Origin of the sequence: Salinisphaera sp. (assembly GCF_002729955.1) — a bacterium.
In the GTDB taxonomy this organism is placed as follows: Bacteria; Pseudomonadota; Gammaproteobacteria; order Nevskiales; family Salinisphaeraceae; genus Salinisphaera.
On the sequence record NZ_PBYA01000008.1, the window covers coordinates 1 to 57,671 of the forward strand.

The 57,671-nt window shown below is 62.0% G+C and carries 52 protein-coding genes (1 of these 52 running past the window's edge); 26 read left to right on the plus strand and 26 right to left on the minus strand.

What is annotated here, in order from left to right; genetic code table 11:
- From CMN27_RS02180 to CMN27_RS02195, 4 genes are all read left to right on the plus strand, one after another.
- The coding region (locus CMN27_RS02180) for an ATP-binding protein (RefSeq protein ID WP_293623765.1) at positions 1-241 on the plus strand (241 nt) is incomplete at its 5' end.
- Positions 231-866, plus strand: coding sequence for a hypothetical protein (locus tag CMN27_RS02185; RefSeq protein WP_293623766.1), 636 nt, complete (start codon positions 231-233; stop codon positions 864-866). The genes CMN27_RS02180 and CMN27_RS02185, both read left to right, overlap by 11 nt.
- The gene (locus CMN27_RS02190) at positions 867-2,237 is read left to right on the plus strand and encodes a sigma 54-interacting transcriptional regulator (RefSeq protein WP_293623767.1); all 1,371 of its coding nucleotides are present in this window, start codon (positions 867-869) and stop codon (positions 2,235-2,237) included. It abuts the gene before it with no gap.
- Positions 2,238-2,567: 330 nt separating this feature from the next.
- Complete coding sequence (locus tag CMN27_RS02195; protein ID WP_293623768.1) at positions 2,568-2,849, plus strand: hypothetical protein; 282 nt, start codon at positions 2,568-2,570, stop codon at positions 2,847-2,849.
- Positions 2,850-3,361: 512 nt separating this feature from the next.
- On the opposite strand, the gene mpl is transcribed toward CMN27_RS02195, so the two are convergent.
- Positions 3,362-4,714, minus strand: a complete 1,353-nt coding sequence (gene mpl, locus CMN27_RS02200; RefSeq protein WP_293623769.1) for a UDP-N-acetylmuramate:L-alanyl-gamma-D-glutamyl-meso-diaminopimelate ligase — start codon at positions 4,712-4,714, stop codon at positions 3,362-3,364.
- Between the two features lie 23 nt (positions 4,715-4,737).
- Complete coding sequence (locus CMN27_RS02205; protein ID WP_293623770.1) at positions 4,738-5,268, minus strand: hypothetical protein; 531 nt, start codon at positions 5,266-5,268, stop codon at positions 4,738-4,740.
- A gap of 39 nt (positions 5,269-5,307) precedes the next feature.
- Between CMN27_RS02205 and rnd the strand changes: the two genes are divergently transcribed.
- Positions 5,308-6,456: a ribonuclease D gene (rnd, locus tag CMN27_RS02210; protein WP_293623771.1), complete on the plus strand. Its 1,149-nt coding sequence runs from the start codon at positions 5,308-5,310 to the stop codon at positions 6,454-6,456.
- 12 nt (positions 6,457-6,468) lie between these two features.
- Here rnd and CMN27_RS02215 read toward each other — a convergent pair whose 3' ends face one another.
- Positions 6,469-7,026, minus strand: coding sequence for an adenylate kinase (locus CMN27_RS02215; protein WP_293623772.1), 558 nt, complete (start codon positions 7,024-7,026; stop codon positions 6,469-6,471).
- A 182-nt stretch (positions 7,027-7,208) separates the two neighbouring features.
- On the opposite strand from CMN27_RS02215, the gene CMN27_RS02220 reads away from it, so the two are divergent.
- Positions 7,209-8,471, plus strand: coding sequence for a 6-phosphofructokinase (locus CMN27_RS02220; RefSeq protein ID WP_293623773.1), 1,263 nt, complete (start codon positions 7,209-7,211; stop codon positions 8,469-8,471).
- Between the two features lie 75 nt (positions 8,472-8,546).
- Complete coding sequence (ppa, locus tag CMN27_RS02225) at positions 8,547-9,080, plus strand: inorganic diphosphatase (RefSeq protein WP_293623774.1); 534 nt, start codon at positions 8,547-8,549, stop codon at positions 9,078-9,080.
- 188 nt (positions 9,081-9,268) lie between these two features.
- Here ppa and moaB read toward each other — a convergent pair whose 3' ends face one another.
- Together moaB and CMN27_RS02235 are read right to left on the minus strand one after the other, a co-directional pair.
- Complete coding sequence (gene moaB / locus CMN27_RS02230) at positions 9,269-9,784, minus strand: molybdenum cofactor biosynthesis protein B (protein WP_293623775.1); 516 nt, start codon at positions 9,782-9,784, stop codon at positions 9,269-9,271.
- A gap of 120 nt (positions 9,785-9,904) precedes the next feature.
- Positions 9,905-11,026: a CNNM domain-containing protein gene (locus CMN27_RS02235; protein WP_293623776.1), complete on the minus strand. Its 1,122-nt coding sequence runs from the start codon at positions 11,024-11,026 to the stop codon at positions 9,905-9,907.
- Between the two features lie 302 nt (positions 11,027-11,328).
- On the opposite strand from CMN27_RS02235, the gene CMN27_RS02240 reads away from it, so the two are divergent.
- From CMN27_RS02240 to sbcB, 3 genes are all read left to right on the plus strand, one after another.
- Positions 11,329-12,645: a DEAD/DEAH box helicase gene (locus tag CMN27_RS02240; protein WP_293623777.1), complete on the plus strand. Its 1,317-nt coding sequence runs from the start codon at positions 11,329-11,331 to the stop codon at positions 12,643-12,645.
- A 90-nt stretch (positions 12,646-12,735) separates the two neighbouring features.
- Positions 12,736-14,631, plus strand: a complete 1,896-nt coding sequence (locus tag CMN27_RS02245; protein WP_293623778.1) for an ATP-binding cassette domain-containing protein — start codon at positions 12,736-12,738, stop codon at positions 14,629-14,631.
- Positions 14,632-14,665: 34 nt separating this feature from the next.
- Positions 14,666-16,105 (plus strand): exodeoxyribonuclease I, encoded by a 1,440-nt coding sequence (gene sbcB, locus CMN27_RS02250; protein WP_293623779.1) that lies wholly within the window; start codon positions 14,666-14,668, stop codon positions 16,103-16,105.
- 46 nt (positions 16,106-16,151) lie between these two features.
- Here the strand turns inward: sbcB and CMN27_RS02255 are convergent, their stop codons facing one another.
- The 5 genes from CMN27_RS02255 to CMN27_RS02275 all read right to left on the minus strand — a co-directional run bounded on the left by CMN27_RS02255 (position 16,152) and on the right by CMN27_RS02275 (position 21,844).
- The gene (locus tag CMN27_RS02255) at positions 16,152-17,918 is read right to left on the minus strand and encodes a sensor domain-containing phosphodiesterase (protein WP_293623889.1); all 1,767 of its coding nucleotides are present in this window, start codon (positions 17,916-17,918) and stop codon (positions 16,152-16,154) included.
- Positions 17,919-18,171: 253 nt separating this feature from the next.
- On the minus strand, positions 18,172-18,927 hold the full coding sequence (locus CMN27_RS02260) for an amino acid ABC transporter ATP-binding protein (protein WP_293623780.1): 756 nt from the start codon (positions 18,925-18,927) through the stop codon (positions 18,172-18,174).
- 1 nt (position 18,928) lies between these two features.
- On the minus strand, positions 18,929-19,750 hold the full coding sequence (locus CMN27_RS02265) for an amino acid ABC transporter permease (protein WP_293623781.1): 822 nt from the start codon (positions 19,748-19,750) through the stop codon (positions 18,929-18,931).
- A gap of 9 nt (positions 19,751-19,759) precedes the next feature.
- A complete protein-coding gene (locus CMN27_RS02270; RefSeq protein WP_293623782.1) occupies positions 19,760-20,596 on the minus strand; it encodes a transporter substrate-binding domain-containing protein in 837 nt (278 codons plus the stop codon).
- Positions 20,597-20,731: 135 nt separating this feature from the next.
- Entirely contained in the window at positions 20,732-21,844 is a 1,113-nt protein-coding gene (locus CMN27_RS02275) for a DUF1615 domain-containing protein (protein ID WP_293623783.1), read from the minus strand.
- 107 nt (positions 21,845-21,951) lie between these two features.
- On the opposite strand from CMN27_RS02275, the gene CMN27_RS02280 reads away from it, so the two are divergent.
- From CMN27_RS02280 to CMN27_RS02295, 4 genes are read left to right on the plus strand one after another with little or no spacing between them, the layout of a single operon-like run.
- Positions 21,952-23,229: a DNA repair exonuclease gene (locus tag CMN27_RS02280; protein WP_293623784.1), complete on the plus strand. Its 1,278-nt coding sequence runs from the start codon at positions 21,952-21,954 to the stop codon at positions 23,227-23,229.
- Positions 23,226-26,729 (plus strand): YhaN family protein, encoded by a 3,504-nt coding sequence (locus tag CMN27_RS02285; protein WP_293623785.1) that lies wholly within the window; start codon positions 23,226-23,228, stop codon positions 26,727-26,729. Before CMN27_RS02280 ends, CMN27_RS02285 begins: the two co-directional genes overlap by 4 nt.
- Positions 26,719-27,663: an LD-carboxypeptidase gene (locus CMN27_RS02290; RefSeq protein WP_293623786.1), complete on the plus strand. Its 945-nt coding sequence runs from the start codon at positions 26,719-26,721 to the stop codon at positions 27,661-27,663. Before CMN27_RS02285 ends, CMN27_RS02290 begins: the two co-directional genes overlap by 11 nt.
- A 55-nt stretch (positions 27,664-27,718) precedes the next feature.
- Positions 27,719-28,069: a TraR/DksA C4-type zinc finger protein gene (locus CMN27_RS02295; protein WP_293623787.1), complete on the plus strand. Its 351-nt coding sequence runs from the start codon at positions 27,719-27,721 to the stop codon at positions 28,067-28,069.
- Between the two features lie 5 nt (positions 28,070-28,074).
- Here the strand turns inward: CMN27_RS02295 and CMN27_RS02300 are convergent, their stop codons facing one another.
- Positions 28,075-29,040 carry a LysR family transcriptional regulator gene (locus CMN27_RS02300; protein ID WP_293623788.1) on the minus strand — a complete coding sequence of 322 codons (966 nt, stop codon included), beginning with the start codon at positions 29,038-29,040 and terminating at the stop codon, positions 28,075-28,077.
- Positions 29,041-29,243: 203 nt separating this feature from the next.
- On the opposite strand from CMN27_RS02300, the gene CMN27_RS02305 reads away from it, so the two are divergent.
- The 9 genes from CMN27_RS02305 (at position 29,244) to CMN27_RS02345 (ending at position 38,825) form a co-directional block, all read left to right on the plus strand.
- Positions 29,244-30,464, plus strand: a complete 1,221-nt coding sequence (locus CMN27_RS02305) for a Zn-dependent hydrolase (protein WP_353222705.1) — start codon at positions 29,244-29,246, stop codon at positions 30,462-30,464.
- 24 nt (positions 30,465-30,488) lie between these two features.
- The gene (locus CMN27_RS02310) at positions 30,489-30,635 is read left to right on the plus strand and encodes a hypothetical protein (RefSeq protein ID WP_006913053.1); all 147 of its coding nucleotides are present in this window, start codon (positions 30,489-30,491) and stop codon (positions 30,633-30,635) included.
- A 22-nt stretch (positions 30,636-30,657) separates the two neighbouring features.
- On the plus strand, positions 30,658-32,256 hold the full coding sequence (locus CMN27_RS02315; protein WP_293623790.1) for a sodium:solute symporter family protein: 1,599 nt from the start codon (positions 30,658-30,660) through the stop codon (positions 32,254-32,256).
- Between the two features lie 362 nt (positions 32,257-32,618).
- Positions 32,619-33,497, plus strand: coding sequence for a hypothetical protein (locus tag CMN27_RS02320; protein WP_293623791.1), 879 nt, complete (start codon positions 32,619-32,621; stop codon positions 33,495-33,497).
- A 34-nt stretch (positions 33,498-33,531) separates the two neighbouring features.
- Positions 33,532-34,974: an esterase-like activity of phytase family protein gene (locus CMN27_RS02325; RefSeq protein ID WP_293623792.1), complete on the plus strand. Its 1,443-nt coding sequence runs from the start codon at positions 33,532-33,534 to the stop codon at positions 34,972-34,974.
- 390 nt (positions 34,975-35,364) lie between these two features.
- Positions 35,365-36,024 carry a DUF480 domain-containing protein gene (locus CMN27_RS02330; protein WP_293623793.1) on the plus strand — a complete coding sequence of 220 codons (660 nt, stop codon included), beginning with the start codon at positions 35,365-35,367 and terminating at the stop codon, positions 36,022-36,024.
- 54 nt (positions 36,025-36,078) lie between these two features.
- Entirely contained in the window at positions 36,079-36,537 is a 459-nt protein-coding gene (locus tag CMN27_RS02335; RefSeq protein ID WP_293623794.1) for a GNAT family N-acetyltransferase, read from the plus strand.
- A gap of 156 nt (positions 36,538-36,693) precedes the next feature.
- Positions 36,694-37,812: an aspartate-semialdehyde dehydrogenase gene (gene asd / locus CMN27_RS02340; protein WP_293623795.1), complete on the plus strand. Its 1,119-nt coding sequence runs from the start codon at positions 36,694-36,696 to the stop codon at positions 37,810-37,812.
- A gap of 218 nt (positions 37,813-38,030) precedes the next feature.
- On the plus strand, positions 38,031-38,825 hold the full coding sequence (locus CMN27_RS02345) for a hypothetical protein (RefSeq protein WP_293623796.1): 795 nt from the start codon (positions 38,031-38,033) through the stop codon (positions 38,823-38,825).
- 159 nt (positions 38,826-38,984) lie between these two features.
- Here CMN27_RS02345 and CMN27_RS02350 read toward each other — a convergent pair whose 3' ends face one another.
- From CMN27_RS02350 to CMN27_RS02400, 11 genes are all read right to left on the minus strand, one after another.
- Positions 38,985-39,572: a hypothetical protein gene (locus tag CMN27_RS02350; RefSeq protein ID WP_293623797.1), complete on the minus strand. Its 588-nt coding sequence runs from the start codon at positions 39,570-39,572 to the stop codon at positions 38,985-38,987.
- A 119-nt stretch (positions 39,573-39,691) separates the two neighbouring features.
- Positions 39,692-41,080, minus strand: coding sequence for a HEPN domain-containing protein (locus CMN27_RS02355; RefSeq protein ID WP_293623798.1), 1,389 nt, complete (start codon positions 41,078-41,080; stop codon positions 39,692-39,694).
- 73 nt (positions 41,081-41,153) lie between these two features.
- A complete protein-coding gene (locus tag CMN27_RS02360) occupies positions 41,154-41,723 on the minus strand; it encodes a hypothetical protein (RefSeq protein WP_293623799.1) in 570 nt (189 codons plus the stop codon).
- Between the two features lie 146 nt (positions 41,724-41,869).
- Positions 41,870-42,217: a rhodanese-like domain-containing protein gene (locus CMN27_RS02365; RefSeq protein ID WP_293623800.1), complete on the minus strand. Its 348-nt coding sequence runs from the start codon at positions 42,215-42,217 to the stop codon at positions 41,870-41,872.
- The gene (locus CMN27_RS02370) at positions 42,214-42,966 is read right to left on the minus strand and encodes a glutathione S-transferase N-terminal domain-containing protein (protein ID WP_293623801.1); all 753 of its coding nucleotides are present in this window, start codon (positions 42,964-42,966) and stop codon (positions 42,214-42,216) included. The genes CMN27_RS02365 and CMN27_RS02370 overlap by 4 nt, the downstream gene beginning before the upstream one ends.
- 11 nt (positions 42,967-42,977) lie before the next feature.
- Positions 42,978-43,577: a hypothetical protein gene (locus CMN27_RS02375; RefSeq protein ID WP_293623802.1), complete on the minus strand. Its 600-nt coding sequence runs from the start codon at positions 43,575-43,577 to the stop codon at positions 42,978-42,980.
- 12 nt (positions 43,578-43,589) lie between these two features.
- Positions 43,590-45,104: a GMC oxidoreductase gene (locus CMN27_RS02380; RefSeq protein ID WP_293623803.1), complete on the minus strand. Its 1,515-nt coding sequence runs from the start codon at positions 45,102-45,104 to the stop codon at positions 43,590-43,592.
- Positions 45,101-45,595, minus strand: a complete 495-nt coding sequence (locus CMN27_RS02385) for a hypothetical protein (RefSeq protein WP_293623804.1) — start codon at positions 45,593-45,595, stop codon at positions 45,101-45,103. The genes CMN27_RS02380 and CMN27_RS02385 overlap by 4 nt, the downstream gene beginning before the upstream one ends.
- A 113-nt stretch (positions 45,596-45,708) precedes the next feature.
- The gene (locus tag CMN27_RS02390; protein ID WP_293623805.1) at positions 45,709-46,596 is read right to left on the minus strand and encodes a LysR substrate-binding domain-containing protein; all 888 of its coding nucleotides are present in this window, start codon (positions 46,594-46,596) and stop codon (positions 45,709-45,711) included.
- Positions 46,597-47,044: 448 nt separating this feature from the next.
- A complete protein-coding gene (locus CMN27_RS02395; RefSeq protein WP_293623806.1) occupies positions 47,045-47,407 on the minus strand; it encodes a hypothetical protein in 363 nt (120 codons plus the stop codon).
- A gap of 1,057 nt (positions 47,408-48,464) precedes the next feature.
- Positions 48,465-49,823, minus strand: a complete 1,359-nt coding sequence (locus CMN27_RS02400) for an MFS transporter (RefSeq protein ID WP_293623807.1) — start codon at positions 49,821-49,823, stop codon at positions 48,465-48,467.
- Between the two features lie 252 nt (positions 49,824-50,075).
- Here CMN27_RS02400 and msrB point away from each other — a divergent pair, with 252 nt between their 5' ends.
- Positions 50,076-50,522, plus strand: a complete 447-nt coding sequence (msrB, locus tag CMN27_RS02405) for a peptide-methionine (R)-S-oxide reductase MsrB (RefSeq protein WP_293623808.1) — start codon at positions 50,076-50,078, stop codon at positions 50,520-50,522.
- Positions 50,522-51,031, plus strand: coding sequence for a peptide-methionine (S)-S-oxide reductase MsrA (gene msrA, locus CMN27_RS02410; protein WP_293623809.1), 510 nt, complete (start codon positions 50,522-50,524; stop codon positions 51,029-51,031). The genes msrB and msrA overlap by 1 nt, the downstream gene beginning before the upstream one ends.
- Before the next feature lie 75 nt (positions 51,032-51,106).
- On the opposite strand, the gene CMN27_RS02415 is transcribed toward msrA, so the two are convergent.
- From CMN27_RS02415 to dctP, 4 genes are all read right to left on the minus strand, one after another.
- On the minus strand, positions 51,107-52,189 hold the full coding sequence (locus CMN27_RS02415; protein ID WP_293623810.1) for a PQQ-dependent sugar dehydrogenase: 1,083 nt from the start codon (positions 52,187-52,189) through the stop codon (positions 51,107-51,109).
- Positions 52,190-52,425: 236 nt separating this feature from the next.
- Entirely contained in the window at positions 52,426-53,736 is a 1,311-nt protein-coding gene (locus CMN27_RS02420; protein WP_293623811.1) for a TRAP transporter large permease subunit, read from the minus strand.
- A complete protein-coding gene (locus CMN27_RS02425) occupies positions 53,733-54,287 on the minus strand; it encodes a TRAP transporter small permease subunit (RefSeq protein WP_293623812.1) in 555 nt (184 codons plus the stop codon). The genes CMN27_RS02420 and CMN27_RS02425 overlap by 4 nt, the downstream gene beginning before the upstream one ends.
- 73 nt (positions 54,288-54,360) lie before the next feature.
- Entirely contained in the window at positions 54,361-55,410 is a 1,050-nt protein-coding gene (gene dctP, locus CMN27_RS02430) for a TRAP transporter substrate-binding protein DctP (RefSeq protein ID WP_293623813.1), read from the minus strand.
- 487 nt (positions 55,411-55,897) lie between these two features.
- Here dctP and CMN27_RS02435 point away from each other — a divergent pair, with 487 nt between their 5' ends.
- Positions 55,898-57,671, plus strand: partial view of a hypothetical protein gene (locus CMN27_RS02435; RefSeq protein ID WP_293623814.1) — the 5' portion only. Its footprint extends 218 nt past the window's final position; only the first 1,774 of its 1,992 coding nucleotides appear in the window; the start codon lies at positions 55,898-55,900; its stop codon lies beyond the right edge, outside the window.

A 57,671-nucleotide genomic window follows, 5' to 3' on the forward strand; every position in this document is an offset into this window, starting at 1 on the left:
GATCGTGATCAGCGACCAGGGCCCGGGCGTGCCCGAGCAGGAACGCAGCGCGATCTTCGACGCCTTCTACCAGGGCACGAACAGCAAGACCCACGCCCGCGGCGCGCTGCGCGGCACCGGCATCGGCCTGTCCGTGGTGCGCGAATGCGTACAGGCCCACGGCGGGCGTATCGATGTCACCGATGCGCCCGGCGGCGGTGCCCAGTTCACAGTGGAGATCCCCGATCGCCATGCCGTTTGAAGTACGCAGCACCTGGATCGCGATTGCGCTATGCGCCACGGCTGCGACGATGGGTGGCTGCACGACCGACCAACCCGCCTCGGCGCTGGCCGATCGGGTCGAAACCTCGCCCGCCATGCCGCTGGCCAACGAGCGTGATCCGGTACTCGATCTGCTCGATTATGCGGCTCAACTGCGTCAGGCCACGCCCGAAGCACGCGCCCGAGCGGTCAGCCTGGCCCGCGAAGAAGTCGACAACCGCGCGGATGCACATAGCTACGCGCATCTCGCCCTGGCCTTCGGGACCCCCGGCCAGCGCCGCTATACGCCCGACGAGGCCGCCCGCTATGCCCAGCGCGCGCTCAGTGCCGACAATGCCCACTGGAGCCCGGCGGCCGTTCAATACCTGAGCGACCTCGCGCGTCTCTACACTGAAAGTGTCAGCAACACGGCAGGCGGCGGGCCGGCCGCCGACATCGAGGCTGCGGCGACGTCCGCCAACAAACCGCTTTCGCCCTCAGCGCAGGACCCCGGCTCCCAGCAACGCGCCCATATTCGCGAACTCGAGCGCGAACTCCATGATGCCCGCCGCAAATTGCGGGAACTGGCGGAAATCGAGACGCGTCTCGGCGAGTCCACACCTTAAATGGCGCGCGGCGGCAAGATCCTGCTGGTCGACGACGACCCCAGCCTGCGCCGGCTGCTCGCGCTGCGTCTGGAAGGCGCCGGACATCATGTCGAAACCGCGGAAAGCGGTTTGGCCGCACTGCGTGCACTGGATAATTACGGCGCGGATTGCGTAATCACCGATCTGCGCATGGACGAGATGGACGGCATGGCCCTGCTCGAACGCCTGAGCCATGCCCATCCCAACCTGCCGGTCATCCTGCTGACCGCCCACGGCACCATCCCCGAGGCCGTGGCGGCCACCCAGGGCGGCGCGCTGGATTTTCTGTCCAAGCCGGTGGACAAGGATGTGCTGCTGGCACGCGTCGACCAGGCGCTGGAACAAACCGGCGTCGGCAGTGAGGACTGGCAACAGATCTGGCGTTCGCGCATCGTCACCCGCTCGCCGTTGATGCACCGTCTGCTCGACGAAGCCAAGCTGGTCGCGGCGAGCGACACCAGCGTGCTGGTCACCGGCGAATCGGGCACCGGCAAGGAAGTGCTTGCCCGGGCACTCCACGATGCCAGCCCGCGCTCTCGTGCCCCGTTCGTGGCGATCAACTGCGGCGCCATGCCCGAACAACTGCTCGAATCGGAGCTGTTCGGTCACGAAAAAGGCGCCTTCACCGACGCCAAGCAGGCCCAGCAGGGCCTGTTCCGGAGTGCAGAAGGCGGCACCGTCTTCCTCGACGAAATCGGTGATATGCCGATGACGCTGCAGGTCAAGCTGCTGCGCGTACTCCAGGAACGCGAGGTGCGTCCGGTCGGCTCGGCACGATCACTGCCGGTCAACGTGCGCGTGATATCGGCCACCCACCGCGATCTGGGCCGTGCGATCGAGCAACAGGGCTTTCGCGAAGATCTGTACTACCGTCTGGCCGTCGTCACCCTCGCCTTGCCAGCCCTGCGCGAACGCCCGGAAGACGTGGCGCCACTGGCTCGCCATTTTCTGGAAACGATCGCCAGCCGCTCCGGGCGACGCACCCGCGTTTATTCCCCGGACGCCATGGAAGCGCTGTGTCGCCACCACTGGCCCGGCAACATCCGACAGCTGTCCAACGTGGTCGAACAGAACGTGGCCCTGACCCGCGGCCACGTCATCTCCGCCCAGGCGGTGGACAAGGCGCTGGCCGGCCACAGCGGCCGCTCGGACGCCGCGGCCGCGCTACAACCACTCGCCGAAGCCCGGGATGCCTTCGTACGGGACTATCTCGTACAGCTGCTGCGCATCACCGAGGGCAACGTCGCACGCAGCGCACGTCTGGCCAAGCGCAACCGCACCGAGTTCTACAAGCTCCTGGGCCGCCACGCCATCGACCCCAACGACTACAAGGGCCAGAGCGAGCACTAGCGCGGCCTGGCTGTTGATGCGCCGCGTTGTCTTACAGCGACACGCCCTGGCGCCAGCGTTGCCCTGAGGCGACATTCCACAGCAGCCGAGCACGCGTGCGTGTCGCTTATTGGCGACATTAAAAAACCAATATTTACATGCACTTAAAAATACATGCCGGATAGCGTCGCCGGCTGGCAACAGTCTTTGTCGTCCATGGCCTGCCGATGCCGGCACGAGCGCAGGCGGCGCCACCAAAAGCTTCTTAAACTATTGATAAATATTGATTTTTAATAACTGGCACGGCGGTTGCTCTAGGTGTACTCAGAAACGCATCGCAGTTGATCAGTCATGAAGAAGCGCTATGCAGTTATTGCCGGTATCGCGATCGCCATTCCCTTCGGAACGGCGCTGTCGATAAGCCAGGCGACGGCCGCTGAAACGGCTTCGGCCTCCTGGGCGACGATGGACGCGGACGCGGATGGTTCGCTCTCGCCCGAAGAAGTCGCGGGTACGCCCTGGGAAGCCAAGTTCGACGAAATGGACAAGAACGGCGACGGCAAGGTCGACAAGGATGAGTTCCAGCGCTACATGAAGGACATGCAGTCTTCACAGGATAGCGAAGAGCAGTAACAAGGAGTTTTCGGCAGCAGCGCTGCCAACAGTTTTCGCCTGGTCGGGCTGGCGTCTCCCCGGTCCCCCCCTCGTGCCTCGGCGTGGTTCGGCTCGGCACAGGCGAAATTAAATCGATACGCGTACGCAGATGGCGGCGTGTATGACAGTTTTCGCTTGGTCGGGTCGGCGTCTTCCCGGTCCCCCCTCGTGCCTCGACGTGGTACGGCCCGGCCAAAGCGAAATCTACAACGGCCATCGCCAGATTGATGGCCTACGCTTTCGCCAGGGTCGGGTCGGCGTCTCCCGGTCCCCCCTCGTGCCTCGACGTGGTACGGCCCGGCCTCGGCGAACTTTACAACGGCTCATCGCCACAACGATGGCCTACGCTTTCGCCAGGGCCGGGTCGGCGTCTCCCGGTCCCCCCTCGTGCCTCGACGTGGTACGGCCCGGCCTCGGCGAACTTTCTCCCCGGAGATAAAAAAACCGCAGTCGATGCGGTTTTTTTATGGGCGCTTTCAGCGCGCCGATCGTCAGCCGGCCAACGCCTCCAGAAGGCGGGCATGGATGCCGCCGAAACCGCCATTGCTCATCACGACCACGCTGTCGTCTGGCGCCGCCATGGCCGCGATGGCTGTAACCAGCGTATCCAGATCGCTGCAGCGGGTAACGCCTTCGCCCAACCCGGCAAAGACCTCGGCCGCGTTCCAGTCCAGGTCCGCGTCATAGACGAATACGTGGTCGGCATCGGCAAAGCTGGCGGCGAGGGTCTCGGCGTGCACGCCGCGGCGCATGGTGTTGGAGCGCGGCTCGAACACCGCGAGTACCCGCCCCTTCTCGTGGCCTGCGCGCAGGCCGGCCAGGGTGGTCCGGATCGCGGTCGGGTGATGGGCGAAATCGTCGAACACACGAATGCCGCGAGGCGTACCACGCAATTCCATACGGCGTTTCACGCCGGAAAAACAGGCCAGCGCCTCGATGGCCTGGCCTGGCACGACACCCACATGCCGGGCCGCCGCGATGGCCGCAAGCGCGTTGGCTGCGTTATGCGCGCCCGTGAGCCGCCAATTCAGCTCACCGACATCGTGGCCTTCATGTCGAACGCGAAGACGGCTCGCATCCGCTGACAGCGGCTCGTATTGCCAGTCGGCGTCGGCATCGGCAAAGCCCGTCGTCGGCGTCCAGCAGCCGCGCGCAAGCACGTCGTCGAGCGCGGAATCAGCGGCGTTGTGCACGATCTGGCCGCCCGCGGGCACCGTACGCACCAGATGATGGAACTGGCGCTTTATGGCTTCCAGATCATCGAATATGTCGGCGTGATCGAACTCGAGGTTGTTGAGCACCAGCGTACGCGGACGGTAGTGCACGAACTTCGAACGCTTGTCGAAAAAGGCCGTGTCGTACTCGTCGGCCTCGACCACGAAGAAGTCGCTTTCGCCCATTGCGGCCGACTGGCCGAGATCGGCCGCGATACCGCCGATCAGATACCCCGGCGCCATGCCGGCATGTTCGAGGATATGCGCGAGCATGCTCGCCGTCGTGGTCTTGCCATGGGTGCCGGCCACGGCCAGCACCCAGCGCGATCGCAGGACGTTCTCGGCCAGCCATTGCGGCCCGGAGATATAGTCCAGACCGGCATCGAGGGTGTATTCCACCGCCGGGTTGCCGCGGCTCATCGCATTGCCGACGATCACCTGGTCGGGGGCAGGCTTGAGGTGATGCGCCGCATAGCCGTCCATCACATCGATACCGGCCTCGGCCAGCTGGGTGCTCATGGGCGGGTAGAGCCCGGCATCGGAGCCGGTCACGGTATGCCCGGCCGCCCGCGCCAGCAGCGCGACACCGGCCATGAAGGTGCCGCCGATGCCAAGAATATGGACATGCATTGAGAAAACCTCGGATCGAAAAACTAACCCAGCAACGAGAACACGAGCAGCAGCAGCACTTCGAAGGCGATGGTCGCGCCCACGCCCAGCCACAGACTGGCATCGAGGGCGTTGCGATAGACATGGCTATAGATCGCCAGCCCCCAGAAGCCCATGGCCACATATGACAGGGTGACGAAGGTGGGCGGCATGTCCACGGCCTGCGGATCGCTCGCCTGGCCCAGCGCCGTCAGATAAGGCGCCATCGCATGGGTGGGCGCGAGCATGATCAGGGTGAGCGTGGCCCCCGAGGCAAACAACGCGGTCGCGGTCTGATTGAAGCGGTTGGGCAGTTGACGGATACGCAGCACAGTGCGCACATACAGGGCCAGCAATGCGGTTGCCAGCAGCGCCTGCAGCGCGGCCGCGGGCGCCGGCATCAACAGGCCGACCTGCAGAAACAACAAGATACAATAGGCCGCAGCACAGCCGATGAGCGTCGTCGAGTCCCCGGGCATATCCTGGGGGCCACGCCGCAGCAGCATTAATTCGATCACCCGCCGCGCAAAAACCATGGATAAGACATCCTTATGAAGCTTGTCAGAGCACAGGGCATGATACCGAAGCCACCCGAGCACGTCGTCACGATCACCGATGGCGCGGCGCTCGCCGACTTCGCCGCGCGCATGCGAAAGCGCGACTGGATCGCCGTGGATACCGAATTCCTGCGCGAGAGCACGTACTACCCGAAGCTGTGTCTGGTGCAGATCGCCGACGCCGAGGAAGTCGGACTCATCGATGTAATCGCGCTCGACGATCTCGAACCGCTGGCCGCCCTGCTCGCCGATACCAACGTACTCAAAGTGTTTCATTCCGCCGAGCAGGATCTGGAAGTGCTCTACCAGCGCTTCGGCGCCCTGCCCGCACCGCTGTTCGATACCCAGGTCGCTGCGCCCCTGCTCGGCCTCGACGACCAGATGGGCTATGCCCGCCTGATCGATGCCCTGCTGAATATCGACCTGCCCAAGGCCCATACCCGCACCGACTGGAGCAAACGCCCGCTGCCCGACGGCGCGCTGGACTATGCGGCCGACGACGTACGCTATCTGGCGGTGGCCTATCACGTCATCGGCCAGAAACTGGTCGAACACGAGCGCGAAGCCTGGCTGGCCGAGGACTTTGAACGCATGATCGACACGCAACGCTTTGATGTGGACACGACGCAGGCCTGGCGGCGTATCAAGAGCTGGCATCGGCTCAAGCCAGCCCAGCAACAGGCCCTGGCGGTAATCGCCGACTGGCGCGAACGTGAAGCCATGGCCAGCGACCGCCCACGCCGCTGGATTCTTGCCGATGATGCAGTGATCGAACTGGCCAAACGCCGGCCCCGGGATACCGAGGCCATGGGCGAGATCCGGGCGCTGCCTGCCAAGACCCGGGCCCGCCATGGCGAGACGCTTCTCGCCTGCCTGCAGGAGGCCGCCGAACGCCCGGCCGAGCCGATCGCTCCGCTACCAACACCCCCGAGCGACGAAGAAAAACGCCTCATCAAGATCGGTATGGATACGCTGGCCGAGCGCGCCGAAAGCCACGATATCGCCGCCTCGGCGTTGGCGAGCCGCAAGGAAATCGCCGCACTGGTTGCCGGCGAGCGCGAGCTGCGCCTGCTCGGCGGCTGGCGCGCGGGCGTTGCCGGCGAGGCCGTACTCGCGGCCATAAAAAACGCCGAAGCCGCATCCGGCTCCGGCGTATCGGGTTCCTAGAATGCCTTGCGGTCAGCCGGCCGGCAGGGCGGCCTTGATACGGGCATAGATCTCGTCGACTTCGCCCACACCGGCCACCGCCGTAAGCAGACCCTTGTCTTCGTAGAACTTGACCAGCGGCTGGGTCTGTTCCTGATAGACCTTGAGCCGATTGCGAATGGTTTCTTCGTTGTCGTCGGCCCGGCCGCGCGCCATGAGCCGCTGCACGATCTCTTCGTTGTCGACCTTGATATGGACCACGCCCTGGAGCGGGCGATCCATCTCAGCCAGCAGTTCGTCCAGCGCCTTGGCCTGATCGAGGCTGCGCGGAAAACCATCCAGGATGAAGCCGTTCTCGGTGTCGTTCTCGGCCAGGCGCTCGCGAATCATGCCGACCACGATATCGTCGGAGACCAGCTCGCCGGCATCCATCGCCGACTTGGCCTTCTTGCCGAGTTCGGTCTCGTTGGCTACCGCGCTGCGTAGCAGATCGCCGGTGGAAATCTGCGGTACGCCGAATTCGGCGACCAGCTTTTCACTCTGAGTTCCCTTGCCCGACCCCGGGGCACCCAGCAGGACGATTTTCAGCATGATTTCTCCGCGCACGGCTTGGCGTTGTCACAACCAGAAGGTAGAGCGTTCGGCGCACACAAACCCGAGCACGCGCACGAACGAACGGCCGACGTTAATGATTCGCCTTGGGCAAGTCAATTTTCGAGACCCGCGACTCTCAAGTATGCTTTGCGGCGCATCTGATCAGCCAGGATGAACCCATGACCCGAAAGAATGCCTTCTATGCCCAGAGCGGCGGTGTGACTGCCGTCATCAACGCCTCGGCCGCCGGCGTTATCGAAGCCGCGCGCGAACACAGCGACAAGATCGGCACCGTTTATGCCGGGCGCGACGGTATCGTTGGCGCGCTCACCGAGGATCTCATCGATACCTCGGCCGAATCCGCCGGTGCGATCGCCGCACTCAAGCACACCCCGGCCGGCGCCTTCGGGTCGGCGCGCTACAAGCTCAAGGGCCTGGAAGAAAATCGTGCCCAGTACGAACGCCTGATCGAGGTCTTCAAGGCCCACGATATCGGCTATTTCTTCTACAACGGCGGCGGCGATTCGGCGGATACCTGTCTCAAGATCAGCCAGCTGTCGGAAAAGATGGGCTACCCGATCCAGGCGATCCACGTGCCCAAGACCATGGACAACGACCTGCCGCATACCGACTGCTCGCCCGGCTTCGGCAGCGTGGCCAAATACACCGCGGTCTCCATTCGCGAGGCCGGTTTCGACCTGGCCAGCATGTGCAAGACCTCGACCAAGGTGTTCATCCTGGAAGTCATGGGCCGACATGCCGGCTGGACCGCGGCCGCGGGCGGCCTGGCCAGCGAAGCCGAGGGCCAGGATCCGCACGTACTGCTGTTCCCCGAAATCGCCTTCGACGAGGAAAAATTCCTGGCCAAGGTCGATGACACGGTCAAGCGCCACGGCTATTGCACCATCGTGGCTTCCGAGGGCGTACGCAACGCCGACGGCGAGTTCCTCTCCGACGCGGGCAGCACCGATGCCTTCGGCCACAAGCAGCTTGGCGGCATGGCGCCGACGCTGGCCGAGCTGATCAAGAACAAGCTCGGCTACAAATACCACTATGCGATCGCCGACTATCTCATGCGCGCGGCACGCCATATCGCCTCCCAGACCGACGTGGAACAGGCCTATGCCGTGGGCCGCGCCGCGGTGGAATACGCGGTGGCCGGCAAGTCGGGGATCATGGTCTCGATCGTGCGCGAATCCGACGAGCCCTATCGCTGGACCATCGGCGAAGCGCCGCTGGATGAAGTGGCCAACGTCGAGAAGATGATGCCGCGCGAATTCATCAGCGAAGACGGCTTTCATATCACCGAAGCCGCCCGGCGCTATCTCAAGCCGTTGATCGCCGGCGAATCCTATCCGCCCTATGCCGACGGGCTGCCGCAGTACGCACGCCTGAAGAACGTCGCCGTGGGAAAGAAGCTCAGCGAGGGGTTCGAGGTCTGAAACCACTCGGCGGCAAGTCATCGGTTACAATCGGTCGCCACAAATTCGATTATTCACCTTCGCAAGGGGTCTGCAATGGGCTTTGAAGCCATTACACCGGGCAAGAAAGCACCGGACGAAGTCAACGTCGTTATCGAGATCGTGGAAGGCTCGAGCTCGGTCAAGTACGAAGTCGACAAGGACACCAACTGTCTCATGGTCGACCGCTTCATGAACGTGGCCATGCACTACCCGGCCAACTACGGTTTCGTGCCGCAGACGCTGTACGACGACGGCGACCCGGTCGACGTGCTGGTGCTCACCCCCGAGCCGATCGTACCCGGCTGCGTGATCAAGGCACGTCCGGTGGCCGTACTCGGCACCGAGGACGAATCCGGCCTGGATGCCAAGATTCTGTGCGTGCCCACCGACAAGATCGCCACCGACTATTACAAGGACATCAAGGATCTGGGCGACGTCGACGAGCGCCTGAAAAACAAGATCCAGCACTTCTTCGAGCATTACAAGGATCACGAAGAAGGCAAGTGGGTGAAGATCACCGGCTGGGAAGGCGCTGAAAAAGCCAAGGCCGAAATCAACAAGTCGATCGAGGCCTACAACAAGGGCTGATCGACCTACGGCCGCTGTCAGTCCCGATGCCTGAAGGCATCGACGGGCTGCACAGACCGAAAAGCCCCCGACCGGTTCGCCGGCGGGGGCTTTTTCGTATGCGCGTTTTGCGCGCCTTCGCGTTCATTTGCGGACAACCTGCCCATCGAGCGCGGCCAACCGAGTTCCATACATAAGAAGGGGCCCGACTAGCGCTCGGTCAGGCGTGGCAGCAGCTCCTGCAGATTACAGGGCCGGGTACGGGCATCGATCTGATCCGCGATGAGCTTGTCCCAGCCGTCGGCACAGGCGCCGGTCGAGCCCGGCAGACAGAAGATGAACGTCGCCTTGGCCACGCCGGCGATCGCGCGCGACTGCAACGTCGACGTGCCGATCGTGTCGTAGGACAGCACCCGGAACATCTCGCCGAAGCCGTCGATACGCCGGTCGAAAAGCACCTCGACCGCCTGCGGGGTGACATCGCGCCCGGTCAGCCCGGTCCCGCCGGTGGTGATGACCACATCCGGCTTTTCGTCCGCGATCCAGCGTGCGACCCGGGCCCGAATTTCGTGCATGTCGTCGGTACAGATGGCCTTTTCGTACAAATGGTGGCCGGCGGCCTCGATCCGATCGACCAGCAGCCGACCCGACTTGTCGCTGGCCTCGGTTCGGGTATCCGATACCGTGAGTACGGCGATATGCAAAGGGACGAATCGATCGCTCATGGCATGTCCTGGCGTGTACCTAAAGGCCGCCCACGATGCCACAAGGCGTTACGGGCATCGGCCGAAGCAAAGAAATGTTGTTTAGTCCGGCCGATGCGCCCGCGACGTTTGAAAACGCCGTCAGACCGGCGAGCCGGCCGAGGATTCATGCCGGGCCGCGGCGCGTCGACGGGCAGCCCCCTCGTCCTCGTCGAGGTCCTGTTCGATGAGGCCGAGCTTGCGCGCACGCCGCTTCCACTGTTCGCGTGCCATCACCCGCATGTCCTCGACCTTGTCGCCCTCGTCCATGATTTCCAGGCCCAGCATGGTTTCGACCACGTCTTCCATGGTCGCCACGCCCACGATATCGCCGTACTCGTCGACCACGACGGTCAGCTGCTGTTGGCGCTCGAGCAGATTGCGAAACAGCCCGTACAGCGACAGGGATTCGGGCACGACCAGCACATCGCGCTGAATCGCCGACAGCGCCGTATCGTGGCGATCGCGGGCGATCTCGCTGAGCACGTCCGAGAGCAGCACGAAGCCGGTGATTTCGTGGCCGTCTTCGGAAAACACCGGCAGGCGCGAAATACGCCGCGTGCCCAGCGTTTCGAACACCTCGGTCACGGTCTGATTTTCGGTAAAGGCCATCATCACCACGCGCGGGGTGAGTACGTCCTTCACCCGCAGCGAGGGAAAGTGCAGCAGATTGCGCAGGATGCGCGATTCCTCGATATCGAATACGCCCTCGGCCTCGCCCTGGTCGGCCATGGCCTGGAACTCGTCGCGCGAGAAGGCCGGGCCGGTGTGCTTGGGGGTAAGCAGCTTGGTGATGACCATCGACAGCGCCACCAGCGGATAGAGCGCCTTGGTCATCCATTGCAGCAACAGCGCCGCCGTTGGCGCGAGCTGTTTCCAGTAGTTCGCACCGAGCGTTTTCGGGATGATTTCGGAAATAACGAGGATCAGCAGCGTGAGCACGATCGAAGTGGCGGTCAGATAGCCGTTACCGAAGACCTGCTGCGACTGCGCGCCCACGCCTGCCGCACCGATGGTGTGGGCGATGGTATTCAGACTCAAAAGCGCCGACAGCGGTCGATCGATATCCGACTTGAGCGAATCCAGGCGCTCGCCGACATGCCCGCCCTCCTTCTGCTTCAGGGCGATATACGAGGGCGTGATCGATAGCAGCACCGCTTCCAGCACCGAGCAAAGAAAGGACACGCCAAGCGCGAGAAGTAGATAGAGAAGAAGTAGCGCCATGTCACCCATACTCGCTCACGCCCTCGCGGCGCGCGCATTGTTTTAGTTGATTTGCCTGCACCCTGCGACACACCGTCGCCGGATTCGTTCTAGTTCGCGGCTATCGTTCAGTCATCCCGGCGCGTATAGTGGGCTATTCGGCCCGGCGCCCGCGCTTTATCGCGGTGTACGCCACGCTCGCCCCCGCGAGCCGGTCGTTGCAGCCCTGCGTTTTCTCGCGGCGCTGCTATCCACGCCATCATGCCATGCGGCAGCGGATGTCTCGTGTTCATGATGTGCCGCAGCCCAATGGAAGACTCTCTATGCCCTTTGATCAACTCGGCCTGGCGCCGTCGCTTCTCGAAGCGGTCGCCGCTGCCGGTTATAGCGAACCCACGCCTATTCAGGCCAAGGCCATTCCGGCCGTACTCGATGGCCAGGACGTACTCGCCGCGGCCCAGACCGGCACCGGCAAGACCGCGGCCTTCACCCTGCCGCTGCTGCACAGACTGGGCGAAAGCCAGGAAAAGAAGCCGCGCGTGCTGGTGCTCGCCCCCACGCGTGAACTGGCAGCCCAGGTCAACGAATCGGTGCGTACCTACGGCAAGTCCGGTGCGATCCGCTCGACCGTGATCTTCGGCGGCGTTGGCTATCAGCCCCAGATCGCCCAGTTCAAGAAAGGCGTCGATATCGTCGTCGCCACCCCCGGCCGCCTGCTCGACCTGCTCCAGGAAGGCCATGCCGACCTGTCGAACATCCAGACCCTGGTGCTCGACGAAGCCGATCGCATGCTCGACATGGGCTTTATCCACGATATCAAGCGCGTGCTCAAGTACGTGCCGGAAAAACGCCAGACGCTGCTGTTCTCGGCGACCTTCTCCAAGGATATCCGTAAGCTCGCCGCCAACCTGCTGCACAAGCCGGTCGAGATCGACGTCGCCCCGCGCAACGCCACCGCCGATCGTATCGACCAGAAGGTCGTAATGGTGGAAAAACCGCGCAAGCGCGCGGTGCTCAGCCACCTGATCAAGGAAAACGGCTGGCATCAGGTGCTGGTGTTCGCCCGTACCAAGCACGGCGCGAATCGCCTGTGCAAGCAGCTCGACAGCGACGGTCTGCCGGCCGCGGCCCTGCACGGCAACAAGAGCCAGAACGCGCGTACCAAGGCGCTCGACGGCTTCAAGAACGGCGATATCCAGGTGCTGGTCGCTACCGATATCGCCGCCCGCGGTATCGATATCGAATCGCTGCCCTATGTGGTGAATTTCGAACTGCCCAATGTCTCGGAAGACTATGTCCATCGTATCGGGCGTACCGGACGTGCCGGTGAAGCCGGCGAAGCCGTGTCGCTGGTGGGCCCCGACGAGCGCAAGCTGCTCAAGGACATCGAAAAGCTCATCGGCAAGCAGATCGAACGCATGACCGTCGAGGGCGTGGACATGCGCGCCGGCGAAAACGACGAGGCCGACGAGCGCCCCGCACGGCGGCCGAACAACGGCGGCGGCAACCGCCCGCCCAAACGCGGCGGCGGTGGCGGCGGCAACAACGCGCCCGGTCGCAATCAGCAGCGGCGGCGCAGCCGCGGCGGCAATCGGGGCGGCAACCGCTCCGGTGGGGGCGGTGGCGGTAACGGCTCCTGAGCCGACCCGTTCGCTGACCCGATTCGGCCCGCCACGCGCGGGCCGATTCATTTCCGGGCCGAATAGCCCGCCTCATTTACAATAGCGCCCATGATCGCTTTCAAAGACCTCACCCTGCGCCGTGGATCGCGCAAGCTGCTGGAAAAAGTCAACGTGCGTTTCCAGCCCGGCCAGCGTATCGGCATCGTGGGCCAGAACGGCACCGGCAAGTCCAGCCTGTTCGCCATGATGCTCGGCGAGCTCTCGCCCGATGCCGGCGAGGCCGAGATTCCGGCGCATCTGGATATTGCCACGGTGCGTCAGCACACCCCGGCCGGCGAACAATCCGCGCTGGATTTCGTGCTCGATGGCGACACCGAACTACGCGCGGTCGAAGCCAAGCTTGCCAAGGCCGAGGCAGAAGTCGACGGCAATGCCATGGCCGAACTGCATGGCCGCATGGCCGAGATCGACGGCTACTCGGCTACCGCCCGGGCGGCTAAGCTGCTGCACGGGCTGGGCTTCGCGCCGGACACCCATCGAGCACCGCTGGATTCGTTTTCCGGCGGCTGGCGCATGCGCCTGAACCTGGCCGCCGCGCTCATGCGCCGCTGCGACCTGCTGCTGCTCGACGAGCCGACCAACCATCTGGATATGGACGCGGTGTTCTGGCTGCAGGAATACCTGGCCAGCCACCCTGCCACGCTGATCATCATTTCGCATGACCGCGATTTTCTCGATGCCCTGATCAGCCATACGCTGCATCTGGAAGGCGGGCGCGCGACGCTCTATACCGGCAACTACTCCGAGTTCGAGAGCATGCGCGCCGAGGCCAAGCTGCAACAGCAGGCCGTCTACGAAAACCAGCAGAAAAAGCTCGCCCAACTCCAGGATTTCGTCGACCGCTTTCGGGCGAAGGCAACCAAGGCGCGCCAGGCCCAGAGCAAGCTCAAGCAGATGGAGCGCATGGAAAAAGTCGAGGCGGCGCACTGGGATACGCCGTTCTCCTTCAATTTCCGCACCCCCGACCGCCTGCCCGAGACCCTGCTGCGGCTGGACAACGCCGATACCGGCTACGACGGCGTGGCCCTGGTCGGCGGCATCAAGATGCAGATCGTGCCGGGTGACCGGCTGGCAATTCTCGGCCGCAACGGCGCCGGCAAGTCCACGGTCATGAAGCTGCTCGCCGGGGAGATGGCCCCGATCAGCGGCGACGTCCAGCACGACAAATACACCCGCGTGGGCTATTTCGCCCAGCACCAGCTGGAAGTGCTCGACGACAACGCCAGTGCCGCCACCCACCTGCAACGCCAGGCGCCGCGCGCCTCCGAACAGGAGATCCGCGACTTTCTCGGCGGCTTCGATTTCCACGGCGACAAGGCCCTGGAGCCCATCGCCCCCTTCTCGGGCGGCGAAAAGGCCCGCCTTGCGCTCGCCCTGGTGGTTTACGACAAGCCCAATCTGCTCCTGCTCGACGAGCCGACCAACCATCTCGATCTGGACATGCGCCACGCCCTGGAAACCGCGCTCGCCGGCTATACCGGTGCGGTGATCATGATCGCCCATGATCGTCACCTTATCGATGCCACCTGCGACCAGCTCTGGCGCGTCGACGACGGCACGCTCATGCCCTTCGACGGCGATCTGGACGACTATGCCAAGTGGCTGACCCGCCAGAACGCCGCCCGCGAAGGCAGCGACAAGCCCAAAAAGGCCACCACGCCCGGCGGCAGTGGCGCGGATGCCCGTCGCGATGCCGCCGCCCAGCGGGAACGCGAAAAGCCCCTGCGCCGCGCGCTCAAGCAGGCCGAGTCCGATATGGCCAAGTTCGAGGAAAAGATCGCCGCCATCGAAAAGGAAATGGCCAAGCCCAGCGTCTACGGCAACAAGACCGAGATTGCACGCCTGTCGCAGGAACAGGGCAAGCTGCGCAAACAGCTCGACAAGGCCGAGGCGCAATGGATGGAAAACGCCGAGGCACTGGAACAGGCCCAGGCCACCTCCTGAGCGTTTGCAACCAACGCCGCCCAACGAGTAGCCGATGAGCACGCCCACCTATTTCTGGCACGACTACGAAACCTTCGGCGCCGACCCGCGTCGTGACAAGCCGGCCCAGTTCGCCGGCATTCGTACCGATATGGACTTCAACATCGTCGGCGAGCCGGTGGTGCTCTACTGCCAACCGCCGGCAGATATGCTCGGCCATCCCGAAGCCACGCTGATTACCGGCATCACCCCCCAGATCGCACTCGAGCGCGGCGTGCCCGAGCCCGAATTCATCGAAACCATCGTCGCCGAAATGGCCGTGCCCAGCACCTGCAGCGTGGGCTACAACAGCCTGGCCTTCGATGACGAAGTCACCCGCCACACGCTCTGGCGCAACTTCTTCGACCCGTACGGCCGCGAATGGCAGAACGGCTGCTCGCGCTGGGACATCATCAACATGGTGCGCCTGGCCTATGCCCTGCGCCCCGACGGCATCGAATGGCCGCAGCGCGAAGACGGCGCGCCGAGCTTCAAGCTCGAACATCTGGCCACGGCCAATAATCTGGTTCAGGAACGTGCGCATGACGCGTTATCCGATGTGCATGCCACCATCGGCCTGGCGAAACTCGTCCGCGACAAACAGCCCAAGCTGTTCGACTATGTCGTGAACAATCGCGACAAGCACAGCGCGCGCAAGATGCTGGACATGGACACGCGCAAACCGGCGCTGCATGTGTCGTCCAAGTTTCCGGCAGCCAACGGTTGTCTGTCGCCGGTCATGCCGATTGCGGCGCATCCGAGCAACAAGAACTGCGTGATCGTCTACGATCTGCGCGTCGACCCGGCGCCGTTGCTGGAACTGCCGCCAGACGAGATATTCGAGCGTATCTTCACGCCCGCGGCCGATCTGCCGGAAGACACGCCGCGCGTCGCGCTCAAGGGCGTACACCTGAACAAATGCCCGGTGCTTGCGCCGTTCGAAATGATGCGCGACAGCGAGGCCGAGCGGCTGCATCTGGATATCAACCAGTGCCGACGCCACTGGAAAGCCATTCACGACCGGCTCGCCGAGGTTGAAGCCAAGGCGACAGCGGTATTCGAGGCCCACGCCTTCGAGCCCGACGGCGACGCCGAAGCCGCGCTCTACGATGGTTTTGTGGGCGATGCCGACCGCAAGCTGGCCGACCAGGTGCGTCGTACCTCGGCCGCCGATCTGGCAGACGGCGCGATCGTGTTCGCGGACAACCGCCTCAACGAGCTGCTGTTTCGCTATCGCGCCCGGCATTTCCCGCAAACGCTGGTCGACGCCGAACGCGACGACTGGAACAACTGGCTATCCAAACGACTGGAGTTCGCGCCGGACGGCGGCCTGACGCTGGACGACTACGACGAACTCATCGCCCAGCTCATGGAACGGGTCAAGGGCGAGCCGGCCCAACTGCAGCTGCTGCTCGATCTCAAGGCCTGGAGCGCGAAACTGCGGCAACGGCTATAGCGACACGACAGGCCCGACCCGCTGCCGCGGGAGGCGACAACGACGCTCAGCGCGGCGGCTGCAACGCCTCGAGCTGCTCGCTGATCGCATCCGCCGGCTGCGGCCGGCCCAGTAAAAAGCCCTGGATATGCCCGGCGCCCAGCTGCTGGAGCACCGCATACTGTTCGGCCGTTTCCACACCCTCGGCGACCACCGCCAGGTTGAGCGTGCGCGCAATCTGGAGAATGCCGACAGTGAGCTCGTGGCTGGTCGTGTCCTGGGTGATCAGCTGGGTAAAACTGCGATCGATCTTGAGGATATCCAGGGGCAGCTGCTGCAGATAGCGCAGCGACGAATAGCCCGTGCCAAAGTCATCGATCGCGAAGCGAAACCCCTGCTGACGTAGCGCGTTCATGGTCTTGGCCGCGGTTTCCACGTCGGTGATCACGCTCTGCTCGGTAATCTCGAGCACCAGACTGGTTGCCGGCACCTGATGCTCGGCCACCAGACCGGCCACCATATCCGCGAAGTCATCGCAGTAAAGTTCGGCCCCGGCAATATTCACCGCCACGTAGGGGGCGAAATCGAACTGCTCGCGCCAACGCGCAACCTGCTTGCAGGCGCTGTTGAGCGTACACCGGGTCAACAAGCGGCGCAGATCGGCATCGGCTTCGGCAATCGGCACGAACTCGGCCGGGCTGATCGGGCCCCACTGGGCGTCGGTCCAGCGTGCCAGCGCCTCCACGCCGATCATACGGCCGCTGCTGCATTCCACGATCGGTTGATAAACCTGGTCCAGGGCATCCGAGCGCAGCGTTTCCGCCAGTCGGTACTGACGCTCGTGGCTGTGCGCCACGCTGCGATGCACGTCGCTGGAATAGCAGCGCACGCGCGGGCCGCCGTGCCGCACGTCCGCGGCCGCCATGCGCGCATGGGCCAGCACGGTCTCCACGTCCGCGGCATCGTGGGGCGCACGGCTCACGCCGGCCGCGATTTCGATCGGCAGACGCGTACCCTTGTAGTCAACGGGTTTGGCGAGCGTGCGCACCAGCAGTTTGACGCGCTCGAGCGATTCATCCGGGCCGCCCGGCCCCCAGGTGATCGCCAGCCCGAAACGGTCGGCGCCCAGCATGCCGATACGATCCTCGCCACGTACGTTGCGCTCCAGCCGGCGCGCGATCGTCGCCATCACGTGATCGCAGCCTGGCTGCCCCGCCAGCGAATGCAGGACTTCAAAGTTGGTGAGATGGAAATGCACCAGGGTCAACGTCTTGGCCGCACCCGCGGCCTGCTCCCAGGTGCTCGCCACCAGCTCCTCGAAAAGCGCGCGCCCCGGGAGCGCCGTGATCGAGTCGTACATCGCCTTGTGCTGCAGACCCACCGACCAATGGTCGAACTGCATATGCAGATTGATCTCGCTTTCGACGATGCGGGCGAACATCAGCAGTCGCCATTTATCCGCATCCGAAAACTCGCGCGGGCGCTGGTCGATCACGCAAAGCGTACCCAGCGGTTCGCAGGACGGCCCTTTCAGAACGGCGCCCGCATAGAAGCGAATATGCGGCTCACCCACCACCAACGGGTTGTCGTGAAAACGACGGTCCTTGGTTGCATCGGGCACGTACAGCAGGTCCATCGGCAGCGCGTAGGCACAGAACGATTCCTCGATCGGCGTCTCGCGCCGGTCGAAGCCCACCATCGATTTGAACCATTGCCGGTCGGCCTCGACCAGCGTTACCAGCGCGGTCGGCACATCGAATACGCTCGCCACCAGTCGCGTGTACTGGTCGAAGCGATCCTCGAAAGGCGTATCCAGCAGATTGAGCGAACGCACTTCTCTCAAGCGTTCAGGGTCTGCCACTCGTTGCGCTGTTGAACCCGTTTTCATGCATGCGACCGGGAGATTGTTGACTGCGCGACCTGCGCGTTACTCAGCAGTATCTATCGACTGTTGCAAGTACGACTTGAGCGCCCGCGCCGATGCCCGGCGCGCTGCCACGGCGGCACGGCAAGCGGTCGAAAAAAGCCTTGGGCCGAGGCTGCAGGCCAGGCCGAACCGGTCGATTCGGCGTATACCGGGAATCGGCTCAGTCGGCAACCGGTACGAGCACGCGCTTGAGAAAGTCGCGGGTGCGCGCGGCGCGCGGTGCAGAAAGCAGCGTCGCCGGCGGGCCCTGCTCGACAATGCCGCCGCCGTCCATGAACACCACCCGGTCAGCCACCTCGCGCGCGAAGGCGATTTCGTGCGTGACCACGATCATGGTCATGCCCTCGGCGGCCAGGCGGCGCATGACCGACAGCACTTCGCCCACCAGCTCGGGATCCAGTGCCGAGGTGGGCTCGTCGAACAGCATCAGCGCCGGATCCATCGACAGCGCCCGAGCGATCGCGACCCGCTGCTGCTGGCCGCCCGACAGACGCGCCGGATAAGCATCCAGCTTGTCGCCGAGCCCCACCCGTTCCAGGTTTTCGCGAGCGATCCGCTCGGCAACCTCGCGTTTGTTCTTCAATACCGTCGTCAACGCCAGGGTGCAGTTATCCAGCGCGTTGTGATGCGGGAACAGATTGAACTGCTGAAACACCATGCCGATCTGGCGGCGTGCGGCATCGATATCGCAGTCGGGGTCGGTCAGCTCCCGGCCGTTGACCCGAACCGTGCCGGCCTGCGGCGTCTCCAGCAGATTCACACAGCGCAGCAACGTGGACTTGCCCGAACCCGAAGGCCCGATCACGCAGACGACCTCGCCGCGCGCCACGCTGAAATCGATATCGCGCAGCACGTGGTTGGGGCCGAAGTACTTGTTCAGCCCGCGAATTTCGACCAGCGGTTCGGCCTGGCTCATATCACCGCCCCCGTGACGCCGCCGCTTCCATGCGCCGTACGATGATCGACAGCGGCAGGGTGATGATCAGATAACCCAGGCCCGCCACCACCAGCGGCGTGATATTCACATTGCTGTTGGCCGCGGCCCGTCCGAATTTGGTGAGATCGAAATTGGCCGCCGACAGGCCAACGATGAAGACCAGCGAAGAGTCTTTGATAAGCATGATCAGCTCGTTGGTCAACGGCGGGATCATGATCCGGAATGCCTGTGGCAGGGTGATCCGCCACATGGCCTGGCTGGCCGACATGCCCAGTGAACGCGCCGCCTCGATCTGCCCGCGAGGCACCGCCTGGATACCCGCGCGAATGGTTTCGGCCATATAGGCACTACCCACGATGCCCAGGGCCGCCCACACCGTGCCGTAGGGCGGCAAGGGCATGGCCAGGCCGGGGAACGCCAGCGGCAGCAACGAAAACGCCATGAATACCACCAGCGCCGGCAGGCCCCGGAAGAACTCGATATAGACAGTGGCCAGCCAACGATAGGGCCCGACGTCGGACAGACGCATCATCGCCAGCAGCGTGCCGGCGACAAGCCCCAGAACGAAGCCGCCCGCGGTATAGACCAGCGTGTTCCAAAGCGCCAGCCACAGGCCGTGCATGACGGTATCGCGGATCAGGCCGGGATCGAAGAAGGTCCGGCCGATCTGTGCCCAGTCCGCCAGCAGGGCCGCGGCGACGACCATCGCCACCAGCAGCGCGTACTGCACGGCACGAATACGCCGGGCCCGAATACGCGGGCTCGTCCTGCGGGGCGCCGCCCCGCCTTGCCGGGTCGTCATGCCAGCCGGCTATTGTTCGTTGATCGTGCCCGGCACCTGGCCGAACCATTTCTTGAAGATTTCGTCGTAGCGGCCGTTTTCCCGGGCCTTGGCCAGCGCTTCGTTGAGTCGCTCGATGAGCTTCTGTGCGTTTTCGTCGTCCTTTTTGGCGAGAAAGCCGTAGCGCTCGCCGGTATCAAATTCCGCCGCGATCTCGGTATCCGGGTTGTCCGCTGCGTACTGATACAGCGGCCCGTTGTCGTTGATGGCGGCATCAACCTTGCCCGCACTCACCGCAGTGGTTTCCAGGGCGAGATCGTCGAATACCACGGTCGTATAGCCGTACTGCTCGGCGTGCTTGTCGGCATAGATTGCGCCGGTGGTATCGGTCTGGGTGCCCAGGCGCTTGCCTTGCAGATCTTCAAGGCTTTCGTAATCGCTGCCCTTTTTCACCAGCAGCGCCTGGGTCGCGTTGAAATACGGGTCCGAGAACAGTACCGCCTCTTCCCGCTTGGGCGTGATCGTCGCCCCGCCCATGGCCAGATCGCAGGTGCCGGCGGCGAGCACCGCCCCCGACGTGATCTGGTTCCAGTCCACGCTCACCACATGCGTCTCCACGCCCAGATCCTGGGCCAGAAGATCGACCAGATCGACGTCGAAGCCGACCACTTCCCCGTTATCGCCGGTGAACTGGAAGGGCTTGTAGGGAATATGGGTACACACCGTCAATGCGTCGGCATTGACCAGATGAATACCGTCGACGGTGGCGCCCTCGTCCTGGCTGCAGGCCGAGAGCGTCAAGGCCAGCAGACCGGCAGAAAACAGTATGGCCAGGCGGCCGAGACGGCGCGTTGAAGCGATCACCATGAACTTCCCCGTTGGGTGTCGTTATATCGTCAAATTCCCCTTGCAATGAGTCTGCCACATTGGCCGGACACCCCGGCAATACGACCTTTGCGCAACGCGCTGGCACCCGATGCGGGCCTGTTAAGTCTGTATTGCCTAGCCTGCCCCCGGCTGACGCATGCAGGCCTGCCAGCGCGAATACACCCGCTCGGCGAACCAGGCGGTGGTGAGGTTGCGGGTGATCTTCGGGCTTTCGAGCTCGATACCGGGCAGGATTACCCGCGCCACCCGTTCGCCCGCCTGGGTATCGGCCAGCGCATAGACACGCTGATAGAGCCGCGTCTGCTCGAAGTTGGGGCCGCTGCCCTTGGTGAGGTCGCGACGGATCGGGCCTTCATCCATCTCCAGACGATCGCTCAGCGACTTGGTGGCCCGTTCGGTGTTGCTGATCGAGAACGCCCGGTACGAGATCAGATCCCCGTCGAGGGCGAGATCGGTGCCCGTGAGCTGGCTTACCGCCCGCTGAAACGCCGCGTTGCGGCTGGCATACCAGCCGGCGTTGTAGTCGGCAAAGCGATAGAGCGGGCTCGGATAATCGACCTCATAGCCCAGCAGATGGAGGATGCCGAAATACAGCCCGCCGCGGCGGCTGAACACTTCCTCGCGTACCGACTCGGCATCGGCGTAGGGATAGTCCTCGGCATGGTCTTCGGCGAAATCGATCGCCACCTGCATCGGCCCGCCCGTCTGCACCGGGTTGAAGCCGCCGAACAGGGTGCTGCCCAACGGCACGCGGTCGATGAATTCCTCGAACAGATCGTTCAGATCATTTTCGGTACGTACCGTAGCCAGGCGTTCGTCATAAGTCTGGCCGTTGGCGGACTCCAGCCCCAGGGCCTTGTCGAGCAGAAAATCGGGTATATGCGCGGCTGCCGCCCGCCGTTCGATCTCGCCGCGGGCGATGCGCGCAAGACCGGGCACCACCGGCGCGGCGCGATACGACGACTCCTGGGCGATCACCGCCAGCGTCGCACACAGATTCGAGCTCGACGCCTCGATATTCTGCGCGGCGAAAGCGGTTTCGATATCGGCTGCCCAGCCGGCGCGATCGTCCACGCTCGCGGGCATGCGCGACACCAGCTCGGCGCGCACCTCGGCGGGCGGCCGGCGGGGCATCTCGGTAGGGCGCAGCGCGGCACAGCCGGCCAGCCACAACAGGTTCACGGCAACGACTGCGCGCAGCGCGCGGGTAGCAACGACACTCGACATGAGCGCGACTCTGCCCGAGCGCTGGGTTTTATGCGAACACGGGCGTTGGGCCTGCCCCGCGTGCGGGATAAGATGCACCCACCTGTTTCGTCATCACGCTTTCGTCCTTGCGCTCGTTTCGCTTCATCCATGCCGCCGATATCCATCTCGACAGCCCCATGCGCGGGCTTTCGGAGGATGTGCCCGGGGTCGCCGAGCGGCTGCGCCTGGCCACCCGGGAAGCGTTGACCGCGCTCATTGACGCGGCGATCGAACGCGCGGTGGATTTCGTGATTATCGCCGGCGATGTGTACGACGGCGACTGGCGCGATTACCAGACCGGCGTGTTCTTCGTGCGCCAGATGCACCGCCTGGCCAGCGCGTCGATCCCGGTGTATCTGATCCACGGCAATCACGACGCCCAGAACCAGATGACGCGCAGCCTGTCGCTGCCGAACAACGTGCACGTGTTCTCGCACGAAGACGCTGAAACCAGCGTGCTCGAACATCTCGACGTGGCCGTTCACGGCACAAGCTATGCCGAGCGCGCGGTCACCGACAATCTGGTGCCCGGCTACCCCGCACCGGTTGCCGAGCACTTCAATATCGGCGTGCTGCATACGGGCCTGGGCGGGCGTGGCGGTCACGCCAACTATGCGCCCTGCTCGCTCGACGAACTCACTGCCAAGGGCTATGACTACTGGGCGCTGGGCCACGTGCACGCCGCCGAGGTGCTGGCCGAACACCCGCATGTGGTGTTCTCGGGCAATCTCCAGGGCCGGTCCATTCGCGAAACCGGAGCCAAGAGCGCCTATGAAGTGGTAGTGGAAGACGGTCGCGTGGCCGAGCTGCACGCCATTCATTGCGATGTCGCCCGCTGGGCCGAAAGCGAGGTGGACATCGCCACCGCCGACGACTTCAACGACGTGATTGCGGCCATGCGCCGGGCGATCGAAAACGGCGCGAACGACGTCGCGGGGCGTCTTCTGGCGGTACGCCTACGCCTGACCGGCACCACTGCCCTGCACGACCAACTCGCGGCCGCGCCCGAACGCCTGCTGGCCGAAGCACGAACTGCGGCCGCCGGGCTGGGCGCCGCCCAGGTCTATGTCGAAAAGATCAAACTGGCGACCACGCCCGCACTCGATGCCGCCACCCGGCGCGAACGCCAGGATGCGCTGGGCGAAATGCTGCGTCTGCTCGACGAAGCCGTCGACGACCCCGATATTCGGGCGATGATCGAAAAGGATATTCGCCGCCTGGCCGAACGCCTCCCCTACGAGATACGCGAACACGCCGACGACGTACTGCTGCGTGCGGCCATCGACGGCGATACGGCGACCCTGATCGACGGGGCCGGCGATTATCTGCTCTCGCGCCTGGCCGCCGACGAGAGCGCGCCGTGAGGTTCGCGCAACTCGATCTTCTCGCCTACGGTCATTTCACCGACCGCCGGCTGGTCTTCGTACGCGGCGCGACCGACCTGCAACTCGTGTTCGGCGCCAACGAGGCGGGCAAATCCACTGCCCGCAGCGCGATCGGCGATTTCCTGTTCGGTTTTCCGACCCAGACCGAACTCAACTTCGTGCATGCCTACAACGCCCTGCGTATCGGTGCACGTATCGAGGCCGGCGAAGCCGAGATCGAGGCGATCCGCAAAAAGGGCCGCAAGAACACGCTGCTCGATGCAGAGGGCGGGCCCGCTAACACGCTGGAAACCGAGCTGGACCGCCAGCTCGCGGGCGCGGATCGGGCGTTTTTCACCCGCATGTTCAGCCTCGACCATGAAGGCCTGCGCGCCGGCGGCGAAACCCTGGCCGCGGCCGATGCCAACGCCGATACCGCCCTGCTTTCGGCCGGCTCGGGGCTGGCGGACGTGCTCGCCGAACGCGAAGCCCTGGTGGCCGAGGCGGACGGGCTCTGGGCGCCCAACGCCTCCCAGAACCGTCGTTACTATCAGGCCGAAGCCCGGCTCAAGACGGCCGACGCGGATATTCGCGAACACGAAGTCACGGTCGGCGACTGGCAGCGCCGCCGCGAGGCCTTCGACGCCGCCGAAGCACACTACGAACAGCTCGCCGAACGCCGTCGCGCGCTCGACCACCAACGTCTCGAGCTGGAACGTATTCGCCGCGTCGCCCGCCCGGCGCGCCGCTATCGCGAGATCGAAGCCGAACTCGCCGAGCTTAAAGAAACGCCCGATCTGGATGTCGATGCCCGGCCGGCCTTCGAGCGCGCCTGCCAGACGCTCGAATCCAGCCGCATCGCGATTGCCTCCATCCAGGATCAGATCGCAGCCATCGATGCCGAAATCGAAACGCTGGTCGACGAACCCGCCCTGCGCGAGGCCGGGGACACCATCGAGCGCCTGGCCGAGCAGCGCGGCCAGATCGCCACCGACCGCGAGCGCATCGCCGAAATCGAACGCGAACGCGCCCGGCTGACCCAGGCGCTGGACCGCGATCGCACCGAGCTGGGCTGGCAGGACGAGCATACGCCCTGGCCCAGCGCCACCGCCCTCGCCCAGGCCCGGCGTATCGCCACCGACGAAGCCACGCTTCGCCAGAGCGTCGCGCATGCGACGAACAACCTCCAAAACGCCCGCGAAGCCGACGCACGGCTGGCCGACGAGCTGCAATCGCTGGGCGATAGCCGCGATACCGCCGCGCTCGAGGCATGGCTGACCGCCACCACCCGCGAAGGCGATCTCGAAGCCGAGCTGCGCAGCGTCCAGGCGAACGTCGACCGGCTGGATCGCGATATCGAACGTCGCCTGGCCGCCCTGAAACCGGCCGTGAGCGACAGCGACACGCTGGCCGGCCTGGCGGTGCCGGCTCGCGAGCGCGTCGATGAATTCGAGACCGAGCTCGCCGACGCCAGCGAGGCGCACAAGCGTCATCAGCAACGCCTCGACGAACTGAGCGACGAGGTCGAACGCGCCCGCGATGCCCTGGCCCGCCGCCGCGCCGACGAGGCACTGCCGAGTATCGAGGCGCTGCAATCGAGCCGTTCGCATCGCGATGCCTGCTGGCAGCTCGTACGCCGGCGCTATGTCGAAAAGCGCGAACCGGATCTGTTCGACCAGCCCGAAACGCCGGCACTCGACAAGGCCAGCGAAAAGAACCCGGTGTCTGCCTTCGAGCGCAGCACGCAGGCGGCCGACGAACTGGCCGATGCCCGTTTCGACCGGGCCGAAGCCATTGCCCAGGACGCCGAACGCCAGCGCCACGTGGCCGAACGCGAACAGGCGCTCGAACAGGCGACAACACGTCGAGACGACGCCAGGGCCCGTCTCGACGGGCTGCGAACCGAATGGAAAGCCCTGTGGCTGTCGGCCGATATCGAGCCCGCCAGCCCGGCCGCGATGCGGGACTGGCTCGACCGCCGCGACGGCCTGCTTACGGCACGCGCCGACCGTATCGAAGCCGTCGCCGCCCGCGACGATCTGGCCGCGCGTATCGACGCGCAGCGCATACAGCTCCTCGAGCTGCTCGGTCATGGCGACAAATCGACCCACACCGCCCTGGCGGTGTTGATCGAACAGGCCCGCCAGACAGTCGAACGCGAAAAACGCCGCAGCGACGAACGCCGGCGTATCGAACGCGAACGCGGCGACTACGCCCGCCGTATCGATACGTTGCTTAGCGAACACAGGACGGCCGAAGCCGCGCTGGACGACTGGCAGCAACGCTGGCACGCGGCTCTTGCCGAACTTGGTCTGGACGCGCATCTGGACGCCGACGCCGGCCGGGCCGCCCTCGACGTGCTCGACAGCGCGCGTGAGCATGCCCGTACCAGCCGCGATCTGGCCGCCGAACAGGCCGATCTCGTCGAACGCCGCCAGCGTTTCGAACAGCGGCTGGCACAGGTACTCGACGCCACGGGCCGAACCGCGAACGAAAACGAAGCCGCCGAGCAGAGCGTGCAGCGACTCAACGCTGCGCTACGCGACGCCCAGAGCCGCCACGACCGGCTACAGACCCGCCAAAGCGATCGCCAACGCCAGGGCGAACAGATCGCCGAGCACGAGGCCACCCGAGCCGAGGCCCAGCGTCGTATCGACGCCCTCTGTCGACAGGCGGGGGTCGCCGATGCCCAGGCGCTCGAAAGCGTCATCACGCGTGCCGAACGCCGCCGGGCGCTGGCAGACGAACAGGCCGCCACCGCCGACACCCTGGCCGAACAGGGCGATGGCCGGGCGGTAGACAATCTCATCGCCGCAGTCGAGGCCAGCGATCTCGATTCGCTGCGCGAACAGATCGATGCCCTGGCCGATCAGCTCGAGGACGTGGACGACGAACTGGGCCCGGCCCGCGACGCCCGCAACGAAGCCCGCGCCGATTTCGAGGCCATCGGCGGCGACGATCGCGCCGTGACCGCCGCGGCGGAACGCCAGACCGCCCTCGCCGACATGCAGGACGCCGCCGAACGTTACCTGCGGGTCGGCACCGCGGCCCTGCTGCTCAAATGGGCGGGCCAGCGCTATGCCATGGACAAGCAGCGCCCGCTCATCGAACGCGGCTCCGCGCTCATGAACCAGCTCACCGGCGGCGCCTTCGAACGCCTGGCTGGCGACTTCGACGAGCGCGACGAGCTGCAGATCGTGGGCGTACGCGCCGACGGTTCGCACGTACGCCCTGCCGGCATGAGCGAAGGTACGCGCGACCAGCTCTATCTGGCCCTGCGTATCGCCGCGATCGAGGACTATCTGCAGCGTGCCGCGCCCCTGCCGGTGGTCGCCGACGATCTGTTCATCAACTTCGACGACGAGCGTGCCCTGGCCGGCCTCGACGTGCTGGCCGGCCTGGCCGAAAAAACCCAGGTCCTGTTCTTCACCCACCATCAGCATCTGCGCGACATGGCTGCAGAAAAGCTGGGCGATCGCGTACAAACCCATGAGCTGTAAACCCACGCTTGAACCATCGGCCGCGCTTGTCGAAGCGCTGCGACCGCTTGCCGGCATGCGCATCGCGCTGATCGCGCCGGCCGGCGGCGTCAAGGATGAACGCATCGATACCGCGCTCGCCGTACTTGCGGCAGCGGGCGTCGAGGCCCTGCTGGGCAGCCACGCCCGGGACCATCACCGCTATCTCGCCGGCACCGCCGCCGATCGCCTAGCCGACCTGCAGGCCGCCTTCGAATGGCCGAAAGTCGATGCCGTGTGGTGTCTGCGCGGCGGCTACGGCAGCGCCCAGTTCGTACAGGCGATCGACTGGGAACGCATTCCGCGCGATGTGCCGCTGGTCGGCTATTCGGATATGAGCCTGTTGCTGGCCGCATTCGCCCGCCACGAGCGCGCCGCGATTCATGCCTCGGTGGCCACCGAGCTGGCCCTGCCCGGCGCAACGCCGGCCGAGCAACAGGCGCGGGCGGCCTCGATGGCGTCGCTGGCGGCTTGTTTGCAGCACGAAGTCAGCGAATGGCCGCTGGCCTATCACGGCGGCCCGGCGGAAGCGCTTGCCGGGCGCGTGGTCGGCGGCAATCTCACCACGCTGGCCAGCGTGGCCGGTACGCCGTCTGCGCTGACGCTGAACGACGACGCCATCCTTTTGCTCGAAGACGTGGGCGAGGCCGAGTTCCGGCTGGAACGCTGTCTGCAACAGCTGCTCGACTCGATCGATACGCGCCGCGTGAAGGCCCTCGTTCTCGGGCGCTTCGAGCGCTGTACCCTGGCCTGCGGCATGGATTCGCTGGTCGAGATCGTCGCCGAATACACGAACGCGCGCGGCATCGCCCTGTATTCCGACGCCCCGGTCGGCCACGGCTGCGTCAATCACGCCTGGCGCTACGGCGCCCGTGCCCATATCGACGCCAATCGCCTGCGTATCGGCGGCCTCTGAAGCTCGGGCCGCGTAGCGTCTTTGCGGCGTGCCGCGATTGGATCAGACTGGCGCCATGAGCAATGCGGCCCCCTCGCGTGAAAGTCTCGAAGCGCGGCTCGACGAGCTCGAGGCCGAGGCCCGTGCCTATCTCGACGAGAGCCGCGATGCCGACACGGCAGTAGAACTGGACCAGACCCGTCAGGGACGCCTGTCGCGTATGGACGCCATGCAGGCGCAGGCGATGAGCCGCGCGGCCCGCAACCGGGCGAACCAGACGCTGCAACGCGTGGCCGCCACGCGCAAACGGCTCGACAGCGCCGATTTCGGCTATTGCCTGGACTGTGACGAGCCGATCGCCCCGGCCCGACTCGCGCACGACCCCACCACGCTGCGCTGTCTGGACTGTGCCGCCGCCCGCGAATAGCGCCGCTAGTCGCGGTCGAATGCAGCCAGCAGTTCGTCGCGAAAAACCGTCTCCGCGGCCCGCATAGGGCGCTCGCTGTTCCACAGCAGATGAATATCGACATCCGCCAGCCCCTCTTCAGGCGGCAGCTTGCGCAGCATGCCGGCCTCGGTTTCGCGGCGGAACGCGTCTTCCGGCAGAAAGCCGATGCCATAGCCGCACATGATCAGTCGGCAGACTTCTTCGAGATTCGACGACGAGGCAGCCAGCCGCCCCTGAAACCCGTGGTGTTCGCGAAACAGCGTGAGCGGCGAGAGCGTGTCGCCGAGATAATCGCCGGTGAAGGTCACCAGATCTTCGTGCAGCAGTCGCGACACCTCGACTTCGCGGCGGGCATACAGGGCATGCGGGCGACCACAGAACAGGGCATAGCGCTGCGGCACGATCAGCCGTCGTTCGACCGACGGCGTATCGAGCCGGCACAGCCCGAGCCCGAACGAGGCCGTGTTCTGGCGAATTGCCATGAGCACGTCGTGGCCGCGCAGCACCTCGACCTCCAGTTCCACGCGCGGATAGCGGCGATGAAAATCGGCCAGAAAATCGTTGTAGCGTTGGGAATGCACGCGGCTGACGGTGAGCAGTTTCACCCGCCCCAGCACCTGATCTGTCGCAGCCCGTGCCGGCATTTCCAGGCTGGATACATCGGCGAACACGCCACGCGCGATTCGTTGTACTTCCTCGCCGGCGGCGGTCAGCGCGATCTGCGGACCGCGGCGCTGGACCAGCGCATAGCCCAGCTGACCCTGTAGCCGTTTGAGCGCCTGACTGACTGCCGGCTGGGTGACGAACAGCCGTTCCGCCGCGCGGCTGAGATTGAGCTCGTCGGCCACCACCAGAAACGTACGGATGAGGTTCCAGTCCAGCCGGGCCGCCAGATCGCGTGACCCGTGCTCGCCTGCGGATAGCGACTTCTTGTTCGAGCGATCGGCCATTGTCAGCATCCGAGCCGGTGCAATTATTAGCCAGACTAATAATACAGATAATATCGCGTGCTTTGACTGATGCGCGGTTATTACCGCTAGATGAAAAGACACGATCAGGCGTCTGCGCCAAGCCCATGACTACCGTGGTGCTCGAGCGCACGCCGGCCGACGCGCCTTCAAGCGCGCTCCGTTTTTACCAGTTCAACACGCTTATGCTCGAAACCAACGGCCCAAGACTGTGGGACAGCCTGATGGCGATGGCCGAGATCGGCGCCACTGCCAACGGCGGCAGCAGCCGGCTGGCGCTGACCGCCGAAGATGCCGCCGGCCGGGCACTGTTCGTGCGATGGGCGGAGGCCGAAGGCCTGAGCGTATCGCGGGATGCCATCGGCAACCTGTTCGCGCGCCGGGCCGGGCAAGCGGACGGCCCGCCGGTGGTGATCGGCAGCCATCTGGATACCCAGCCCAAGGGCGGACGTTTCGATGGCGTACTCGGCGTGCTGGCCGCCCTCGAAGCCGTACGCACGCTCAACGAAAACAATATCCAGACCCGTGCGCCGATCGAAATCGCGAACTGGACCAACGAAGAAGGCGCCCGCTTCACGCCCGCCATGCTGGGTTCGTCGGTGTTCACCGGCGCCCTGGCGCTCGACGACGGGCTGGCACGCGAAGACACCCACGGCGAACGCATTGCCGACAGCCTGCAGATCATCGGCGAGGCCGGCGATACGCCCCTCGCCCGCCCATTCGATGCCTATTTCGAAGCGCATATCGAACAGGGCCCGGTACTCGAGGACAACGACAAGACCATTGGCGTGGTCACCGGCGGCCAGGCGATTCGCTGGCTGGACGTACACCTGACCGGCAAGGCCGGCCATGCCGGCACCACGCCCATGCCGGTACGCCGCGACGCCATGTTCGCGGCCGCCGAGGCGATGGCCGCCATCGAAGACCATGTCGCCGGCGTCGACGGCCTGCTGGCCACGATCGGCGAATGCCATGTCGACCACGGCTCGCGCAATACCATCGCTGCGGATGTGGCATTCACCCTCGACCTGCGCCACCCCGCGGATGCCGTGGTCGATGCCGCCATCGACCGCATTCGCGAACGCCTCGCCGAGCGACTGCCAACGCGCGGCGTGGAGCACGAACTGTCGCTGCACTGGCGCAGCCCGGCGCTGCCCTTCGACGACACCTGCGTAGGCCATGTGCGCGATGCCGCGAAAGCGCTCGGCTGTGCCTGGCAGGACATCATCAGCGGCGCCGGCCACGATGCCTTCCACCTGGCCCGGCACTGTCCCACCGCGATGGTGTTCATTCCCTGTGCCGATGGCCTGAGCCATCACGAGGCCGAGTCCATCGAGCCCGAACACGCCAAACGTGCTGCCGACGTGCTCGTCAACGCGGCCCTGGCCCGGGCCGGGCGCGTCTAGCGCACCGCAACCGAGAGAAAACCCATGGATTTCAAACCCTACGTTCTCATGCTGTTCGGCAATGCCCTGCTGACCACGGTGATCTGCTGTGTGGTGGTGGGCGCGATCCTGCTGCGTGAATACCGCCCGACCATTCTGCGTCTCAAGCGAGAACGCAGCGACAAGCGCTAGGCGCATATTCGGGGGAGCAATCATGAACATTACGCTGACCATATTCATCGCCGTGCTCGCCGCCTATGTGCTGGTGGCGGCCGGGCTGACCCGTTTCATCAAGAACCGCGACGATTTCTATGTCATGGGCGAGCAGGGCTCGACCCTGCTGCTTACCGGCACCCTGGCCGCAACCTTTCTGAGCGCGGTCACGCTGATGGGCATTGCCGGTATTTCCTATAGCGAAGGGCCGCTGGTCATCGGCGCGCTGGGCTCGTTCGGCGCGTGGCTGGGCACGCTCATCGCAGTGGTCTGGATCGGGCGCAAGATGAAGGCCATGGAATGCCGGACGATGATGGATTTCTTCGACCGGCGCTTCAACAACAAGTGGGTGAGCGTGGTCGCGCTCATTCTCATGGTGATCGGCCTGCTCGGCTACGGCATCATCCAGCTCATCGGGGCCGGCCTGGTGCTGGCCGAGATCATCGACGTGCCGTTTCCGGCCATCATCATCGCCTTCACCTTCGCGTTGATGATCTTCTGCAGCCTGTCGGGCATGTACGGCGTGGTCTATACCGACACCATGATGTTCTTCACCATGCTGGCGATCGCCTTCGTGATCTCGCCCTTGCTCATCGGCCAGGCCGGCATGGAAAACCTGCGGGGCCTGAGCGACAGCCTGCCGGGCTATTGGACCCTGGCCGGCGCGGACGGGCGCAGCATCGGCTGGTCGATCTCGCAGTTCCTGGTCTGGATTCTGTTCTTTGCCTGTACGCCGGCGCTGGTTTCACGCGTGTTCCCGGCCAAGAACGATTTCGTGATCCTCAAGGTCGCCATCATCGGCGTGTTCTTCGCCCCTGCCATGCAGCTGATGGTGTATCTCGCGGCCTCGGCCATGCAGGTGATCCAGCCCGGTATCGAGCCGGCCGACCGCGCCATGATCGTGGGCTTCATGGACCACACCAATCCGGTGCTGGCCGGCGTGGGCCTGGCCGGCTTGATGGCTTCGATCATGTCCACGGCCTCCACGCTGTTCGTGCTCACCGGCTTTGCCCTGGCACGCGATCTCTACGAGAAGCTGTTCGAAAAGAAGCTCGACGAAAAACGCAGCGTCCTCGCCGGGCGTATTTCGCAGGTGATCGTATCCGTTATCGTCTGCGTGATCGCCATCGCGCGGCCGGCCGGCATCTACTGGATATCGATCTATGCCGGTTCCATCTTCGCCGTGGCCTGGCTGCCGACGATTGTCGCCGCGATGAAATGGCGCCGCGCCAGCGCGCCGGCGGTACTGGCCTGCATGCTGGTGGGCTCGATCAGCTTCATCCTGCTCGGCGAGCTGGAACGCCACGGGCTGATCAGCTATCCGGCAGGCATCGACAACCTGATGATGGCCTTTGCCCTGGGCACGGTCACGCTCGTCGTGATGTGTCTGACCTTCAAGCCCAGCGGCTATGAAATCGAGCGTTTCGAGGAAATGAAGGGCCAGCGCATGTCCGAGATCACCATCGGCCGCTTTCTGGCCGACGATGCCAGCGGCGCTTCGCTGATTCGCGAATATCGTCGCGTGTGGATGGCGCTCATTGCCATGCTGGTGATCGCGGCCGGCCTGTGGGGCTATTTCTTCGTCCAGCTCGGTCTGTAAAAAGGGGCACGTCGCCTGATCCGGATCCCAGCGCAGCATCCGCTGGGCGGCTAATCAGACGCCGGACCGGCACAGCCTTGATTCGGTCCGCAGTTGCGCTGCGCTTCTGAACACGACCTGCGCGACGGCCCATGCTGGCCGTCCCGCGGCGTACGCCGCCGATCACGCCTTTCGCACATCGACACCGACCCCGGCGGCGGCGTGGCCATTGGCCTGCGCCCACCCGAACCGCGGTCCCGAGCCGCTGAGCGGACCGGAACGGCGCGCTTTTCAAGCGTCGGTCATCAACGCGTCATTTTCGCTTCCTAGAATCGCGTCGCAGTTTGCGCTGCAGGATTCCTGCAGGCTGGGGGGCGATCACAATGAAAATTTTTCTGGCCAGTGGTCTGGGGCTGCTGGTCGTGCTGAGCGCAATGCCGGTGCAGGCCAACCCGGATGTGATTTCGCGCGAGTACAAACTGATTCTCGATGCCAGCCGGTTCCAGTACCAGAACGAACAAAGTGATGTACTGAACCTGATGCAAGCAGCCAAACCGGCTATCGAAGATGCCATCGACCGCTCCGTCACAGGCACCGCCACCCTGGACCATGACCGACAGGTGCGTTTTTTCGACACCGCGGGTTCCTGCGTACTCGATCAGCTCGGCTACAGTTTTCGCGAGCGCCTGGAAAACGGCAACTCCGAAGTGACACTGAAATTTCGCAGTCCGGATCGCTACATCGCCGATTTCGAGGATCTTTCCTCCAGCACCAAGGGCGCGGACAGCAAACTGGAAGCGGATGTCGGCGCCACCAGCGACATGCCGTTCAAGGTGGTGTACAGCCATTCCACCAAGGCGCCTAACGGCCGCAAGCTCAATCGCATGAACGATATCCATGCGCATTTTCCCGGCTTCGAGGATGACTACGGCCTGGATGACGATCTGGCCCTGTCAGTGGTCGGTGATCTGACGGTGACCGAGCGCGTTTACCGCAATGTGGATATCGATCTGGGCCAGCACGACGGCGAGATCAGCATCACGCTCTGGTATGCCGGCACCCCGTCCGGCAACCAGGCACCGGCAGTGGCCGAGATTTCCTTCAAATATGAAGACCCATCCGCGGACTACACCCGAAAGGTCGTGAATCGTGCCCGGCAGGCTTTCGATGCCCTGCGTGGCCTGAGCGACTGGGTGGAGCCCGACGGCCAGACCAAAACCGCATTCGTCTATCAGTACGACAGCACTTTCTGTCAGCCCTGAAGTCCCGTCCTGAAAAATCGCAAGGAACGTTGCCGTGTTCAATAAAACCCTGATCGCCTCGGCCGTCGCCGCCGCTCTGCTTTCCGGTTGTAGTGATAGCTCGTCAAGTAACGGCGACACCGACACGGGCACGTCGCCCACCTCGCCGACCGACAATTTCCCGGCGCAAGGCGTGGCCCTACCCTACACGGTGCTGCGCTCCGATTTGATCGATGCCAACACCCAGCAACCCTTCGAAGTACGCAACGGCGGCTTCGGCTCCGCCATGACCGGCGACCCGGCCGACAACCGCCGTTTTTATGCGCTCACCGATCGCGGCCCCAATGCCAGCTTCACCGGCAGCCAGGGCAAGGGCAAGAAATTCCCCACCGCGGATTACACGCCCCGCATCGGGCACTATGAAGTCACCGCCGAGGGCAAGGTGGTGCTGCTCGATACCATTCTGCTCAAGCGCCCGGATGGCACCCTGATCACCGGCCTGCCTAACAGCAGCGCGCTGGGCGGCACCGGAGAGACGCCCTACAACGCCGATGGCTCCCCGGTACTGGAAAACCCGACCCAGCCCTATGACGCCGAAACCAACCCGCTGCGCCTGGACGATTACGGGCTGGATGGCGAAGGCCTGGTGGCGCTCAGCGACGGCTCCTTCTGGGTATCCGACGAGTATGGCCCGCACATCGTGCATTTCGATGCCGAGGGCAAGGAAATAGGCCGGATCAACCCGTTCGCCGATGACGAGCGTAACGATTACACCCTGCCGGCAGAGTTCGCCAATCGCCGTGCCAACCGCGGCATGGAGGGTCTGGCCATCACCCCGGACGAGAAAACCCTTGTGGGCGTCATGCAGTCGACCATGGATAACCCGGGCAAGAGCGTCCGTGACCTGGACATGACCCGTATCGTGACCATCAATCTGGACGATGGCAGCGTCGGTCAATACCTGTACAAGCAGGAAAAAAACCAGAACTCCAACTCCGAGCTGGCGGCGTTGAGCGCCACCCAGTTCCTGTTACTCGAACGGGACGGCAGCTTCCTGTATGGCGGTCCGGATGGCCCCGCAGCGGCCAATCCCGCCGCCCAGAAGACGGTTTTTCGTATCGATTTGAGCACAGGCACCAATCTGGAAACCATCGCCACCGGCGGCGAGCTAAGCCAGGACGCCGAACTGGGCTTGACCATCGACGGCAAGACGCTGGAAGAAGTGGTCCAGGCAGACGGCTGGGCCGGCCTGGCCGCCTACAATATCCTGCCCGTGGACAAACAGCTGGTAGTGGATATGGTGGCCCAGGTGAGCTACCCCCACGACAAGATGGAAGGCCTCTGGGTGATCGACAGCAACACCCTGGGCGTGCTCAACGACGATGACTTCGCCACCTGGTCCACGGACAGCGGCGAGCTGGAGCAAAAGATGCTCGACAGCAACACTATCGACGGCAACCGTCTCTACATCGTGCCCGCGGACCTGTCCGTCAAATAGGGCCTGTAAACACGGCCAGGGCCGGCCTGTTGCAGATGCGCAGGCCGGCCCCTGTTACGACGAGAGCGCTGACGCAGTGGTCGCTGCGGCACTGGGTCGAGGGCATCTCGACCGCTATCTGAGCCGCGAAGCGCGGCTCGCGCGTGCACGGATGCAAGCCCCGCCCGGATAGCCGTCGCTACGAGCACGCTCTACGTGAGTCGAGTCGCCTGTGCGCTATCGGCGCGCGGCCCGGCCGCGAACGCCAGGACCTGCTCGCCGATGTCAGGCACGCTTATCAAGGCGTTGCGATCGCTAGTTTATGCAGATCGCGGACAGCGAATCGTGTCGCGCGCGTTAGACTCTTGGCAGCGCCTGCGCGCTGTCGATTTCCCACGTTGCGAGAGATTCATGCTGCCCCAACTGACCGCCACCGAAGCCCGCGTGATCGGCTGCCTGATGGAAAAGGCCGTCACCACGCCGGATCAGTATCCGCTCACGCTCAACGCGCTGACCAATGCGGCCAACCAGAAATCATCGCGGGAACCGGTCATGGCGCTCAAGCCGGCCGAGGTGCAACGGGCCGCCCGCGCCCTGCGCGATCGCAGCCTCGTGCATATCGAGGAGAACTTCAAGAACGGCGTGGAGAAGTACAAGCAGCGCCTGTGCAACACCACCTACAACGACCTGCAGCTCTCCAAGGGCCAGTACGCCGTGCTCACGCTCCTGCTGCTGCGCGGCCCGCAAACGCCGGGCGAACTGCGCGCCCGTAGCGGCCGGCTGCATACCTTTGACGACAATGCCGCCGTGCTCGCAGCCGTGGCCGACCTGATGGGCGACGACGAGCATGCCCTGTTGGTTCAGCTGCCACGCACGCCCGGACGCAAGGAAGCCGAGCTCATGCACCAGCTGTGCGGGCCGGTCGATATCGCCGCCCATGCCCAGAAGGCCGCCGCGGCCCGTGGCGATGGCGGCGCGTCCCAGGGACGTATCGCGGAACTGGAAGCACGGATCCGCGAACTCGAGACCGAAAACGCCGAACTGCGTCAACGGCTCGGCGAACACGACTAAGACGCCGGCCAATCGGCCGACCAGACAAGACGATCCACGAACCGGGAGCAGATCATGTCGAACGGCGACATCACGGTTAAACCCATCACAGCCGAAGACAAGGACGCCTGGCGACCGTTGTTTCGCGGCTACGCGGTCTTCTACAAGGCGGACATCAATAGTGGGATCGAAGACGAAGTATGGCGCTGGCTGACCGACCCGGCGCATGTGCTCGAAGGCTATCTGGCGTGGAACGCCGAGGGCAGCGCGGTCGGCCTGATTCATATCCGCGAATGCCCGCGCCCATTGTCCGGGAAGATGATGGGCTTTCTCGACGACATGTTCGTCGATCCGCGCCAGCGCGGGGCGGGCGTGGCCGATGCGCTGTTCGAGTTCATGCGCCAGACCGCCGAGGATCGCGGCTGGCCGGTATTTCGCTGGCTCACGCAGCACTACAACTATCGCGGCCGCGCCTTCTACGACAAATACACCGGCAGCTCGAGCGACTTCATCATGTATCAGTGGAAGTTCTGAGCGCCGCCCCGCCCGCGGCTGCCGCGCTGTTTCATATTGCGGACAATCGGTCGGGCCGCCCATTTCGACCATGGCCGGCCAAGCCCGGCGATTCACGTTAAACTGATGTCCAAGCACAAACGTGTATCAATCACGCTTAGAAAAGGTTGCTAAAGCATGCTTAAAGTAGGGTTCGTTGGATGGCGCGGCATGGTGGGCTCGGTGCTCATGGGGCGCATGCTCGAGGAAAATGATTACGACGGCATTGAGCCGGTGTTTTTCTCCACGTCGCAGGCTGGCCAGGCCGGTCCGGACATCGGCAAGGACGTGCCGGCGCTTCAGGACGCCAAGGACATCGATGCGCTCAAGGCCATGGATGTGATCATGACCTGCCAGGGCGGCGACTACACCGGCGAGGTGTACCAGCCGCTGCGCGACGCCGGCTGGGACGGCTACTGGATCGATGCCGCCAGCAAGCTGCGCATGGCCGACGACTCGACCATCGTGCTCGACCCGGTCAACCGCGACGTGATCGAAAAGAACCTCGATCGCGGCACCAAGACCTTCTGTGGCGGCAACTGCACGGTCAGCCTCATGCTCATGGGCCTGGGCGGCCTGTTCGAAGCCGACCTGATCGAATGGATGTCGGCGATGACCTATCAGGCCGCCTCCGGCTCGGGCGCGCAGCATATGCGCGAGCTGCTGGTGCAGATGGGCCAGCTGCGCGACACCGTCGCCGATCAGCTGGACACGCCCTCCTCGGCGATTCTGGATATCGACCGCGACGTGACCGCGAAGATGCGCGACCCGAACTTCCCGGTCGACCAGTTCGGCTATCCGCTGGCCGGCTCCGCCCTGCCCTGGATCGATACGCTCATCGAGGAAACCGGCCAGTCCAAGGAAGAATGGAAGGCGGGTGCCGAGTCCAACAAGATCCTCGGCCTCGAGGGCAACCCGATCCCGATGGACGGCCTGTGTGTTCGCATCGGCTCGATGCGCTGTCACAGCCAGGCGTTCACCATCAAGCTCAAGAAGAACGTCTCCATCGAGGAAATCGAAGAGCGCATCGCGGCCCATAACGAGTGGGTGAAGGTCGTGCCCAACGAAAAGGAAGCCACGCTGGAACAGCTCACCGCCACGGCCGTGTCCGGCACGTTGTCGATCCCGGTCGGGCGCCTGCGCAAGCTGGCCATGGGCGACGAGTATCTTGCCGCCTACACCGTGGGCGATCAGCTGCTCTGGGGTGCCGCGGAGCCGATCCGCCGCATGCTCAACATCGTGCGCGAGCGCCACTGATAGCGGACACGACCGGGCTTCGGCCCCGCTCGTAACGCAAGAAAGCCGGCCGCTTGGCCGGCTTTTTTATGCCTGGTGCCTGCATTGCGTCACGACTAAGACGTTGACTCCGCGTTCTGGCCCAGCAGCGCGCAGCGGCCGAGATCGGCCAGCTCGTCGTCGGCGGCGTTGTTCATCATGCGGGGGCGTGCATTGCGCCAGAAGCAATCGAGATTGCGATGTTTCTACGCCGCCGCCTTTATCGCTTCTTTGCATATCAATATCGCAAATCAATATTTTTTAGGAATATACAACCTGCTCTATATTCCCTTAAAGCTTTTCGGGCGCCTCGCGATGACTATTCAGCATTGCGGCGTGTGCACGAAACGGTAGGCCAACAATTCAGCCTGATCCAGGCGCCGGCCACTGGGAGAACAACAACGATGTGCGTATTGATCCACAAACCCGCCGGCGTCGCCGTCCCCGAGCCGATCATCCAATCGGCGGCGCTTCACAACGCCGACGGCTGGGGCGTGATGGGCCATACCGCCGACGGCGACACCGTGCTCGAACGTCATGTGGATGTCGACGCCGCGCGCACCATCGACTTTCTGCGCTCGCATACCGATTCCGAGCTGGCTATTCACCTGCGCCGGCGGACCCATGGCGACGTCAACGCCTGCAACGCCCATCCGTTCGAGATCGAGCCCGGCCTGTATCTCATGCACAACGGCAGCTTTACCCTGCCGATGCGCGATCCGACCTACTCGGATACCTGGCATCTCGTCCACGACATCCTGCGCCCGCTGGCGCGGCGTCATCGCGACCTGATCACCGATCCCACGTTCTTAGAGCTGATCTCGGCCGTGGCCGGGCCGGTTAATCGATTGATTCTGTTCGACGCCAGTCGCCCGAAGCTTCACTTGGTCAACCGCCAAATCGGCGTGGATTATGCGGGGTTATGGATTGGGAGTTTGAAGTGGTTGGATGCGGGTTTGTTTGATGAGGCGTCAGCGGTGGGGTGTGCTGCCTGAGGGGTCAATCTCCGTCAGCCGTATGGAGTTAAATATACTGTCCCCGAACCGATCCCAACGCCGAAGCTCAGTTGCCGCCGGAGCGCGAAGCGCGGAGGGAACCCAAAGCGCGACAGCGCTTTGGGCGGTCAACTGCAGCGACTTGTTGGGCATCCCTATTTACTCGGCAAACTCTATGTTGGTTATGGCAGCTTTTGCGCTACCGTCTTGCCACTCGCTTGGTACATTCTTCGCCGAGTAGAATTTTCCGCGTTCCATTTGCCAGATATATCCCGGCTTGAGCGGCTTATTGTCACCAGAAAAAGAGTAATCGCTAACTAACACGGGAGTGTAGTCTTCTTCTGCGATTACATTTCCTTGTGCGTCGCTAAAATAGACCGTCACCTCGACTCGAGAAAGTGTTCGATCTCCGTTATTCTTTATCTTGAAGAGAACGCCTGGCACTTTTCCATCCAACATCGAGTCTCTGTACTCAGCGGAAAAATCGTAAAGGTCTAAAAATTCCGCCGCATATTTCGACTTCTTCTGGTTTTCTTCGTTTACCGATTTGTCGGCCTCTATAGCATCCTGCTTGCGGTCGGCTGCCTCCTTTCCCGAGTGTCGTTTCGATCGGAACCCCGTCGAGAAACTTTCTGCCGCCGCACTAAACGCGGAGCGCATCTCGTACTTAATATGTTCACGGCCGGCAAAATAGCCAATCGAAAGACTTACGACAGCCACTAAAAAATAGACTACATAATTTTTCATTCATCCCCCCGATCAATATGGTGCCCAACGCCTAAGCTCAGTTGCCGCCGGAGCAGGCGAAGCCTGCGGAGGGAACCCGGAGCGCGGTAGCGCTTTGGGCGGTCAACTGCAGCGTTTGGTTAGATTTCATCGAGCTTTTGCTTAAGCTTATAATTATTCGCTAAAACTCCCTGAATTGCTCCCTCGGAAAAGCCCAGTTGTTGGAGTAATTGAAGTTGAAAGATCGCTTCCATTTTTTGACAGGTAAGCCAAAGGTTTCTGCCTCTGACTGCTTTGCTTTCAAGCGCCTCTGTGTAGTGGGTCAGATAATTCCTGGTATTCACAATGGCTCTAATCAGTTTACTTCGCTGCTTGTTATTCCCGATGTGAGATTTATATGGATCTATGATCCGTTTTATTCTTTGGCCAAGACTTATTTCGTTCCCATAATATATTCGATTTCTTAGCCATTTCCTATGCTCTTTGGGACAAGACCATAGTGATTTAGCAACAAGACGTCTGAATTCATTAGGCGCCATGAGGGTCTCTGAAGATGTTCTTCTGTGATACGTTTCTAGAGCTTGTGCCAGCGCTAGAAATTTGCCGTCTAAATACTTATGAGTTCCGGATACTGCCGAGAAATACAATCCAAGCGCTGGTCTAATGATTTGGTATGCGGTAAGCCAGCTATTAAATATCGACTCAGCATCTTGTTGAATATTGCTAAATCTGAATAACATTCTATGAGCATCGATTTTTGGCGTAGACTCTGAAAATGGGAGACTCGGGTAGTACACCTTTATGCTCACCGGCATCTTCTTATCCTCAGAAATCTCTCTCAAAATTTCGTTTGAGGTTGCCGATACGTCCCTAATAGTGACGGTTGCGTCCACCGCGAAACAAATAAAGTATGTTATTTGGTGGAGTACGCTTACGAATTCTCCAAATTCCCTAGGCTCCTCGGACGACAATTTGAAATACGCTCGTTGGGTTATTTTCGCCTCGGTCGTACTTGGGAATCCCGGTAGCGTATAGCCGAAGCATATGTGTAAGTTGAACCCATTAGTTAGAGAAAAAACCATTTCGTCTTGGGGCACGTAGGCTATAGTCGCTGTTCTGTAATCACTGCCATACGACACAGTTATTCCAGAAATACCAATCCATTCATCAAGCCCCTCAATCGAAAACGACATAGTATTGAACGTCACGTTTTCGTCTTTATCGTATGCGACGGCGCAAAAAGCTTTATTCACATGGATAAGCGATTTGGCAATGTTTCCGAATGCTATGTTCTTTTTTCTATAGAAGCAGTTCTCTAATGTTACTAGCCCGTCTTTTTCTACGTGGCCAACAATCCTACTGAGGTCGTCCTTGCCATTAAGTGCGTCGATGCTCTCGTCGAATAAACCAACTACTTCGAGCTCTATCTCTCCGCCGTCAGATATTGTTAGCGTCCCAGGGATTTTTTTATCAGGCTCATCCGGCAACCAAAAGTATCCCGCTCTTATGTATTGCTCAGTGATTCTCACGATTCCCCCTTATAAAATCTAACGCCAAAGCTCAGTTGTGGCCGCGACAGCGGACATCAACTGCAGCGTATCGTTAGCTTGCCGACAAAGCATCTAAAAGCTCCCGAAACGCCCGAACGGCGCGATTATGATTAGCGACCGTGTAGTCTTCCGAAGACCATTCGATGTCTTCGAGCTGGAATAGATGCATGTTGTTACGAAGATCCCAGATCCATTCAATATCGATTTGAAGGTCTTCGCTTATGTACCCTTCTTGCAATAAAAAGGTTGTTCTACGTTTGAAGTTGCCACCACAGGTACCACGCAGGTAAACCTTGGTGATGCTCTCGATGACGGTTCCTAGTAAGAATATTTGCATCTTGATGACCATTTCCTTCGCCATACCGGAAAGGTCAGTTCTGACAAGCAGCCAATGTTGAACGTCGGCCAATTGGAGCGTGTAGGCGATATTACTTTGCAGTTGTCTATCGTTTAGGAACGCGACCCTGCGACGGGCTTGACTAGCGGTTCGAAGATACCCGCGAGGGAACCTCAGTTTTGCGGGTCGGCTGAAATCTCGACCCACGTAATTTTGTATCTCCTGAACCAGTCGGCCCGCTTCAGCTACCGCCTCTGCTAGTTCTTCTTCATTATTGATACTCATTACTTAATAGAGCTAACGCCTGCGTTCAGCTGCATTTGACTCGACGGGTGGGCTTGGCGTAGCCAAACCGAGCGGCGAGTCAAATGTCAGCTGCAACGATTTGTTGGGCGGCAACACGCAGCTGTTTGAGCTAGATACTGACAGCTTTATCCGCAAACTCGGACCGGAAATTTTCCACGCCACCATGCCTTCATACCCCCTTCCAACTGACGTACATCATACCCAAGCCGGGTCAATTGACGTGTCGCGGGAATGCTTCGATGAGCGGAGAGACAGATGGTAACGACTGGCCTACGTTGGTCCAATTCCAAATCAGCAATAGAACGCTGTGAAAACTGGGTGATCGGGAGATTAGTCGCACCGTCAATGTGGCTTGATCGAAATTCTGACGGTGTACGCACATCAACGATTTGAACGTCACCAAGCTTCTGCTGCAATTCCTGCGGAGAAATTTCGGGCACCTTGCCAAAAGGCAACCATTGCATAAGATTCATGGCGTTTTCGTTTCTCGATACGTCGAGTCCAAGTATTTGATGATGTCACGGGACTCGAACAGCCGCTTGCCCGTATTGGGATCGAAAAGATAGGGGATTTGCACTTTGCCTGCTTCTGTCAGCAACTTTTCCCTATTACTGCCAGGTACCGGCTTGTACTCTCCAAGCGCAGGACGCAGCCAACTTAGCCCCTGATCTGCAAGCTGTTGCTTACCAGCGTTGTAGAGCATGTAGGGCAGGCCAAGCTCCGTCAGCCGCTCTCGCACTAAGCGTGAGAACGGGCTGGATTCAAAGCTATATAAGACCAGAGCTTGTTCAGGGCATTTCGCCGTGATGCCATGCAAGCCTCGCAATCCACGCATACCTGTTGCCACCTTACTTAGAGATGGTTTCGTACGGTGGCGTTTCACCGCTTTAGCACCATAATTTGCATACAGAAAGCTGATGATTTCTTCACTCCCTGAGTGCCACTGCCCTGAATTCGGCTCCAAGAGACAAGGCACTTTTCTCTGCCCACTCAGTTGCTCGACTTCAGCCCAGTGGCCTGCTTGCCCATTGGGACAGGGTTTAATCAGCACATTCAAATCCAGTTCAGTGAGGGTTTCACGAACGGGCCGACAGTAGGGGCATCCCTCCATGTCATAAAGCACCAAGAATTCTTCGGGCTGCTTTGTGCGAATGACTGCATTGGTCCCACGCCAGCCACGGGCAGTGGACGATAAAATTGATGTGGCGATATCGAATAGCATAGTGTGTGCGCTCAAGAACTGACGGTTTTGGAATTGGTCGCGAACCGTTGGTCTTGACCTTTTCTTGCGTGGTAAGCGATTCGCAGTAGAACCGGCGCGGCCACCGCTGAAACGATAACTTCCGTGATAACGCTGCTGTCCTGTTTAGGCTGCCCCCGAAACCGGCCAAGTAATGCATCGAAAGTATTTCCGGCCAGGTTTCCGAAGTAGATCGCATGTAAATAGGCGTGAATCTCCATGCGCTTCCAGAGCCCAAAGACATTTTTCAAACGCTGCTTTGCCTCAGTCGAGGTATGCGTTTTTTGTTCAGCAAAGTGTTGGGCATACAGCACTGCGACAGCGATATCACAGGGCAGTGTTGTCCCTTCAGGGTTGGCAAGAAATTGGTTGAGCTCATCCACGTTGACGGCATTTTTTAGCGCCAAATGCGTATGTAACCAGTCGCAATACCGGCACTCATTTACAGAGGTGCAACCAAGCATCACTTGCTCCCGCAATGCGGCAGATGTTGACGGTCGAATAATTGCCGCGACTAATCGCGGTGAATACAAGGCATTCATCAGTACACTGATTAAAAACCCGGGAAAAGTGAATGTGCGCTTTCGAAACATGATTTGATTTCCTTATACCGCTTGAGCGGAATCTCTCTCTTGCTGTGAGTGGTTATGGTTTTCCGTGATCGCTTTTGCGACATGACGCGCCCACGCTGAAATCGTCATAGAAGGTGGCGCTCCCGGCGCGGCTGGCAGGGCCGAGGCATCCGCAATAAATAGGCCTGGCAACCCAAAGACTTCACCCTTTTCGTTTACGACGCCGTGTTTTTCCTCGCGCCCCAATCGAGCGCCCCCAAGAGGATGAACGGTCAACGGGAAATCTCTAAGTGAACGCACGGGTTTGCCGCTACGGCGAGCAGCTTCAACAAAAAATTCCTGAATATCTGCAAGAACCGAGCTGTTTTCTTTGATGTATCGAATTTGCAACTTTCCGCGTCGCCAACGGGCTACGCCATCGGCTCTATCTGCCCCCATGCCAACGAGAATCGCATCCCTTTTTAAGCGAGCATTAAGCCATTTAGGCAAAGGCAGCGTATCGACGCCGTTGAAACCGTATCGGGTGATATTTGGCCCCGGTAAAGCACCACCGGAGTCCCGATCCCGCAACGCAAAGCGTCCATGAGATGGAACGCCGAGACTAAAGTCGGCACCGCGTTGATTGAGTGCCCACCATGCCACGCTGTCGCCATTGCCACCGAAGCCTTTGCCCAAAGCCGGCATGCCCGACAAGGCGCCTATTGCACGGCTACGGAACAGTAGGCGTAGCGTATTGAGCGTGCCAGCCGCTAAAATAACCCTATCGGCAATGAGATAACGACGACGGCGAGCGCGGTGATCGAAAACCTCTAAGCGGTAGCCGTTTTTACCCAGAGACCAGAGAGTCAAGCATTCGTGCTCGGCCGCAAGTTGCAAGCCATTTTCTATTGCTGAAAGAAGCAGCACTTGATCAAGAGTCGCTTTGGCTCCGTTCTCGCTACCAAAAAAGCTGTTGTTTCGGTAACTCTCAATTTTCCCATCCATGCGCATAGAAATTGCAGGCTGAGGCACGGACTCATCAGCAATAAAGTCTGGCGAGTTCCTGTAATCGGCTGACGTTGAATTAGGTATTTTTGAGTCGATACTTGGCACCGCTGCTCCCATGCGATTCAGTATCCAGTCGTAGTGGGCTTCCATAGCTGTGGACGAAATGGCTTCAACATGACCATCCCAATACTGAGCATCTTGCGGACGTAAATTCATCGCGCTGTAAACATGGCTGCCACCGCCCACACCGTTGCTACAGACAACGGACATTTCACGGCCCAAGTGGATGTCAAACAAGCCGCGTTGAGCGAAACGCATACCGTCACCCGGTAGACCCGGCAAGCGGATGCGATATAACAAGTGTGTTAGTGCGCGCAAACCCTTTGGTAAGCTGGCCCGGTGTTCGACGCCTGCTTTGCGCATGGGGGCAGTATCTCGCCAAGGGCCGCGCTCAATTAGCAGCACCTTCTCTCCAGCCTCGACCAATGTACTTGCAGCTACGGAGCCACCGAAACCACTGCCGATTACGATAGTCGAGTGTCGTTGCCCGAGTTCCATCATTGGCCCACTCTGCGTAAGGTGAAATACAACAGCGTGTTGATGTTGTTTCTGGTCCGATATCGCATGCGCGCGAGCCAAATCCCATTACCGAACGGTCTTGCCTCTCCGAGAATCGGCCTCAAGAACCGGGGATTTTCCGAAACGCCATAGTCCAGAGAAATCAAATTGTCTTCTGAGTTGGTGCTGACCCGATAAGCTCCCCAACCTGAAACCAAGGAAGCTATGCCCCATAAGTTTTTGCCGTGGGAAGAGTCAAATCGTTTTCCACGCCAAGGGTTAAGCCAGGTACCAAGAAGCTTGTATGCCAACCATTTAACGAATCGTGGCAGGATGCTCAATCCGCTGATTCCTATAAGCCGTCCCTGGTAGTCGCCGCTCAGATCAGCGGCATCGACAGATGCCAATGAAGAAAAAAGCTCGTCTAGCTCATCCTGACGGTGCGTATCCAGGAAAGCCTGAGGAGGGAGCTTGATTTGCAGGGCAGTAGTCATAGTGATGAATCCGACACAAGAGTTGCCGCGCATCATCACGGGCAGCACGCGCCCTGACAAACGTTTATTTCTGTATCTTCAGATTAGAACTGCTAACCTGATGCTTGCTAGCTCTACAATTCTGCTATGGCCAACAATGACCCCAGCCAGTCGATGAATATTCTCCCAGCCGTTGGCATTTCACGGTTCGTTGGGTAAACAGCGTAGATCGCTTCGTCCAGCGGACCAATGGGTGGAAACGGTGCTTCAACTCGGCCAGATTTTATCAGTGGTTGCTCTATCGGGAATAAGGCCAGCGCCGCACCAAGGGATTCGGCAGCTTGTACTGCCGCTGGATAATCATCCACGTGATAAGCCGGCCCGCTTGAAGCTGGCAGCCCAAGCTGATTGAACACGCGGTTCCACGCACCAGGCCGCTCTGCCATATGAATCAAGGGTAGCTCTGTTAACGAAGACACGTTGCTCGGAAGATCATACTTTTGGGAATAACCCACCGGCATGATGGGCTGAATTTTCACTTCACAGAGTTTTTCGTGCGTCAGCCCTGGCCATGGTGGCTGCCCAAAGCGCACAGCTAGATCGATGTTTTCGGATAACAGATTGGAATTCGTAAGAGCCGTATCGATTTGAAGTTCAACGTGCTGATGAATGCGTTGGAACTCTTCTAGATTTGGCAGCAAAATTCGGTTGGCCACTGGTGGCATGACACTGACACGCAGTTTTGTCGTTTGCTCTTTCCTGAGTGCATTTGTCGCTTTGCGCAAACCATTTAAATGCGGTTGAATTTGAGTCAAATATTGCTCACCATCGTCCGTGAGGACAAGCGACCGGTTGTGTCTCACGAATAGGGGCTTGCCGACAAAATCCTCAAGCTGTTGTATTTGCTGACTAACTGCTGATGGCGTAACGCACAATGCTTCGGCGGCACGCTTGAAGCTAAGCTGTTGGCCAGCCACCTCAAAGGTGATCAAAAAATTCAGGTTTGGAAGCCGTGTCTGCATATGACTGTTTTTTGGAGCCTAGGGCATCAGCCGAAATTGAATTGCCGCCCAACGCCCAAGCTCAGCCGCCGCCGGAGCGGCCGAAGGCCGCGGAGGGAACCCGAAGCGCGCCAGCGCTTTGGGCGGCCGGCTGCAGCGACTCGTTGTACGTGAACTCCACCGGTCGGCGACCCCTCGAACCCGCCAGCGAACCCCAAAACCTGACACGCCTGAAGAAAGAACGCGCCAAGCCCGAACTTACCGCGAAAAGCCGCTGACGGGAAGGCTCCGAGCTGGCCGACGTGGAGAAAGCAGCTTCAATCCGACGAATGTCGAGCGAAGGGGCCAAAGCGAGCTATTGGTACGAACTCGCTACCCGACTCCACCGCTAAACAGCCATACCAACCGACCGCCGTACAACGCCAACTAGACGACATATATCTAGTACTAGATACATAAGTATCCATATCTATATATCCCCAACAATGCGATCGATCAGCCCGAGTTCTTTGGCCACGCCGTAGGTGCTACTCCATGCTTTCTCTTCGGGCCGCCATCGGCCGCCGTGTTGTCTCACGGTTTCGCGCAACGCCTTCTCGTCGTAGCCAATACGCAGCAGAACCGGCTCGTCGGCGGCACGTTCCATCAGATGTGACTCCCGGCTGCCTGCCGGGTGCCATGGCCGCGTCTCTTCGATGAGTTCGACGGTTTTGTACCGCGTCGCAGTGGAAGCGTCGTATCGGTAACGCACGCAAACCAGCCGCTCGCCATATTTCTCGACGAGTGCTTTGGTCCCGTTCTGGCCGGGCTGCAGGTTGAGTCGAGTTTCCAAGCGCGCCCCCTCGCCTTGGCTGTTTCACGACATTAGCGGATTCCGCTTGCTCGGCAAATGCGTTTTGGGGTGAAAGTCGACGATCTCAGCTAAATGTCTAATGCGGTTTTAACCTGGCACGACGCCTTGGCGTGTTTTTCAGCAAGGAAAAAGGGAGTTAGTCGGGGGCGCGTCGTTCGGCGCTCACCAGTTTGGCTGACCTTTTGTTTCGCACTGCAGCGCGACCCACTTTCGTTTGCTTGTTCAAACGAAAGTAGGCAAAGGAAAAGACACCCGGGTTACGCGTCGGCGCTGCGCGCCGAACCACTGCGATGCGCGTGCCGAAGGGATGCGGCCAGAACTCGGATCGCTTTCGCGATCCTCAAACAGGCTGGCCGCACCGGCGCAGTGCGCCGGACACCCTTCGGCCCCGCGCTTCTCGTTCGCTTCACATGGGACCCGAATACAGCACGTAACCCGTAGCGGTGAGTCGCTACAGGCAGAGACCGGAATCTGGACGAGTGGCTACGTTCTTGTCGGCTTACGCTTCGCTTAGCCGACCTACAAAAGCCATGACCTTGAGCGAGCGATAGCGAGCTTGCCTGTATTGAAGCCCTTGGGCGTAGCGCCGAGCAGTGGAGGCCGTAAGCGGAATAGACAGCCGGATGTTTGAGCGAAGCGAGTTTCCGGCTGGCCCGCTTGCGGCCGGAGCCGCGCAGGGAACCGATGCGTAGCATCGGCGCAAGACAGGGTGCCCTTCTCTTGGTTACTTCTCTTGGGCAAGCAAGAGAAGTGACTCGCGCAGCAGCGCGAAACCCCAAGCCAAAATTCGCCCGCACCGTTGATTCAACACTCTAAAGCTTAAGCCACGAGCATTACGACACGCACGGAATCCGAATACAAGCGGCTAGCCGGTAGCTCGGAGTCGCTAGAGCTATAAACACGTTTGCCGGTCCGCCACCGCGTTCTTGTCGGCTTACGCTTCGCTAAGTCGACCTGCGGTCGGCCGTGACCGATATTGACCGCTCAAGCCATGGGCCAGTACGCCTCGCTCTCGCAACCCTTGCGCTGAGCCGAATCAAGCCGCCGGCGCCGGCTCCCTCGGCCCGGTACGCGGCCCCGTCCCACTATGCTGCGCCTTCGACCCCGGCAACGGCCGACCGGCGGTTTCCGGAATCAGCATGATCGGGACAAGCGCGATGACCGCGGCCCCCATCAGGTAGAACGCCGGAATGAAGTTGTTGCCGGTTTCCCCGATCAGATATTGGATGATCAACGGCGCGGTGCCGCCGAACAGCGAGGTCGACAGGTTGTAGGCGATGGCGAAACCGCCGTAGCGCACGCGAGTCGGGAAGATGGCCGGCAGCGTAGCCGGCATGACGCCAGCGAGCATGACCGTCATCAGGCCAAGCATGGCCAGGCCGGCGACCAGCCCCCAGACGGTGGTGGTCGACAGCAGCAGGAACGCCGGGTAGGAAAACACGATGAACGACAGGCAGGCTGCGATGAGCACCGGCTTGCGCCCCACCCGATCCGACAGGCCGCCGAACAAGTAGATGATCGACATCATTGCCACCTGCACCACGATCAGCAGCCCGGCCGCTTCGGTAGTGCTGATGTTCAGGATGGTTTCCAGATAGCTCGGCAGGTAGGTCAGCACCGTGTAGTAGGCGATATTGAGGATCAGCGTCAGGCCGATGCACAGCAGAAGCTGGCGGGTATGGTCGCCGATGACTTCGGCCAGGGTGCCGTTGGCTTCGTTTTCCTTCTGTGCATTGACGAACGCCGGGCTGTCTTCGAGCTTGAGCCGCAGATACAGACCAAACAGGCCCAGCGGAGCGGCGCAGAGGAACGGTATACGCCAGCCCCAGGCGGTGAACGCCTCGTCGCCAAGCGAGAACTGGACAACAAAGACCAGCAGCGAGCCGAGGATATAGCCGCCGAGCGTGCCGAATTCGAGAAAGCTGGCCAGAAAGCCGCGCGAGTTGTCAGGCGAATACTCGCAGATGAACGTAGCCGCGCCGCCGTATTCGCCGCCGGTGGAAAACCCCTGCACCAGCCGTGCCGCCAGCAGCAGGATCGGCGCCCAGATGCCGATGGAGTCGTAGGTGGGGATCAGCCCGATGGCGACAGTACCAATCGACATCATGATGATGGTGATAGCCAGCACGCTGGAACGCCCGAGGCGATCGCCCAGCGGGCCGAAGAACAAACCGCCCAGGGGGCGTACGGCAAACGCCACGGCAAAGAACATCAGTGATTTGAGCAGCGAATCGCCCGAACCCTGTGCGAAGAAAACATGGCCGATGGTGCTTGCCGTATAGGCATAGATGCTGAAGTCGAACCACTCGAGTGCATTGCCCAAGCCTGCAGCAGTGACAGCCTTTCGCACCGCCCCGGCATCTACGGCGGTGCTGTCTTCGCTGGCGTCAGTCATGGGCGTTCCTGTTTTACCCGACCGAATTCATGGTTACCGAAGCTAGCCGAAAACTGTATGTAACACAAATATACCAACGTCCAACTAGGCATGATCCTCGAATCGTGCGTCGATGCCGCACCGACGCCACGCATGGGTTCTTGAACACCGCCCGGGCGACTGTCGGCTCAGGCGCTAGAGCGGTCGATACACTTGATTTCACCCCACCGGCCATCATGTATTGACCATATCGCACACAGCCTTGAGCGCGACATGTCGAAGTACAGCAAATCCCCCGAAGCCATTGCGCAACTGGATAAGAATCAATACTGGGTCACCCAGGAAAGCGGCACGGAACCGCCAGGCACCGGCGAATACCTGAACAACAAGGCGCCGGGCATCTATGTGGATATTGTCTCCGGCGAGCCGTTGTTCGCTTCCAGCGACAAGTACGAATCCGGCTGCGGCTGGCCGAGCTTTACCAAGCCGATCGAAGCGGCCTACGTCAACGAACTGCAGGATAACTCGCACGGCATGAGCCGCACCGAGGTGCGCTCGAAGCACGGCGACAGCCATCTGGGGCACGTATTTCCGGACGGCCCGCGCGACCGTGGCGGGCTGCGCTACTGCATCAACTCGGCGTCGCTGCGCTTCATCCCGAAAAGCGAGATGGAAGCGCAGGGTTACGGCGACTATATCGATCAAGTGGAGGACATCTGATGGCACAGGAAAAAGCGATTCTGGCCGGCGGCTGCTTCTGGGGTATGCAGGACCTGATTCGCCGCTATGACGGCGTGATCTCGACCCGTGTGGGCTATTCCGGCGGCGACGTGCCCAATGCCACCTATCGCAACCACGGCGATCACGCCGAGGCAATCGAAATCGTGTTCGACCCGGATACCATCAGCTATCGCCAGCTGCTGGAGTTCTTCTTTCAGATCCACGATCCGACCACGAAGAACCGTCAGGGCAACGACCGTGGGCGCAGCTATCGCTCGGCGATCTACTACACCAGCGACGAACAGAAAGCCGTCGCCGAGGATACGATCGCGGACGTGAATGCCTCCGGCATCTGGCCCGGCAAGGTTGTTACCGAGCTGGAGCCGGCCGGCGACTTCTGGGAAGCCGAACCGGAACACCAGGATTATCTGGAGAAGTTTCCGAACGGCTATACCTGCCATTTCGTACGTCGCGACTGGCAGCTGCCGCGCCGTAACGAAAGCGCATGAAAAACGGCCGGCGCGGCTTGATATGCCGCGCCGGCCGCTCATGCCGAGTTGACGGGCGTTGACCGCCCGCGTGGATCAGCTTTCCTCTTTGGCCGGCGTCAGACGAATGAGACGTGCATCCATGCTGTCGTCGTCGGCGCCCTTTGCCTTGTCTTCGAGCACCCAGAGCGCGCCGTCCGGCCCCTGCTCGACTTCGCGAATACGCTTGCCCCAGCCATAGCGGGCCACTTCTTTGCTGTTGTCGCCGTCGAGCGTGACGCGAACGATGGCCTTGGCCACCAGGCCGCCGATGAAGCCGTCGCCCTGCCAGTCTTCGAACATGTCGCCGTTATAGATCACGAATCCGGCCGGGCCGATGGAGGGCGTCCAGGAGACCTCCGGCGCGTTGAATTCGGGGCGGGTGTCGTGATCGGGAATGGGCACGCCGCTGTAATTGTCGCCGTTCGAGACCACGGGCCAGCCATAGTTGTCGCCGGCCTCGATCTTGTTGAGTTCGTCACCGTGGGCGGGGCCCATTTCATGCGCCCAGAGGGTGCCGTCGGCGGCGAAGGCAATGCCCAGCATGTTGCGGTTGCCCACGGTATAGAACTGCCTGGCGATTTCGCCGTCGTCGGTGAACGGATTGTCCGACGGAATGCTGCCATCGGGCTTGATGCGGATGATCTTGCCGAGGCTGTTGTCCATTTCCTGGGCCGGATCCTGCTTCTGGCGGTCGCCGGAGGTAATGAACAGATCGCCCGGATGCTTGGCATTGTCTGGCGCGAAGGCCAGCCGATGCGAGAAGTGGCCCTTGCCTACGCGATAGGGCTGCTGATGCCATAGCTTGGTGATGTCTTCGAGCGCGGGCTTGCCGTCGTCCATCGCCAGCCGAGCACGGACCACCGCAGCGCCGCGGGTGGCGCCGCCGTCGAGCGATTCCGCGTACGACAGGTAGATATACCGGTTATCAGCGAAGTCCGGGTCGAGAATCACATCGCCCAGCCCGCCCTGGCCGCCATAGGCCACTTCGAACATGTTCGCCACATCGGTCTTTTCGCCTTCACGGCTGACGTGCACGAGCTGGCCGCGTTGCTCGGTGACCAGCATGGAGCCGTCGGGCAGGAAGGTCATCGCCCACGGCTGGTTGAAATGGGCAACGGTTTCGGCCGCGATGGCCATGTCGTCGCTGGCCTAGACATCGGGTGCACCGTCGGTGGCCGCGAGGGCGGCCAGCGGCATGGCGATCGCCGCTGCAAACAGGCCACGCGCACAGCGCGAGGCAAAATGGTGACGCATCATGAACTACCCCTTTTAAAACGCGTTATCGTTGAACTAGACGATACGTCACCCGGACAGGCCCCGGATGATGAAAGCGCTGCCTGCCGTCGCGACAGGCAGCGCCGTACAGGCCGCGCCTAGAAGACGTAGCCGGGCAGCCAGGTCGCGATCTGCGGGAACATCATGATGATCGCCAGCCCCACGATGCCCACCATCACGTAGGGCAGCACCGAACGGTAGATATCCTGCATCGTGATCGAGGGCGGTACCACGCCCTTGAGATAGAACAGGTTGAAGCCGAACGGCGGCGTCATGTAGCCGATTTCCATGTTGATCACGAATAGAATGCCGAACCAGATCGGGTCGAAGCCCAGGCTTTCCACGATCGGCATGAACACCGGCAGCGTGATCAGCATGATGCCGACCGGGTCGAGCACCATGGCCATGAGAAACAGAATGATCTGCATGGCGATGATCGTGCCCCAGGGCCCGCCGGGGATCATTTCCATCCAGCCTTCGATCATGGCCTGGGCATCCATGCTCTGGTACGCCGCGCTGAACGCGTGTGCGGCAAACAGAATCCACATGATCATGCCGGTGAGCGAGAACGTGCGCAGCGCGGCATCACGAATCAGCGGCCAGGTGAACTTGCGATAGACCGCGGCCGAGATCAGCGCGCCGAGCACGCCCATGGCGGCGGCCTCGGTAGGCGTGGTGATGCCCAGCATGATGGAGCCGAGCACCATGACCACGATCAGAATCGGCAGCAGCACCGCGCCCAGGGAGCGAAACTTCTCCGGCCAGTCGGCGCGTTCTTCCGGCGGCAGTGCCGGGGCGAGCTCGGGCTGGAAATAGCAACGCACGAGTACGTAAATCGCCACCAGCACCACCAGCAGCAGCCCCGGGAACACGCCCGCGGCGAACATCTGGCCCACCGATACGCCGGTGATCAGCGAATACAGGATCATGATGATGCTGGGCGGAATGAGAATACCCAGGCCGCCGCCGATATTGATCGCGCCCAGCGCCATATGCTTGTCGTAGCCGCGTTCGAGCATCGACGGCAGCGCGATCGTGCCCATGGCCACCACCGCCGCGCCGCTGATGCCGCACATGGCCGCGAACACCGCACAGATGAACACCGTGCCAATGGCCAGCCCGCCGCGGGTGCCGCCCCACCACAGATACATCATCCGGTAGAGCGAGTTGGCCACGCCCGTGCGTTCCAGAATCATCGCCATGAACACGAACAACGGAATGGCGACGAGCGTGAAGCTCTCCATGGTGCCCCAGATCTGGGAAGCCACCATGTAGAACGAATCGATCCCCCAGGTGAAATAGAGGAAGATCACCGACACGCCGCCGAGTACGAAGGTCAGCGGCAGGCCGAGAACCAGAAAGAACAGCAGCGCGCCGAAGAACAGCAGGGTCGTGAGTTCGATACTCATGCCGTTTCTCCCGGATTGCTGTCACGCTCGGAGGCCACGGTCGGCGGCTCCATCACGCCCAGGGCGATGGCGATGTCCTCGACCAGCTTGGCAATGCCCTGCAACAACAGCAGCGCGGCCGCCACCGGAATGGCGATCTTGAACGGCCATACCGGCGGGTTCCATGCCGAGTACGACGTTTCCATGCTGTCGAGCGATTCCCAGGCGATGGTGCCGCCGTAGTAAAGCAGCGTGATCGTGAACAGAAAGAACAGCGACGAGGTAAGCACGTCCAGCACCGCACGCACCCGGGGTGCGAGCGCGCTGTACATCAGGTCCACGTTCACGTGCCCACGATGGGCCATGACATAGCCGCCCGACATCACCGCATAGAATCCGAACACGAACTGGGTGAGTTCGGTGGTCCAGACACGCGGCGCCTCGAGCGCATAGCGATAGATCACGCCGAGCAGCAGCACGGCGAACATCACGAATATGAGCAACGCCACCGCCCGACCGATCCAGTCGTTAAGTCGGGTGATGCCGTTGATGAAGGCATTGAGCAGGCGCATAAGCGACTCCCGCAGATAAGTCCGCCCCGATGGCCACGAAGGCCAGCGGGGCGGCGGTCAGGCAAAAACGCGATCAGGCGTTGTCGTCGAGATAGCCCAGGTCGCTCAACATGCTCTTGAGCTTGTCGAGCGCTTCGGCGGCCTTGTCGCTGCGCTCGCCCTGCTCTTCCCAGGACTTTTTCGCCACCTCGGTGAGATGCTGCTGGACCTCATCCGGCAGCGTGGTGATCTGCACGTCCTGCTGGGCCATCGCATTGGCCAGCGCGATCTGCTCTTTGTAGAGGTACTCGTTGGTACGTACCCAGAACTGCTCGTCGAGCGCCTGCTTGACGGTCTTGGCGTCTTCAGCCGAGAGCTTGTCGAGGGCTTTCTGGTTGACGATGAACACGTCCGTGCCCGCGATGTTGAGCGCCGGCTTGACGTGGTACTTGGCCACTTCATACAGGCTCATGCTCGCCGCACCCTGGGCCGCGCCCCAGTGCGCGCCGTCGACCACGCCGCTCGACAGCGCGGTATAGAGTTCGCCGCCCGGAATATAGCTCGCCGAGGCACCGGCTTCGGTCAGAAACGTCTGCAGCGCGCCGGAGGAGCGGATCTTCAGGCCCTTGAAGTCGTCCATGCTGTTGATCGGGCGATCGACCACCATTTCGGTCGGATAGACCTTGTCGGTGGACCAGTACACGCCCTCTTCGGCGGCTTCTTCACGCAGCATGTCCTCGAAGCCCAGGCTCTTGTGGAAGTAGGCCGCTTCCCAGACGTTGCGGAAGGCGAACGGCAGGCCCGAGGCGATACCGGCCAGGCTCATCTGGTTCTGGGCATAGGCCGGCGAGATGGTACCCATCTGGATGGTGCCGCGCTTAACCGCGTCAAAGGTCTGCTGGGCCTTGAACAGGGCACCGGCCGGGTAGAGCTTGAGCTTCACGCGGCCATCAGTGCGCTCTTCGATGACGTTCTTGATACGCACCAGGCTGTCTTCGTACGAGCTGCTCGAACTCGGCCAGTGCGATTGCACGCGCCAGGTCGTGCTCTTCTGCGCCAGCGCGCTCGTGGGGGCCAGGAACGCGGTGAGCGCCAGCGCGGTGGCGCCAGCCAGCAGCCCGCGCTTGAAAGGTGTCGAAAGCATCGGATATCTCCTCCGTTATGAAAGTCTGGCGCCTTGCGGTCAGCGCTTTTTTGCCGCTGTACCGCCCGCCATCCGGCGCACGCCGGATGAAACGATCATGCCTTACTTGAAATCTCGTTTCACGTCTTATTTTTAGTGCGTTTTACAGGCATTGGCATGGAACCATACCCGTCACCACGCCAGAATCGAATACCGTATGCCGCCCGTCGATGCCCTCGCCAGGGCGCATCCAGGCGCCAGCGTCGGGTGTGCCTCGGTACACCAGCCGTTGTTTGTTCGGTATTCCCCGTGGCAGCCGAACGCGCAGTGTCCGGCGCGCCGGCCGACTGCCTTCATGGCTGAACGCAGTGCCTGCGGGCCGCCCACACGGCCCATATTCAGTCACGCTTATGCCGAACCCAGTAATCTATAGCGCGCACGGTACGATTACGTTGATTACCGCCATTTCAGGTTAGGCTCATGCCTTGCCGCCGGACATCCTTGAACCATGACCATGCCGAACGATAAGCACGATCTCGCGACCCTGACCGCTACCTTCGATGCCAAGCTGGCCCAGCTCGGCGAAGCCGGCGAGGACAGCCGCAAGGCGATCAATACCGAAGTACTGGAACACGCCGCGGCGATTCTTGCCTGCGACGGCGGCCCGCAGGCCCTCTACGAGCGCGTGGCGGCCTATGAACGTGCCGGCGTCTTCGCCCATAGCGACTGGGGTCGACCGGCCATTCTCCAGCCTGCGCTGGCGGTGCGTTCGCTGCGCCAAGGGGATGCCGTGCTCACGGCCATGGAGGCCTTGAGCGAACTGCGCCTGCTGGCGGTGGCCCGAGGCGATTACCGCCACCCCGGCATGACCGCGGAACGCGCCCGCAACTTCCTCACCCAGGTGATGGCGCTCAACCTCGACCTGCTGTCCGGCACGCTCAGCGAGGCCGACCGCGAACGCCCGGATAACCTCGGCGGGGCGGTGCAGGCGCTGTATCACTATCAGCTCGAGCATATGGGCTACGAGAGCATTCTCGACAGCCTGGTGGCCGAGGTCTGGCGCATTCTCGCCCAGCGCCCGATTCAGGTCGACGACGTACGCCAGATGGTGATTCAGATCGCCACCTGCCTGTACGACCCGGATATCGAGGGCACCACCGGCAACAACGACGCGCGCCGGCTGGTCGAATCCCTGTTTGCGCCCTCGCCCGGCTGTGCCGAAGACCCGGGCGTGGCCGTCTATGCCGAACGCCTGCAGGCGATGGATCACGACGGCTTGACGACCGAGGCCGTGGGCTTTGCGCGGGCGATGCACGACACCGGCCTGGCTTCGGTCTATCACGCCGTTTTGCTGCGTCATCTGCGCGGGCTGCCCGACGGCAGCGGCGACGCGCTCGTTCCCCTTGCCCTCGGCCTGAGCCAGACCGGCCAGGACGCGCTGCTGTGCTATCGCCAGCTGGTGCACACCCTCATCGACGAAACCGTGTTCGTGGAAACCGCGCAGGCGATTTATGGCCTGGCGCTGCTGCTCGAACGCGGCGTGCTGTTCTCCACGCCGGTCGCGGCCGGGCTGTGGCGCCAGATCGGACTGAAGCTATCGCCGGCCACCGAGGAGAACATCCGCATGGTCTGCGGCGAGGCACAGCCGCCACGGGTGTTCCTGCTCGCCGGCGTACTGGGGCTGCTCGGACAGCCGCTGGGCGTGGGCCAGGGCAACAACCCCACCTGCCAGTCGGTGATCGGGCTCTCGATGTGGGCCGACAACGATCCGGACTACCTGCTGCAGCTGGTGACCTGGGCCGCCCGCGACGACGAGGTGCTCACCCGTTTCGAAGGCGAGCCGATCTCATCGAAGGGTCTGGAAGCGGGGCTGGCCAAGGAGGCACCGCTGGACGTGGACCCGGTATCGCTGGTGCTGGTGCCGCATCTGGACCGGCTGTACATCGAAATGGGCCGGCTGTGTGGCGAACGCGACAACGACCTGCACCGCTGGATCAACCCCGAATTCTATGGCTGGTGGGTCGGCCAGGGCTTTGCCGTGGTCGCCGATCCGAAAACCGGCGCGATCGGCGATCATGCCGGCTTCATCCGCCATTTCTATGCCTGCTACCACCCCTATTACAACGGCAACGTGCCGGTCATCCACTCCCAGCCGGCCGGTATCGCGGTCACCGACAGCGCGGCACGCTATGTCGGCCGCCACGCCATCGCCATCCTGCGCGTCGCGCTTGATCCCGACGGCGACATGCGCGTGTACTTCTTCAACCCGAACAACGACAGCG

Coding starts and splice junctions, on each gene's coding strand:
- CMN27_RS02380 (WP_293623803.1), bottom strand. CDS start 45,104: ATGATGGAACTCGGGCAACGACACTCGACTATCGTAATCGGCAGTGGT.
- CMN27_RS02245 (WP_293623778.1), top strand. CDS start 12,736: ATGATCGCTTTCAAAGACCTCACCCTGCGCCGTGGATCGCGCAAGCTG.
- CMN27_RS02350 (WP_293623797.1), bottom strand. CDS start 39,572: ATGAAAAATTATGTAGTCTATTTTTTAGTGGCTGTCGTAAGTCTTTCG.
- asd (WP_293623795.1), top strand. CDS start 36,694: ATGCTTAAAGTAGGGTTCGTTGGATGGCGCGGCATGGTGGGCTCGGTG.
- CMN27_RS02215 (WP_293623772.1), bottom strand. CDS start 7,026: ATGCTGAAAATCGTCCTGCTGGGTGCCCCGGGGTCGGGCAAGGGAACT.
- CMN27_RS02330 (WP_293623793.1), top strand. CDS start 35,365: ATGCTGCCCCAACTGACCGCCACCGAAGCCCGCGTGATCGGCTGCCTG.
- moaB (WP_293623775.1), bottom strand. CDS start 9,784: ATGAGCGATCGATTCGTCCCTTTGCATATCGCCGTACTCACGGTATCG.
- CMN27_RS02320 (WP_293623791.1), top strand. CDS start 32,619: ATGAAAATTTTTCTGGCCAGTGGTCTGGGGCTGCTGGTCGTGCTGAGC.
- CMN27_RS02265 (WP_293623781.1), bottom strand. CDS start 19,750: ATGACGACCCGGCAAGGCGGGGCGGCGCCCCGCAGGACGAGCCCGCGT.
- CMN27_RS02305 (WP_353222705.1), top strand. CDS start 29,244: ATGCTCGAAACCAACGGCCCAAGACTGTGGGACAGCCTGATGGCGATG.
- CMN27_RS02375 (WP_293623802.1), bottom strand. CDS start 43,577: ATGTTTCGAAAGCGCACATTCACTTTTCCCGGGTTTTTAATCAGTGTA.
- CMN27_RS02295 (WP_293623787.1), top strand. CDS start 27,719: ATGAGCAATGCGGCCCCCTCGCGTGAAAGTCTCGAAGCGCGGCTCGAC.
- CMN27_RS02400 (WP_293623807.1), bottom strand. CDS start 49,823: ATGACTGACGCCAGCGAAGACAGCACCGCCGTAGATGCCGGGGCGGTG.
- rnd (WP_293623771.1), top strand. CDS start 5,308: ATGATACCGAAGCCACCCGAGCACGTCGTCACGATCACCGATGGCGCG.
- sbcB (WP_293623779.1), top strand. CDS start 14,666: ATGAGCACGCCCACCTATTTCTGGCACGACTACGAAACCTTCGGCGCC.
- CMN27_RS02185 (WP_293623766.1), top strand. CDS start 231: ATGCCGTTTGAAGTACGCAGCACCTGGATCGCGATTGCGCTATGCGCC.
- CMN27_RS02310 (WP_006913053.1), top strand. CDS start 30,489: ATGGATTTCAAACCCTACGTTCTCATGCTGTTCGGCAATGCCCTGCTG.
- CMN27_RS02370 (WP_293623801.1), bottom strand. CDS start 42,966: ATGCTATTCGATATCGCCACATCAATTTTATCGTCCACTGCCCGTGGC.
- CMN27_RS02300 (WP_293623788.1), bottom strand. CDS start 29,040: ATGGCCGATCGCTCGAACAAGAAGTCGCTATCCGCAGGCGAGCACGGG.
- CMN27_RS02195 (WP_293623768.1), top strand. CDS start 2,568: ATGAAGAAGCGCTATGCAGTTATTGCCGGTATCGCGATCGCCATTCCC.
- CMN27_RS02205 (WP_293623770.1), bottom strand. CDS start 5,268: ATGGTTTTTGCGCGGCGGGTGATCGAATTAATGCTGCTGCGGCGTGGC.
- CMN27_RS02390 (WP_293623805.1), bottom strand. CDS start 46,596: ATGCAGACACGGCTTCCAAACCTGAATTTTTTGATCACCTTTGAGGTG.
- CMN27_RS02275 (WP_293623783.1), bottom strand. CDS start 21,844: ATGTCGAGTGTCGTTGCTACCCGCGCGCTGCGCGCAGTCGTTGCCGTG.
- CMN27_RS02385 (WP_293623804.1), bottom strand. CDS start 45,595: ATGACTACTGCCCTGCAAATCAAGCTCCCTCCTCAGGCTTTCCTGGAT.
- mpl (WP_293623769.1), bottom strand. CDS start 4,714: ATGCATGTCCATATTCTTGGCATCGGCGGCACCTTCATGGCCGGTGTC.
- CMN27_RS02190 (WP_293623767.1), top strand. CDS start 867: ATGGCGCGCGGCGGCAAGATCCTGCTGGTCGACGACGACCCCAGCCTG.
- CMN27_RS02260 (WP_293623780.1), bottom strand. CDS start 18,927: ATGAGCCAGGCCGAACCGCTGGTCGAAATTCGCGGGCTGAACAAGTAC.
- CMN27_RS02315 (WP_293623790.1), top strand. CDS start 30,658: ATGAACATTACGCTGACCATATTCATCGCCGTGCTCGCCGCCTATGTG.
- CMN27_RS02220 (WP_293623773.1), top strand. CDS start 7,209: ATGACCCGAAAGAATGCCTTCTATGCCCAGAGCGGCGGTGTGACTGCC.
- CMN27_RS02240 (WP_293623777.1), top strand. CDS start 11,329: ATGCCCTTTGATCAACTCGGCCTGGCGCCGTCGCTTCTCGAAGCGGTC.
- CMN27_RS02270 (WP_293623782.1), bottom strand. CDS start 20,596: ATGGTGATCGCTTCAACGCGCCGTCTCGGCCGCCTGGCCATACTGTTT.
- CMN27_RS02345 (WP_293623796.1), top strand. CDS start 38,031: ATGTTTCTACGCCGCCGCCTTTATCGCTTCTTTGCATATCAATATCGC.
- CMN27_RS02420 (WP_293623811.1), bottom strand. CDS start 53,736: ATGAGTATCGAACTCACGACCCTGCTGTTCTTCGGCGCGCTGCTGTTC.
- ppa (WP_293623774.1), top strand. CDS start 8,547: ATGGGCTTTGAAGCCATTACACCGGGCAAGAAAGCACCGGACGAAGTC.
- dctP (WP_293623813.1), bottom strand. CDS start 55,410: ATGCTTTCGACACCTTTCAAGCGCGGGCTGCTGGCTGGCGCCACCGCG.
- msrB (WP_293623808.1), top strand. CDS start 50,076: ATGTCGAAGTACAGCAAATCCCCCGAAGCCATTGCGCAACTGGATAAG.
- CMN27_RS02415 (WP_293623810.1), bottom strand. CDS start 52,189: ATGGCCATCGCGGCCGAAACCGTTGCCCATTTCAACCAGCCGTGGGCG.
- CMN27_RS02360 (WP_293623799.1), bottom strand. CDS start 41,723: ATGAGTATCAATAATGAAGAAGAACTAGCAGAGGCGGTAGCTGAAGCG.
- CMN27_RS02235 (WP_293623776.1), bottom strand. CDS start 11,026: ATGGCGCTACTTCTTCTCTATCTACTTCTCGCGCTTGGCGTGTCCTTT.
- CMN27_RS02335 (WP_293623794.1), top strand. CDS start 36,079: ATGTCGAACGGCGACATCACGGTTAAACCCATCACAGCCGAAGACAAG.
- msrA (WP_293623809.1), top strand. CDS start 50,522: ATGGCACAGGAAAAAGCGATTCTGGCCGGCGGCTGCTTCTGGGGTATG.
- CMN27_RS02425 (WP_293623812.1), bottom strand. CDS start 54,287: ATGCGCCTGCTCAATGCCTTCATCAACGGCATCACCCGACTTAACGAC.
- CMN27_RS02290 (WP_293623786.1), top strand. CDS start 26,719: ATGAGCTGTAAACCCACGCTTGAACCATCGGCCGCGCTTGTCGAAGCG.
- CMN27_RS02365 (WP_293623800.1), bottom strand. CDS start 42,217: ATGAATCTTATGCAATGGTTGCCTTTTGGCAAGGTGCCCGAAATTTCT.